This window comes from Bacillus sp. es.036 (assembly GCF_002563635.1).
Lineage (GTDB): Bacteria > Bacillota > Bacilli > Bacillales > Guptibacillaceae > Guptibacillus.
In genome coordinates this window covers 344121-400486 of record NZ_PDIZ01000003.1, presented here as the reverse complement: position 1 = coordinate 400486, position 56366 = coordinate 344121, and the positions used below count along the sequence as shown (strand labels likewise).

Here is a 56366-nt window from a genome sequence, read left to right as displayed (position 1 = left end):
ACGTTTACTAGTTGCGATTACTTCAAAAATAGAAAGAAGGATTTTTGTTTCCGTATGAAATACTATGAACTTCGGCTTCTTCCGCCTTCCGTTTTATAGATTCGCTTACATGAAAATGTATTAATTAATATATCTTCTTATTAGTATAATTATTAAGATAACAAGCTATAAATGGTTTACTAAACCTACTTGATTCCATATGATATACGTCAATAGTTCCAAAATATTTATAACATTGATATAAGCCGTCTGCAGTTCTTAAAATTTCATCCTCTATCTGTCTATCTAAAAGAGTATCTTCAAATTTTATTAAACCTAAATTCTCATATATAGAAACTATCTCTTTTGCACGCTTTATATATTGACTTTTTTCACAAGTACATGGAGGTATAGCCTTTCTTCTTTTAGAAGGATTAAAACTATACTCTGAATTACATTTAGGACATTTCAAATAATATGTTTTTTTGTCGGATTTAAATACATGGTTAGGTAGTATGTCGCCGTTTCTTTTAAAGTCCCAATACTTAACTAGTTCTGACCATTTATAAAATAATGTTCGCTTGTCGAATTCTTTTTTTATCTGCTTCTCAATATGAACAAAATCATTTCTTAAATTTATTGGATTTTCTAGAAATATGGATTCTTTATTCTTATCTATGTAATTTAATAGTGCAAAAATCACTTCAGATATATTAGTATAGTTATAATTTGGACTATATAAATAATACCAATCCGCAGGATACTTGGTTTTTGTTTGTTGTTGTTTTGAGACTTCTACTATTCTAAGTAATCTCACTTGGTTATTTTGGCAGATTTCATACTTTAATTTGTCATTATTATTGTTTGAGTGGTATCTTTCCCCATCATATTCAATTCCTAATCTATATTCAGGGATATAAATATCAATAGACATCCCCCTTAACCAGTTAAATTGTTTTTGACTTTCAATATTATTAAAGGCTTTTTTTAAATAATAGTATAAATACTGTTCGGGAATAGACGAATGTATTACCCTTGCTAAATAACTAATATCTGCAATTTCTGACTGTAATTTTTCAAATCGTTTACTTAATGCTTTTTGATTCTTACACTTTAGGCACTCTATTTTATCTTGTAAAATGCGTTCTTTTACTTTTAACGCTTTATATGACCCACATTTTAAACAATTCCATTTTACATATTCTGAACTATTATAGGCCATCTTTGAAGCCTTAGTAAACTTCTTATATTCTCCTAAAATACCGCCGTATTCTTCTAAAATATCCATACGATTGTTATCTATACACCATTTTTCCAACGATTTTACCATCAGATATCCCTCTCTAAAAATACGCCTAAACTGAATTGCCCAGTATTATTTATACAAAAGACACTATCCGTTTAAATAACGACCATTTTAATCATGCCCTTTCGTATTCCTTAACCACAAAGTATTGTACGTTTGCTTCAACAATAACTAAGACGTCAGTTAACGCCAAAACGGGGCTATCTTCATCATCTTCGAACTTGTTTTAATTGAATTTCTAGCACGTATTAAAGAAGATTCTTCTATTATATGTCCTATTTCTTCGTTAACTAAATGGAATGTCATTAGCTTTTATTATTCTCACTGGATATCCATGTTTCTAATCTATCTCTATAATTACTTAAGGCTTCTAACTTACTAACTCCATCTGTATAATCATCCGGCATTACTTTAATAAGTTGATTGAAATACTCTACAAATGAAATATCAAATGCTATCAACTTCACTCTCCATTCTTCTATATTGATAGTCTCTCTAGCTAACATAGGGGGTTTACTACCATCACTCAACACCATGGGAAAAAAATTACTATCACCTATTCCTAAACCATCAATATGAAAGGTTCCTCTGTGCTTAAGATGATTATATTTATCTCTAATTTCTTTTGTTTTACTACCATTGAAAAAGGAATTGGCTAGTTTGTAATAAGTATTTTCTTTACCTAAAAGCTTCTTTACCTCAACAAGTTTGCAATTTTTTGCAGTATTAATGTACTTCTTTTCATTCAACATACCGTAATCTTTACTTCCGTAATAGAAATACAAAACTTGCCAAGATAAATCTATGCAATAATTATAGTGTGCTAATGAATCAAAGAAGAATTTTGATTGCATGTATTTTATACCTAAATCGTTAGAGTTCATAAATACATTCTTCAGTTTATTGAAATCACAAAAGTCTAAAGAACTTCTAGCATTACTAAATTGGGTATAAACATCATGTATCTTAGTTCCTGCTAGAGTTTCATTGGGTAAGTATTTTAAGTAGTGTGGTTCAAACGTGTGATATTCTAACCAATTCTTAACGCTATATTGTTCATAAAGGGCTTTAACGTTCATACTTCCCTCCCAAATGGAAATATTCTTGTTCTATTTCATCGATGTAGCTAAAGAGATGTTTTTTTATTCTTTATTAATGTCTTTATCTAGATTCTTTATGATTTTTTTTAGTTTGTCTTTGCCATCCCCTTTGAGAATTTCTTTTTCTTCCTCTAATATTGCTTCAATCAAACTATTAACTATATTAGATACTTTAATGGTCGCATCTTCATAAGTAATTTCTAAATCAAAGAATCCAACCTGACTAAAAGCCATTAATTGTCCCATTTCTCTAGTTAATGAATGGTGAATAATATCATCATGTGGTGTATTTTCAAGTATTCCTTCCCAAAAATAAGTAAGCCATCTCTCCATATCAATTTCTTCAGAAACACCCCTAGATTTTGCAATCAAAAGAAAGACATAAAACGTTAATTTAGATGTTTTTTTAAGAAATACTCTAAAATAATTTTCATCAAAGGTTACTGCTAGATTATTTTCATTTTTATAAGATTCAGTTTGTCCATCATTATATAACTCCTCAATATTTCTATTTAAAGATGAAAAGCCATTATCTACTTTCCCTAACATCCCTTGCATATCGTCTATACTTTTCTTTATTGTCGTTACATCAACTTTAAAATCATCCATCATTTTTTCTATTTCACTCACGTTTGAAAGCTGATTAGTAGCATTCTCAATCTTTTGTGCAGATGTATCTAGTTTGTGAGTTGCATTTTCATAGGTGCTACTTTGATAAAACGAATAAATTATCGCTATAACGGCAAGTAGTATTGAAACTATTGTTCCTGCAAACCCAACGTGCGATACCATATTACTTCCTTCTCCACCGAAATAGAAAGCAGTAAGTCCCGTTATAACTAGAACTAGAATACTAAATGTATACCAAAAGTCTCGTTTATTAGGGAAATCATTCACATTCTCTTTCTTCTCCTTATTCTCGTCCATAAAATTCCCCCTTGTTTTTTTACATTATTTTACCACATGTATCTACATAAGCAGTGTCAATTCCACTTCACATAAAAGTCTTTTTCTGAGTAGTAAATAGCAGCAACTAAAACATTCACTTATATTAAAAAAGAGAAGCCCGATGGCTTCCCATTATTGTGGTGCAATTTCCCAAGTTACTTGTTCGTCAGTCCATGAGAAAGTTGGTTCGTAAATTAGTTCGTAAGCGTCGGCTTCAGGCACGTCGTAAGTAAGTGTACCACTAAGTTTCTTACCTGCGTTTACATCTCCACTAATGTCTAAATCGTCACCGCCAAAGTATTGTTCTAAAGTATTTCCGTCCATGTCATACATGTTGAATTCACTTGAGTCAAAGAAAATCTTATCGTCTTTGTTGTTAGTTACGTTTACTTCCATTTGAAGAATCTTACCTTGTTCGGAAGGTGCATACTCACTAGCTTCAATGTACTTAGCAGAAGCGATAGTAATTTCTAAACCATTAAGGTCGATAGTGTCACCGACTTTGAATGTCTTGTCGGCTACTGTTTCTTCGGACTTAGCTTCTTCCTTAGAACCGCCGTCGCTTTCGCTTACTTTAGTACCAGAAGTAGTATCATCACCGCCACTTGTTGCTACTGCAATAATAATAATTAGAACGATAAGACCTATAAGTCCTAAGCACCCCATCTTGAAAAACTTCTTCATACTTTCTCCCCCTTGAAGAATTATGCATTTTGTTATAAATGTAAAAAATGTTTTTACATTACACATATTACATAATACAGGATATTAGAATATTAATCTACCATAATATTGGAAATTGAGGTAGAGATTGTACCATAGCTTTAACAATAGTAATAAACAGTGATTATATTAAACTTTAAAAAACTTTATGAACGATTATGTAAGAAAGAACGGCTAATACTTCGCCGCCCTCTTATTTCTTAAATTGTGTGCGTCCTGCATTTGTTTAGGCGTTGCAGGTTTGTACGTTTGTTTCTTTAGCTTTCTTGTCTTCTTCTTTGCCATTATTTTTCTTCCTCCTTGTCTTCTTTCTTAATCTCGTTAGGGGCAATCTTTGCTTCTTCCTTTTGTAGCCCGTCCTTACCATATCCATTGATGAGTTTCTCGATACTTGTTAACTCTCGTTCCTCTACATTGTCCTTGTTGAGTACCGCGGTTTCTTCATCGTTCTCCTGGTTCTTTTCTTCGGTCATAGAATAGCCCTGCATTAACTTTTCAATAGGTGACATTATACTTTCCCTCCCGTTTGAAGTGATTTCTTAATAGCTTGTAACGTCGCTTCGTCGTCGATATTTTGAATGTGAAGTACAAATAATGCTAGTGTTTCACTTTGAAGACTGCGTACTCGTTTACCTCTGTTTAGTGCTTCCATGTATTTTTCCATTTCTCATTTCTCCCTCGTTTTAAATAATATTTTTCAAAATAAAAGGCGGGGTTTTCGTTGCCCGCCGTGTGGTGTCTTTTTCAATCTAAAAAAGTAATTAAGGAGTGAACAAAATTACTTAGAATACTTTTCAATAACTTCATTTGAATAAGGAATTCTACCGTTATAAACGTCTCTCATTTCGCCCGTTACTACCATCGGGTGGAATTCCGTACCCGTGTATTGATTGACAATGTACATCATTTTCATGTCGATAGGCGTTGTTTTCAGTCCTACTTGTTCCTTAACGTTGTTAACCTCGCGAAGTCTCGCTTCTGACTTCTTAACTTCTTCCGTGTATTCTACGAATTTCTTAAAGTATTCCATCTTCATTTTCTGAATCTCGCGTTCATGTTTGTTAAGGCGTTCTGTTTCCTCGTTGCGTACCTTTCTGAATTCCGTGTCAATCTCGCCCTTTAGTCCTTCTAGTTGCTTCGCTTCTAAGTCGTCTAGGCTTGCCAGTTGTTGCCTAACGTCTTGTAGTTCCTCGTTAGCCTTACCAATAGCCTTACGAATCTTAGTATCTGAATAGCTTGTATCGTCTTCTAAGATAGCTTGTTGAAACTCGTTTTCCTTTTGGTCGACTAGTGCCTTAATTTCGTCGTTTAGTTGTGCTTGCTTCTTTTGTAGTTCCTCGCGTTTTGCTTGGATACGTTCCCTTACTTTGATTACCTTTTCTGTCGCTGATTTGAATAGTGTCATGATTAATCTCTCCCTTTGATTTTTTCTAGTTCTGAATAAACAACTTCTATTAATTCGTTAGGATAAACCGCAATTAAACGGCGTTGCGGGTCCCGTATCTTTCGTTCAATTGGTGTAAGTGCGTTGTACATTTCCTCAATGTCTCTGATACTTGCATGTAATTGAAGATGTTCTTCTTTTGTCTTATTATGCTTGTTAAGTAAACGGAGATAGTTCCCACGCTTCGAAGTCTCTTTTCTCTCAATGACTTCTAACAATTCGGTACGTTTCAGACAAGTGTTTAACACTCACTTCATATGAACGTACAATGCGTTCTAATTGTGTTCGGACATATTCTCCGCTAATAGTTTTATTTAGTGTTGGCGTGTTTAAATTGTAATCCGCAAAGCCTGCTAAATCAGCATACGCCATAATAATTTCTCTCTTCTTTTTGAAAAACTATTTTACTCGCTTTATTGTAGGTTCTTCTAATAGGGCTTCTAGTTCTGCTAGATATTCTTTAGAAGTTGGCTTATGTGCACCACTTGTTTCCTCGTTAACATTGTGGCTTGTAACCTCTTTCTTTTCGGGTGCTAGTAAGCCGTGAATCTTTGCGTATAGTTCCATGTGCTTATATGAACCCGACTGCATTTTCTCTGATAGCTTCTGATAAAACTTAGGTAAGTCATTTGTAGACATTTCCTTTTGAAAGTCTGCGTGTAATTGCTTGCCGTGGTCTGTTGATTCCCACATGTACAAGGTCTTACGGCTAATGCCGTGTGATTCGGCTATCTTTTCTTTAGTTTCTCCTGCAACCGAACGTCCGAAGTAATCTTCTAGGATTCTAATTTGTCTCGTGTCTAGCCTTGCGTCTTTCTTCATTATCTTTTAACCTCCACTCCTTCTATATTTTCCGTTAGAATCAGAATCGCAGCTAGTTGTTGGTCGGTGTATCCCAGCTTCCGAAGTTCTCGTAATATACGAAAATGATTTCTAAATGTAATTCCTGCTACTTCTCTTTCTAGTTGCGTAAAGTGGTTAAGTGAAAGTCCTACATTCTTTGCGAACTCGGTAGCACTTACCCCCTTTAGTAACCTCGCTACTCGAACCGTAGCCCCCGATAATTTGAATTCGTTTTGTTCCAATTTCTAACCCTCCTAAATAATTTTGTATTTATCCCTTTTTTGTAACCTTTCTTCGTATAAGAAAAAGGCGGAACAAATTAATATCCGCCGTTCCCTTACGAAAGGAGATTCATAATGCCATACGAAACACTTAATCAGGAAAAGAAAGTAATATAACCACCCCAATTAAGGCGGACTATATTTCATCCTATTTATACGACATTTAAAGGGGGGGCTTTTACGGGTATTTTGACAAATTTCTTTAATTTTTCTAAAGTCCATTCACATTTTAGACAAAAAAGAAGAACCCCTAAGGATTCTCAATAAATATTATTTTGTTCGGATAGGTAAAGTTCCTTTATCGTTTCAAGTAAAGTAAGCCCATGCTTTCGGCTTCATGTTCTGATAGGTCATTAACATTGAATTTCCGTATTGGTGAAATTATATTGTCACTAACTCGGCTTCCTTTGTAAGTCCTGCCTTCCCTATACGTATCTATTTCACTACGATAATAAGCATAAACCGAACGCACATAGTTCATTTCTACCTCATGAAGTTCTGCAACCTCTTTCCATTTCAGTTCTCCTTTCTTCAAGTCTACTAGAATCTTTTGATTTAATTTCTCGTCGTTTGCTATGCGTTCCTTTCTAACCTTCGGGTTCTTCTTTGTCTCATGCTTGCCCGCGATTTCCTCAAAAAGTGTATCTAATTTATCTAATGCTTCCATATTAACTAATCCCCTTTTCGTCTTTGTTGTATTGGTTATATACAAAGGCTTCGTATTCCTTCGGTGTCATTCCGTTTCGTTCCGCCATCATTGGAACTAGAATGTTATAGAAGCGTCTTTGTATAAAGTTGTATTGTTCCTTGGCCCATTCAAATATGTTTTTATTGCCTTTAGTTGCGTTAAGATAAGGATTGATGAAGTAGCAATTTTCAAAGGTACTTCCTCCGCCGTTAGCTACGGGTACGGCGTGTTCAAATTCTAATTCTTCTTCTAGTCCCGACAAGATACAACGTCCTTGTTGTTCTTCTCTTATTTCTTTAACAATATCAGCCGTTAAGGTCGCTAGTAGGTCTAACTTCTTTGCACGGGCATTATGCCGTACTGCTATTAGGTGGTCGGCGTTATCATCATTCCAATTCTTTTGATACTCTGCCCGTTTAGTGCTTTTTCGTTGCCAATTGCTGAAATAACTACCTTCACATACCTTACATTTAGTTCGGTATTTAGGAACATGAATTACGTTCCCTACTTCTCCAATGCTTTCTAATTTGATTCGTTTAGTCCCCGAATTCACAAAGTATTCGCCTACTTCTTTACGTTGCTTACATTCACCCATACAGTCGATATACAATACCTCGTAATTATTATTTAGGAAGTACATACCGCTTTTATTTGTTGAACGTCCTCTTTTCATTTTTCCGAAATTAATAGTCATAATACAATCTTCTCCGTTTCTGTTTACAAAATGTAGCCCCGCCCCCATTTGGCGGAAATCTTGGTCTTTATTCTTTAATATTGTAAATATCTTAATAGATTACTTATCTCTTTTTGTATAATAGAGGAAGTGGTTTTCTTCCTCATGTTTATCTTGTTATATGGTTCTAGTTATTGGTTCTAGTTATGTCGTCATTCCGTACACAACCAAAGCACAAAATGAATACAACTAAAACTCAAAATGAACACAACCTTTATCACAATTAATGTGACGCGTCACAAATATAGTGCTTTGCTTATTCGTGTTCGATAACTTCCCTTTTTCCTTCAAACATTGTTAATTGTGAAATAGGTTGAATATAGTAAACTGAATTCGCTTTTCCTCGGTCGTTCTCATTGAATTCCCGTATAATAATCGGCTTACCGTTAAAGCGATAATCTAACAACTTAGCAACTTGTCTATTAACTCGGTTAGGAGTTGTTCCTAATCTCTTAGCTAATTGTCTTTGTGTTGGATAGCATTTCCCGTGCTTGTCCATGTAAGAAGCGATTGTGACTAATAGCCCTACGCCTTCCATTCCTAAATCCTCTGCAATTCCGCATTTGAAAAGTGGTAAATACATTTTTACGAATACACCGCCTTGAGTTTGTTCTCCTACTCTTGCTTTCTTCTGTTGTTCCATAACTAGATAATTCTCCTTTTCGTTGATGTAATTTCAACTCAACTAAGGACGGCGTAGTATACCGCATTGAACTGCACCGCCCATTCTCAACTCTGCTAATCTCGTCTATATTGCTGAACGTCCTCAACAACGTTCTTCTACTTGTAATAGGAAATGTTTAGCCCGATTTGTGACATGGGCTTATATACTTGTTGGGTAATGCAAGCCCAATTTGAGATATTTTCATCTAAAAAAGTTTCTATGTACTAACAACAAGCAAACGATTGCACACAAGTGCTACCTATCAACGTTCAATAATTGTTCACATTTAAACCCCTTACGGAGTAACACTCAAAGGTTATTTTTTACTAGAAAAATTTTAGTGGCAATATTCGATATTTGAGGAAGGTAAAATCCCCCCCTATCGCTTTAGTAAAGTGAGGTGAATATAAGTTAAGGCAACGTTGGATAAACGTAGAGGTAACGCCCGCGACTTAAAAACGGTATACGTATATGCGACATAGGAGGGAGGGGCATATATAGACCCACTTCCCCCATTCCGTACCCCCTTCGCCTAATTTTTGAATAATATTATTAAACTTATCTATGTGATTGAATTGTCTAAAACTTACTACTTTTGTACACATGAAGATAAACAAGAATAACCGTCTATATTGGTTCTTTACATCGTCTAAAAGTTAGTCTAATATTAAATGTACAGAAGTTACAGTGACTTATAGACATATGAAAGGAAGCGTTAGACAATGGCGGTTATTGGATATGCAAGAGTTAGTACAAAGGAACAAAGTTTAGATATACAAATAGATAAGCTGAATACATACGGCGTAGATAAGATATTCAAGGAGAAGTTTAGTGGTGGTTCTGCTGACCGTGCGGAATTGAATAAGGCATTAGACTATCTTCGTGAAGGAGATACGCTTGTAGTGTATAAGATAGACCGTCTAGCCCGTTCAACGTTTGACCTACATAAGATAGTAAGAGACTTACAAGAACGTGGTATAGGGCTTGTATTCATTAAGGAGAATATAGACTTTAGCAATTCGGCGGGGAAGTTAATGTTTACAATGTTAGGGGCTATCGCTGAATTCGAGAGGGATATTATTAATGAGAGAACGGCGGAAGGTAGAGAAAGGGCAAAGGCGAAGGGTACGCACATGGGACGCAAAGGGAAGCCAGATAAGGACGTTAAGAAGGCTTTGATGCTATTTCGTGAAAGGAAGGACAACGGTTTAAGCGTTAATGAGATTGTGAAAATGACTGGTGTTCCAAGGGCTACAATATATGCCAAGAACAAAGAGACGGCTGGCTAATAACCTACCGTCTTTTCTTGTGTATATTTATTTGTATTATGCTATTAGAATCAGAACCGAATTTGTCCCTAAATTATAAAAAGGAAACCTCACAAATTGCCCGCAATCATATATGTATCAAGGGTTATAGTTGATATGTAACAAAGGATGACTAGAGGAATTGTTACGTCCTGGGTTCGTTTTGCGGGTTTTATTAATGTCATATCCACTGTTATCCGAACGTCGACAAATGTCTTACATAATTATCATAGGTGTTCAGAAAGTAGTAAGACTTTTTATAATACTGACTTCCGAGAGGAAATTTATTTCCCCTCTAGTAAGTTAATTTAAAATTTTTATCTTACCTAAGTTTCTTTGGTACTCATAAGTATGAAAAAGGAAATTCACTACAGTTTTTGCTGAATTAGCAACTAGCAATGCATGGTGTAGACTTGGTTTGATTTTCCGAGGGTGGCTATCACCACTTTTATTTCTAACCTCATTTAATCCATGGACAACTTGAATTAAACCACTTAATACTTGTTTAAGAGACTTTTGTAACTCTTCATTACTAGGGTCTAAATTCAGATGTGTGCGTACTTTATTAAATAATTCGGGTAAGTTAGGGTGACCAGATATATCTTCGCCTTCAATATTTAATATAATTTCTTTACATACCCCTTCAATTAGAGACTTTGCAGAAGTTATCGCCCCTGAATAATCACCTGACTCAATTCTGTTTTCGCATTTAGCAATGTCCTCTAAAATATGATTATAACTTAATTCAAGTGGTACTTCACAATCGATATGTAGAATTTTCACATCTATGTTCTTCATCTCAATATAATCAATAAATGGATTATATAAGCTAGAGATATAGGACATATCTTCACCGTAAGGAGAATTATCAAAAAGTATATTTTGAAGAAATTCTTCTACACTCCTATTATCTTTTATACCATTTGGAATTTCTTTCTCCATTTCTTCACAAAGCCTAAATATTACTATTCTAGCTTCTTGAAATTCTTCATCGGACAAGTGTTTATTATAATTTTGCATATTACCCTGAAGACGACTATATTCTTCGTAAGTTCTTCTTAAGTTTTCCTTACACCCTTCCAATTTAATGGCGGTAGAGTTTCTCATAATTTTAAGCCTCCAACAAATTATATGAAAACTATGACCAATAAAATATATCTCCTCAAAGATAAAGAACACCCAATTATAGGTGTTTTTTCCCTGGTGATATAATATTAATAATAAGCTTTTACCCCTAATTTATTTGCAAGCTGGTCTATTTTATTCTTTTCATCAACGCGGTCAAAAACCACATGAGTAACATTTTTTTCCTTTTTATTTTTTATTATCAATTTTTCGATTTCTTCTAAAGAAAGGCTAGTTTCATCCACATATGTTAACGGTACTTTTGTTAGTTCTTGTTTCATTCTATTCTTGATTTCTTCTGATGGATTCTTCACTTCTTCAATATCTACTTCTAATACATGTGACGCTAATACGGGGAGAAGCTTAATTGGTGCAGATTCAAAACTAAAAAGTAATGTAGAATAGCCTTCTTTTGCTAGATTATAAGCTTTCAAATATAGTAATTCTTCTTTTCCACCATAACCGTACTTCGCCATATTACATCATCCTTAATTTTAATATTGATAATACTGATATAGGTAAGCTACTTAATCATTATATCATCAATATCCAATATTTTCTTTTATATATACATAAATTCATTACGATTGTGTTTGGATATATACAAATGATTATTTATGTAGGTAGCCTAATATAAAAATTATAATTAGTTATCAACTTATTCATCTTTAGTCTTGCTTTTGGATTTTTTGGCAACATCTTGAAGGTTAGTCGAGGAAAACGGAAGGCATAAAAACGACTACCTTTATAGCAAGAAAATTAATATGCTATATGAAATAGTCGCTTTATATTTAGTAAACATCCGTCAGGAATTACTGAGGTGTCCGTAGTATATCCCTATTAAACGAAAAGATTTCTCTTTAACAAGCCTACTGCAGCAAGTAGCCCTAGCAGGTTCACATAGCCCCTAACCTTACGCTTTGGCTTTTCAGTTAGCTAAATCGACACCCTTTTATATTGGGACTAGAAAAAGATTCTATGTTAGTTGTGGCTTGTCCTACACCGTCCTTAGACAGTCTACCCTTCCTTCGTTCAGCACTTAGAGGTAGCTTTCACCCTTCGGACACTAAACGTAATAGGGAACGTTTTTATGTGTCCTATCCCAAGTTATTGCATCGGCAAGGGCAAACCTATCTAGGTTAGATTAACGTCGTATTAGTTGGCAATCCACGACGGGAAAACTTTACAGCTGCTAAAAAAGGCAATACTTAATAAGCCTTGCATATACTAATCTTTTTCGATAACATATGTAAGTAGCTAAAACGGTTTTCCGTATTTAGTTGTAGCTAAGTTTGGGTCACGCGGTGCAACGCGTGGCTTTTTCTTATTAATGTCTAATATTTTATAGAACTACGAATGTTCAATAGTGCTAATGCAATACGTTCAGCTTCTTCAATCCCAATACATATTGCACCTATCCTTTCTTCTTTATCTTTGATAATTTCAATTACAACTGAATCATCTTTCTTTTCTTGAAAAGCCCTTTTAGCTTCCCTTAAATTAAGATAGTTACAATAGACGCTTACAGAAATATCTTCTTCGTTTACCCCTAAAGTTTTAAATCTCGTCTCCATTAACACACCAGCCTTATCTTCGTTTCTTTAACACCTTTATCGGTGAAAAATCCTTATGACGTTCTCTTACATCATTTCCGAATAGGTTTACATAGGTCTTTACTATTTCCATGCTTGTATGTCCTAAAATAGTTTGTAATTCAAATATGTTAGCACCTTGTTGAACACTTAACTTTGCAAATGTATGGCGGAACGTATGAGGACTACAACGAACGTCTTTTATTTTGGCTTTCACCCCATATACGTCGATTCGCTGTTGTACAGACCTTCTTAATAAAGGTGTTCCATCAATGGTTACAAATAAGTCATCACATTCAACAAGTCCTCGTATGGAGATATACTTCTTCAGTTGCTTCTTCATTTCGCTTTGTATTGGTACTAACCGTTCCCTATAAGTCTTTGCGTTCCGAATCCTTAACAAACTATCTTCCCATTGAATATCTGCTATGGATAGCCCTACAAGTTCATTTACACGTATACCCGTTTCAAGGAAAACCATCATTATTGTATAGTCGCGAACTCCCGTAAATGTAGTTAAGTCGGGTTGATTAAATAACGTGTTAAGTTGTTCCTTTGAGAAAGTAGGGATTACATGCTTCCTATCTTTTAATAAAGTAATATTCTCCATAGGATTTTTAGGTATGTGTTTCTTTTTGTAAAGGAAGTTGAAGAACGAACGTAAACCGCGTAAACGAGTATTTATTGAGACAATCTTAGTGCCTTTGTAAATACGCATATACCTAATAACATTCTCTTGGATATGTTCTTCCGTAACGTTATAGGGCTTTAACTCATTCGTATCTATTCCTTGTTCTTCTAACTGATTAAGAAACGCTTGAATTTCATTTTGATAGTAACGGATAGTGAACGGTCTTAAATTACGTAAATCGCAATCATCAAGAAAGAGTTGCAATGCTTCCTTGAACGTTTCTGCATACGACTTCTCACTTTTTCGGACTATGGACAATTCACGTTCATTAAGATTGTTTTTACGTCTTACCATATGTCACCTCCATTCGAAGCTATTCGCACGATTAGTTCACACGATTAGAGACGAAAAGATAACTCTTGAATCAACGTTCTTTAAACACAAAAAAAACGTTTCCCACAATGTGAGAAACGTTGATATTACGGTATATTCACGGTTAATTGATTATGTATTAACGAAATAAATGGTACCGGTGGTCGGGTTCGAACCGACACTCCTCTCGGAACACGATTTTGAGTCGTGCGCGTCTGCCAATTCCGCCACACCGGCAAAGTACCATGTTTAATTTAGGCAAAAAATAAGTGGTGCCGGAGGCCGGGCTCGAACCGGCACGGAGGTACACCCTCCGCAGGATTTTAAGTCCTGTGCGTCTGCCAATTCCGCCACTCCGGCAGGACTTTAAAGAAAAAATATTAAGATTGGAGGCGGCACCCGGATTTGAACCGGGGCGTAAGGGTTTTGCAGACCCGTGCCTTACCACTTGGCTATGCCGCCTTTGTAAAATGGAGCGGAAGACGGGATTCGAACCCGCGACCCCCACCTTGGCAAGGTGATGTTCTACCACTGAACTACTTCCGCAACAAAATGGCTGGGCTAGCTGGATTCGAACCAGCGCATGACGGAATCAAAATCCGTTGCCTTACCGCTTGGCTATAGCCCAAAAATGGGGCGGCTGATGGGAATTGAACCCACGAATGCCGGAATCACAATCCGGTGCGTTAACCACTTCGCCACAACCGCCATAAAAGAATTAAATTGGCAGGGGTAGTAGGACTCGAACCCACACCGGAGGTTTTGGAGACCTCTGTTCTACCTTTAAACTATACCCCTATAAAAATGGTGGAGGGGGACGGATTCGAACCGCCGAACCCTGAGGGAGCGGATTTACAGTCCGCCGCGTTTAGCCACTTCGCTACCCCTCCAAATTGACAATTACCATTGTAATACATATCTTATGAAAGTGCAATGGGAATTGATCTCATTTCGAGAAAATGGTGCCGGCCAGAGGACTTGAACCCCCAACCTACTGATTACAAGTCAGTTGCTCTACCAATTGAGCTAGACCGGCAACATGGTGGCTCCGGACGGAATCGAACCGCCGACACGTGGATTTTCAGTCCACTGCTCTACCGACTGAGCTACAGAGCCATTTTTAAAAATTTAATTGTTGCCCTTAATAGGACTACATTCTAATTTTAGGAACGATGAATACCCGACGTAGAAAAAATTAATTGGTTGCGGGGGCAGGATTTGAACCTGCGACCTTTGGGTTATGAGCCCAACGAGCTACCGAACTGCTCCACCCCGCGATAATGTGAATGAAATGATGCTGCACCTGCTCATTACGCTGTGCACTGTTTCTTTCTCTACAAGGTTATGCTCCGAAGCGTATCCGTCGAAACAACTCGATGCTGTTTCAAGGAAGTATCGCTTGTTGCTCCACCCCGCGATAATATTAAAATATAAATGGCGGTCCCGACGAGAATCGAACTCGCGATCTCCTGCGTGACAGGCAGGCATGTTAACCGCTACACCACGGGACCTTAGAGAATGGTGGAGGATGACGGGCTCGAACCGCCGACCCTCTGCTTGTAAGGCAGATGCTCTCCCAGCTGAGCTAATCCTCCACAAAGTAGAAATGATATATATTGGTGACCCGTACGGGATTCGAACCCGTGTTACCGCCGTGAAAGGGCGGTGTCTTAACCGCTTGACCAACGGGCCTTTGTTGCTATTTATGTAGGCTAGTGGCGGAGAGCGAGGGATTCGAACCCTCGAGACGGCGTTGACCGTCTACACGATTTCCAATCGTGCTCCTTCGGCCACTCGGACAGCTCTCCATGGCTCCACAGGTAGGATTCGAACCTACGACCGATCGGTTAACAGCCGATAGCTCTACCACTGAGCTACTGTGGAATAATATCAGTCTGGCAACGTCCTACTCTTGCAGGGGGAGATCCCCCAACTACCATCGGCGCTGAAGAGCTTAACTTCCGTGTTCGGCATGGGAACGGGTGTGACCTCTTCGCCATCATTACCAGACTAATTTTCACATTTTGTGATTTGCCAGCGACAAAATATATCATACTATATTTCATCATATTTTTCAAGAAAAATTTTATTCCTTGAAAACTAGATAGCACGCACAACGTATTCCAATAATATCAAGTTTAGTGAGACATGCTCACATCACTTTTGTTTTAGGTTAAGCCCTCGATCGATTAGTATTCGTCAGCTCCACGTGTTGCCACGCTTCCACCCCGAACCTATCTACCTCATCATCTCTAAGGGATCTTACCAGCTTAATGCTGTGGGAAATCTCATCTCGAGGGGGGCTTCATGCTTAGATGCTTTCAGCACTTATCCCTTCCACACGTAGCTACCCAGCTATGCTCCTGGCGGAACAACTGGTACACCAGCGGTGTGTCCATCCCGGTCCTCTCGTACTAAGGACAGCTCCTCTCAAATTTCCTGCGCCCGCGACGGATAGGGACCGAACTGTCTCACGACGTTCTGAACCCAGCTCGCGTACCGCTTTAATGGGCGAACAGCCCAACCCTTGGGACCTACTTCAGCCCCAGGATGCGATGAGCCGACATCGAGGTGCCAAACCTCCCCGTCGATGTGGACTCTTGGGGGAGATAAGCCTGTTATCCCCAGGGTAGCTTTTATCCGTTGAGCGATGGCCCTTCCATGCGGAACCACCGGATCACTAAGCCCGACTTTCGTCCCTGCTCGACTTGTAGGTCTCGCAGTCAAGCTCCCTTGTGCCTTTACACTCTGCGAATGATTTCCAACCATTCTGAGGGAACCTTTGGGCGCCTCCGTTACACTTTAGGAGGCGACCGCCCCAGTCAAACTGCCCACCTGACACTGTCTCCGCACCGGATCACGGTGCTGGGTTAGAATGTCAGTACAGCCAGGGTAGTATCCCACCGACGCCTCCATCGAACCTGGCGGTCCGACTTCTATGGCTCCTACCTATCCTGTACAAGCTGTACCAAAATCCAATATCAGGCTACAGTAAAGCTCCATGGGGTCTTTCCGTCCTGTCGCGGGTAACCTGCATCTTCACAGGTACTATAATTTCACCGGGTCTCTCGTTGAGACAGTATCCAAGTCGTTGCACCTTTCGTGCGGGTCGGAACTTACCCGACAAGGAATTTCGCTACCTTAGGACCGTTATAGTTACGGCCGCCGTTTACTGGGGCTTCGATTCAGAGCTTCTCCCGTAAGGGATAACCCCTCCTCTTAACCTTCCAGCACCGGGCAGGTGTCAGCCCCTATACTTCGCCTTACGGCTTTGCAGAGACCTGTGTTTTTGCTAAACAGTCGCTTGGATCTTTTCACTGCGGCTCCCCTGGGCTATTAACCCGAGGAAGCACCCCTTCTCCCGAAGTTACGGGGTCATTTTGCCGAGTTCCTTAACGAGAGTTCTCCCGATCGTCTTAGGATTCTCTCCTCGCCTACCTGTGTCGGTTTGCGGTACGGGCACCTCTTTCCTCACTAGAGGCTTTTCTTGGCAGCGTAGAATCAAGGACTTCGGTACTAAATTTCCCTCGCCATCACGACTCAGCCTTCACGGTGAACGGATTTACCTATTCACCAGCCTAATCGCTTGGACGCGCATTTCCAGCAGCGCGCTCTCCCTATCTTTCTGCGTCCCCCCGTCGTTCAAACGGAAAGGAGGTGGTACAGGAATATCAACCTGTTATCCATCGCCTACGCCTTTCGGCCTCGGCTTAGGTCCCGACTAACCCTGAGCGGACGAGCCTTCCTCAGGAAACCTTGGGCTTTCGACGGACAAGATTCTCACTTGTCTTTCGCTACTCATACCGGCATTCTCACTTCTAAGCGCTCCACCAGTCCTTTCGGTCTGACTTCACAGCCCTTAGAACGCTCTCCTACCATTGTCGTAAGACAATCCACAGCTTCGGTGATACGTTTAGCCCCGGTACATTTTCGGCGCAGCGTCACTCGACCAGTGAGCTATTACGCACTCTTTAAATGATGGCTGCTTCTAAGCCAACATCCTGGTTGTCTAAGCAACGCCACATCCTTTTCCACTTAACGTATACTTTGGGACCTTAGCTGGTGGTCTGGGCTGTTTCCCTCTCGACTACGGATCTTATCACTCGCAGTCTGACTCCCGCGGATAAATCGTTGGCATTCGGAGTTTGACTGGATTCGGTAATCCGGTAAGGACCCCTAGTCCAATCAGTGCTCTACCTCCAAGATTCTTGCCGCGAGGCTAGCCCTAAAGCTATTTCGGAGAGAACCAGCTATCTCCAGGTTCGATTGGCATTTCACCGCTACCCACACCTCATCCCCGCATTTTTCAACATGCGTGGGTTCGGGCCTCCATTCAGTGTTACCTGAACTTCACCCTGGACATGGGTAGATCACCTGGTTTCGGGTCTACGACCACGTACTATTTCGCCCTATTCAGACTCGCTTTCGCTGCGGCTCCGCCTTATCAGCTTAACCTTGCACGGGATCGTAACTCGCCGGTTCATTCTACAAAAGGCACGCTGTCACCCATTAACGGGCTCCAACTAGTTGTAGGCACACGGTTTCAGGTTCTCTTTCACTCCCCTTCCGGGGTGCTTTTCACCTTTCCCTCACGGTACTGGTTCACTATCGGTCACTAGAGAGTATTTAGCCTTGGGAGATGGTCCTCCCAGATTCCGACGGGGTTTCACGTGTCCCGCCGTACTCAGGATCCGTCTCGGAGGGCAGCGGATTTTGACTACAGGATTGTTACCTTCTGTGATGGACCTTTCCAGGTCGCTTCGTCTATCCGTGCCTTTGTAACTCCAAAGAGACGTCCTACAACCCCAGAGGGCAAGCCCTCTGGTTTGGGCTGATTCCGTTTCGCTCGCCGCTACTCAGGAAATCGCATTTGCTTTCTCTTCCTCCGGGTAATGAGATGTTTCAGTTCCCCGGGTCTGCCTTCCATTCCCTATGTATTCAGAAATGGATACCATCCTATTAAAGATGGTGGGTTCCCCCATTCGGAAATCTCCGGATCAAAGCGTACTTACAGCTCCCCGAAGCATATCGGTGTTCGTCCCGTCCTTCTTAGGCTTCTAGTGCCAAGGCATCCACCGTGCGCCCTTAGTAGCTTAACCTTCGATTTGTTAGGCATCACTGCCATAACGCATCAGTTATTACTAAGTTCTTGCATAAAAAATAATTATTGGATGTCGTTGTTTATGCTATCTAGTTTTCAAGGAACAAGGCTACTACTTGAATCCACTTCTATGCTGCCTTGCACCGAGGAAGCCAACATCGTTAGCGTTACTCGAAGACGCAGGTGCACATCTGTTTCATCATATAAGCCACGTTTTGAAAGAAGTAATCATTCTTTCAAAACTAAACGAAACGCTCATGTAAGGTTGGTAACGTAAGTTACCTTCGTAATTCTCCATAGAAAGGAGGTGATCCAGCCGCACCTTCCGATACGGCTACCTTGTTACGACTTCACCCCAATCATTTGTCCCACCTTCGGCGGCTGGCTCCATAAAGGTTACCCCACCGACTTCGGGTGTTACAAACTCTCGTGGTGTGACGGGCGGTGTGTACAAGGCCCGGGAACGTATTCACCGCGGCATGCTGATCCGCGATTACTAGCAATTCCGGCTTCATGCAGGCGAGTTGCAGCCTGCAATCCGAACTGAGAACGGCTTTATGGGATTTGCTTCACCTCGCGGTGTTGCTGCCCTTTGTACCGTCCATTGTAGCACGTGTGTAGCCCAGGTCATAAGGGGCATGATGATTTGACGTCATCCCCACCTTCCTCCGGTTTGTCACCGGCAGTCACCTTAGAGTGCCCAACTAAATGCTGGCAACTAAGATCAAGGGTTGCGCTCGTTGCGGGACTTAACCCAACATCTCACGACACGAGCTGACGACAACCATGCACCACCTGTCACTCTGTCCCCCGAAGGGGAACGTCCTGTCTCCAGGATTGTCAGAGGATGTCAAGACCTGGTAAGGTTCTTCGCGTTGCTTCGAATTAAACCACATGCTCCACTGCTTGTGCGGGCCCCCGTCAATTCCTTTGAGTTTCAACCTTGCGGTCGTACTCCCCAGGCGGAGTGCTTAATGTGTTAACTTCAGCACTGAGGGTGGAACCCCCCAACACCTAGCACTCATCGTTTACGGCGTGGACTACCAGGGTATCTAATCCTGTTTGCTCCCCACGCTTTCGCGCCTCAGCGTCAGTTACAGACCAGAGAGCCGCCTTCGCCACTGGTGTTCCTCCACATATCTACGCATTTCACCGCTACACGTGGAATTCCACTCTCCTCTTCTGCACTCAAGTCCTCCAGTTTCCAATGACCCTCCACGGTTGAGCCGTGGGCTTTCACATCAGACTTAAAAGACCGCCTGCGCGCGCTTTACGCCCAATAATTCCGGACAACGCTTGCCACCTACGTATTACCGCGGCTGCTGGCACGTAGTTAGCCGTGGCTTTCTGGTTAGGTACCGTCAAGGTACCGCCCTATTCGAACGGTACTTGTTCTTCCCTAACAACAGAGCTTTACGACCCGAAGGCCTTCGTCACTCACGCGGCGTTGCTCCGTCAGACTTTCGTCCATTGCGGAAGATTCCCTACTGCTGCCTCCCGTAGGAGTCTGGGCCGTGTCTCAGTCCCAGTGTGGCCGATCACCCTCTCAGGTCGGCTACGCATCGTCGCCTTGGTAAGCCATTACCTTACCAACTAGCTAATGCGCCGCGGGCCCATCCTGCAGTGTTAGCTCAGAAAGCCAACTTTCAACATTGCACCATGCGGTGCGATGTATTACCCGGTATTAGCTCCGGTTTCCCGGAGTTATCCCAGTCTGCAGGGCAGGTTGCCCACGTGTTACTCACCCGTCCGCCGCTAAGATCAGGGAGCAAGCTCCCATCTCTTCGCTCGACTTGCATGTATTAGGCACGCCGCCAGCGTTCGTCCTGAGCCAGGATCAAACTCTCCGATAGAAAGCTTAATCTAGCTTTTAAAACAATTTTTGTTTCCGTAGAAACAACTACTTACATGGCGTTTCGTTCAGTTTTCAAAGAGCAATTTGTTTCTTTCAATGTCGTTTTCAGCGACTTTATTAATGTAACACATTAACTCGGTTGGCGTCAACAACTTTTTTGAAGTTTTTTTGTTGCCGTGTTAATCTTTCGCGGCGACAAGTAATAATATACCACGGAGAAAAAATAGGGTCAACCCTTTTCTTGATATTTTTTCTCCGCGTATTACATTTATTCGATTGCGCTGTATTCTCTAATAAATATACCAGATCCTTTTGTCTCGCTTCTATGCACTTCAACCAAACCTTTTTCAATCATATATTCTAGCAGGGCACCAAGATCTATTCCATATTCTTTAAGCTGCTCTTCTTCCATTAGTTCCTGATAAGTCCAGGCATTACTACGCTCATTCATAACCTTCCTAATATGAACAGTCGCGTTTTTTGATTTTGATGATAATGAAAAATCATTAGCAAGCAGCAGTAATTCCAGGCGCTTATCAAGCGGATCTTCCCCCGATAAGAGCTCAGTATAAAGCTTGAAAATTTCAGGTTCAATATGTTTCACCTGATTCCATACCGTAATCTCTGGATGGAATCCATGCTCAATAACTGATAAACGAGCAAGGTGATGCAAAGCATGAAGAATAAAATTATAGGCGTCCATATATTGCCTCGATGCAAACAATTCTTTTCCTTCTGTATAGCGACGAATTAACCTTGCAAATTCCACGCCGATTTTACGAGTGCGCTCTTCATAAGGAAAGTCTCTGATTCTCTCTTTCACCCCAGCTATGTACTCGTTACGATCGAAAATAATTTTCCCATTAACAAGCCAAGCTACAAGACGTCGATGACTACCCGAAATCAACCATTCATTAACTTGCTCTTCCGACACTACGTGCATAGCTGCTTTCTTACCTTCAAAATCATAATGTTTAACGAACCATGGTTTCTCATTATCTTGAACAATGATTAGTAATACTACATCAAAATTATCAGTAAGCGGATGAAAAGGCTTTGTTTTTTCAATCACTAGTACACCGAGCGTTCCTGGGTGACTCGCTCTCTCTTGATAAATCGGCCTTAAAAGATTTTCCATTATTCGATCCTCCAGAACTACTTATACTTTTGTTTCATTACAAAAATCATTTTTCTCTTTTCAGTATTATCTTAAGTATTCAACAGTCCATATTATAAATCCTGTCGAAAATTAAGCAATCCCTGAATTTGAAGTTTCAATAAGAAAACTACTAGTTTCTTCTATAGAAACATTACGCTACGAAGAAATAACTTTAATCAGTTTGCCTGATAAGGAAAGTGCTTACACCTTTTGCTTATGCTATAATTGGGTGCAGGAGGGACACGCAATGCAATTAAAGTATACTAATAAGATTAATAAAATTCGTACGTTCGCGCTGAGTCTCGTTTTTATTGGAATTGCGATTATGTATATAGGAATATTCTTCAAGACTTCCGTCTTGCTTATGACCATCTTCATGCTCATTGGATTTCTTGCAACAATCGCAAGTGCTGTTGTTTATTTTTGGATCGGTATGCTCTCAACAAGAGCGATACAGGTAGTCTGTCCAAATTGTGAAAAACCAACGAAAGTTCTCGGACGTGTAGATGCCTGTATGCATTGCAAGCAGCCTTTAACTATGGACCCTGACTTGGATGGTAAAGAGTTTGATGAGAAATATAATGTAAAGAGAGCACAAAAAAGAACGCAGTGAAAAAAGAGCCTCCGCTACATAAGCGGAAGCTCTTTTTTATTAATGTTTGCTTTTTTGGCAATCTGGACACTTTCCGTAAATCTCCATTCTGTGATCGCCGACTCGGAAGCCCGTTACCTGTTCCGCAAGCGTTTCTACTTCGTCCAATCCCGGATAATGAAAGTCTACAATCTTACCACAATCATCACAAATAATATGATAATGATCTGTTGTGACACAATCAAACCGGCTGGAAGCATCTCCGTACGTTAATTCTTTCACCAGTCCAATTTCCTTAAATACTCTCAGGTTATTATAAACAGTTGCTACACTCATATTAGGAAATTTTCCTTCAAGAGACTTATATATTTCATCTGCTGTAGGATGTGACATGGACTGGATTAAATGCTCCAGAATGGCATGACGCTGCGGGGTAATACGCACTCCTGAATTTTTCATTGCATCAATTGCTTCATGCAGTTTCTCTTCAGCCATTCGTCATGCACCTCGCTTTCAACAAGCATTCTTACTTTGTAATGTTTATAATTAGTGTACATGGTAAAAGAGGGTTTTGTCAATAACAGCACGTCTATGAAGGGTTCTTACTTCTGATCTTGATGAAGCACTGACTCATTTTCTCCCATATGATAGTTAATGAAACGTGCCGCAACGAATAAGAAATCAGACAGACGATTCAAAAATGAAAGAACAAGTGGATTCGTCTCTTCAACCATAGTCGTCAGACGCTCGGCACGCCTAACAATAGTGCGCGCAACATTTAAGCATGCTCCCGCTGAGTGCCCACCTGGCAAAATAAAGTTACGCAAAGGTTCAAGTTGCTGCTCCCAGGCGTCGATTTGCTTTTCCATTTCATTAATATGCGCTTCTTCAATTGTCCATCCTACTTTTTTTCCTTTTGGGGTTGCAAGCTCAGCGCCAACATGGAAAAGCCATGTTTGTACTTTATGAAAAATAGACTCCCACTCTTCTTTTCCCTCAAAGTGAGTCGCACCAAGATAACTTAAGGCAAGTCCAATTTGAGAATTCGCCTCATCACATGTTCCATAAGCTTCAACCCGAATATCGCTTTTTAATACTCGCTGTCCATAAACGAGAGATGTTTCCCCTTTATCGCCTGTCTTCGTATAAATCTTCAAATTTAATACCCCCTATCTGGATCAATGACATTCTTAAAATCGTTCATTCTATTTTGGTATTGCAATAAGTTATGTTCAAAAATTTCAATTGCTCTAGGTTGGTAGTTGTCAGATATAGCAGAATGATGCGGCGTAACGGTTACATTCTCCATTTCCCAAAAAGGATGAGACGGATCAAGTGGTTCGTTTTTAAACACATCCAGCACGGCATGGGCTAGATGATTTTCATGTAATGCATCCATAAGATCCTGTTCCTTTACAGTATCTCCTCTACCAATATTAATAAATACACCTGAGTCTTTCATTGTTAAAAATTGCTCTTTCTTAAAATAATTCATTGTTTCATTCGTACTAGGTAGCACACTAATAACGAAGTCACATTTTGGAAGCATTGTTAAAAGGTCATCATTTTTATAAATTTCATCAAAGTGCTCTACTCTATGACCTGATCGATTGACGCCAAGCGTTTTTATTCGAAAGGCTTTAGCTACCCTTGCAATCTCACTGCCGATAGCACCAGTTCCAATAATTCCGATTGTGCTACCAGTGATTTCACGTATCGGGGTTTTCTTCTTCCAAATCTTCGATGATTCATTTGCGAAAACTACTTTCGTGTCTCTAGCGACTTGAAGCATGACGGAAAGGGTATATTCAGCCATAGGTATACAATGGATACCTCTCGCATTTGTAAGAAGAATCTTTTTCTCTTTAATCGCTTGTAGTGGCATACGTTCTAGTCCTGCTGAAAGTACCATTATCCATTTAAGTTGGGTAGCTTTCTGAATAAGAGTATCGTTCAAGTCTTCCCCATATGTAAGAAGAACTTCCGCTTCGGAAAGATACGGTTCGGCTTCTGCCATTGATGAAAAGAACTGAAATGTGAGCTCTGGATAGTTTTCTTTTAAGTGATCTTTAATTGTTGTTTTAAGTTTACCAGTTGATAATACCTTCATTTTTTTCACCACTTTCATAAGTTTTTTATCTATTATTATAGCTGAAATTGGCGCTGGCATTGAAGGATAAGCTCTTTCTTCTAAGGCCAAAAAAAAGAGCGCGAAAAGCGCCCTCAACTAGAAGATATGATCTACTATACTCTATGTACAAAAATCTAAGGAGTATAGCCAAGTGCCCTGTAGACAAACGTTTAAGATAAGTTTTCTTTAATATAGCTTAAGGCGGACTCTACATGATCTTTCACACGGACCTTGCGCCACTCTTTGACAAGTGTTCCTTCTTTATCAATAACAAAAGTAGAGCGGACAATGCCCATGTATTCTTTACCAAAGTTTTTCTTCAACTGCCATACATCATATGACTCTGCAGCAGAATGATCCTCATCCGCAAGTAGAAGAAACGGAAGATCATATTTATCAATAAATTTCTTATGTTTTTCGACAGGATCAGGACTGACTCCCAAAATTACTGTATCTAGTTCTTCAAATCCTTCAATGTGATCCCGAAAATCACATGCCTCCGTCGTACATCCAGGTGTCATATCTTTAGGGTAAAAATAAAGCACAACATTTTTTCCTTTGTAGTCGGAAAGAGACACAGTCTCCCCCGTGCTTGCTTCTAATTTAAAATCTGGAGCTTTTTCGCCAACTTCAATACTCATTGTTACGCCTCCTTTAATCATCTTAAGTTAAGCGTAACGAAATTCATGTTAACTTACAACTTCGAGCTTTCTCGATAATCGACAATTGTAGTGACAAAAAAAGCAGCCGGCATTAAGTAGCCAATTAATGCTTCAATAATCGCAATCCATCTTCCTATTCCAATTGGTGTAAGATCTCCATAGCCAACAGATAGAAGCGTGACCGCACTGAAATAAAGGACAGATTGAACTCTTGTAAGCGGCGTTAATGTCATGTCCGCTAGATCCACTTGTCCTTCTTGAAGAACAGGGATATCAAGTATGATTAGACTTAAATACATACTTCCAAAAGCGATAATCATCGTTAAATAAACAAGAAATAGCAGAAACATCTTATACACAGAGAGAAGACTTCCAGGTACTCTCGTTCTTTTCATGAGAGCGACCATACTTCTCCCCACACTAATAAGGGCAAGAATAATAGCACAAGTAATCAATAAGAGCATTAGTAAACACCTCATAATAGGTTTATGAGGTGTTCGTTGAATTTAGGACGAACTATTCTGAAACAAGTGTCGTGTAGACAACCATCCGCTCCTCGTGGGTTCCTGCATCTCGATCAAATGTCCCTGTACAAGTAATTAAATTGAGGCTTGATTTAGAACTTGTTCCAAATACTTTCTCGAGTGGCGCATTATTTCTAGGATAAGACTCAACAGCATGCACCTCAAAATCATACGCCAATCCATGTTCATCCGTAACTGTAACGAGATCTCCAGCTTCTAAATCTCCAAGGTGAAAGAACACCGATGGACCAGTTTTGTTATCAACGTGACCTGCAAGAACGGCATTTCCTCTTTCACCAGGTTTCGCTCCAGGCTCATACCATCCCACGTTACGATCGTCTCTTGGCACATCCATTTGCCCATCCGGTAATTGGCCTACATGTTCCACGTTAGCATCTACATTTATTGCCGGGATGGATAATTGATCAGGAACGATCCCTTCTATAATACGCTCTTCAGATTCTTCACTCTCAGAGCTAGAAGATGCCGTTATCTCTGGAGCAGAGATCAGTTGAACTTCTTCATTAGAAGAAACTTCTTTCTTTCCAGCTATTTGATCAGAAGAAGAAGAACAGCCCACCGCTCCTAAAAATATCATAATCATTAATAGCCTTTTAAACGGCATCACTGCTCCTCCTTCTACCTTGATTTAAGCTGTTTGCTTCTTACGAAGATAGATTCCAGTTCCTGCAGCTAAAATCGCTCCACCTAGAAGTGCCCATGCAACTGTGTTCGACTGATCCGCTGTACCACCCATACCAGTTTGCGGCATTTCTGAAGGCATGTTTGTCGCATCAACCATTGGCCAAGCTTCAAGAGTTGGATCACCTTCTACAAGACCAATAGCATATACCGAGTAAACATATCCCTCTTTCAACTCAACACCAGGGATTTCAAGAACAACATCTTCAGATCCTGCTGGTCGAACTTCAAGGTCTACTGTCATTGGATCAACTTCTGCATAATCAGACGTCGATTTAAATGCAACATCGGAGAAAAGTACATCCCCATCTTTAACTGCTACATCTACATTAGGTGCATCTGGAGAAGCATGTACCACTCTTACTTTAGCTTTACCTTCAGAAGCTTCCATATCATCATTCAGTGCCCAAAGCGAAATGCTATCAAGTTTACCGACAGCTGCAGCAGAATACTTCATTCCTTCTTCAATTGTCACGGACTGACTGATTACTGGATCGCCTTCTCCATTCTCTCCGGCTGGGAATACTTCAATTTCATGGTCTCCGGCTGGTAGTGCCATGTAATCTGTTGCCTGCTTATATTCAGCACCTTCTACTACTGCTTCACCATCCACATACACATCAACTGCAGGTGCATCTGGAGAAGCATGAATCACACGTACCATCGCTTCGTGATTATCCGCAAACGCTGTTCCTCCGATAATTCCGAACATCATAACCATTGCAACCGCAGCTGCCATAAACTTCCTAAGCATTCCATCCACTCCCCTTATTTAATTTTTGTTATACTTTTGTATAACCTTTGTTCACTTGTTAATACGACAAAATCTTTGCATTTGGATCACTTTTTTTACACTTTTATTGTTTTTATTTCGAATTCAAGGGAATAGAGCTACTAGCAAAGCTCGGAGGAGGAACAAACTAATGAGTAAAGGCAATTATGCGATTGCTTACTGGGATAGTGAAAACGAGGATCATTTTAAAGTCTTTTGTATTGAAAACCATCAGACGCTTTTACGCATCGCCCGTCGCATAGTCAATGACCAGCAAATTGCCGAAGAAATCGTTCAGGATGTTTATCTAGAAGTTTGGAATAAGAGAAGCCAATTTGAGCCTGATAAAGGAAAGCTTTCCTCATGGGTAAACCAGATCACACGAAACCGAGCTATTGACCGGATTAAGAAAGAACAGCGCAATTTTAAAGAAACAGTTGTTGAAGATCACCATTTGGTCAATAAAGAACTTTATATTCAAGATGACTTTGGAAACAAAGATATGATTAACGGAGCCTTAAATTCTTTGAATACGGAACAAAAGGAAATTCTTAAGCTCATCTATTTAGAAGGATATAGTCAAGCAGAAGTAGCTTCCAAAAAGAAAATTCCTCTTGGAACAGTGAAAAGTCGCGTTAGGCTTGGCATGAAAAAATTAAAAGAAAAGATCGATTCATCATTATTAGAACCTGTTTAATCATAAACAAAAAGTCCAGAGGGATATCCCTCTGGACTTTTTAGTTACCTGCGCCCCTATATTTCGTGACGCCAATATTCCACATAAAGATCGCAAATCCAAAAAAGACAGCGCCCATCACTGGGGTAAGAAAAGCATAACCGTACCATTCTTCACGACCCAAGAAATAAGCAGATGGATAAACACCAACAAAAGCAAAAGGTAAGATCCACGTTAACACAAAGCGAATGACTTTATTGTAGATATCAACTGGATATCTACCATAGTTTCCGATATTATACATCATTGGCATAATGCTTGTTCTACTATCTGACCAAAAACTGATACTGGCCAGCAAAATAAAGATCCCTGCGTAGACAAAAGCTCCGCCTAGAACCATGAAAAGAAAAACAATAGGATCATACCAGGATAGGCTTAGATCAAGACGATTTCCTGCATATATCATAACAGCGATACCAGTTAGTACCCCAAACAATGATTCAAGCTCCATCCGTTCTAAAATAATTTGAAACAAACTATGCACAGGTCTTGTTAAGATTCGATCCATCTCCCCTTTAACAATATACCTTTCATTGAAATCCCAAATATTAAAGAAGGCGCCAAAAATGGCAAATGGAACGAGAAAAAAGCCATAAATAAAAATAATTTCATCCTTCGACCAGCCGCTCAACATATTTGTATGTCCGAATACTACCAATATAAAAATGAGATTGACTGCTTGAAACAATAAATCAGACATAATCTCCATCAGCATATCAACACGATAGGTTAATCTTGTTTTCATATACTGCGCTACATATAGAAAGAAAACACTCGTATGCTTCATCTATTACCCTCCCTGCACAATCAAGCGTTTTTTGGCAATGACCCATAGCGCTTGAATTGGAAGAATCAAGATAACCGCCCAGACTAGCTGGAAAAGAATCGCCTCCCAAACCGCACTCCCAGTAAAACCTTCTGTAAAAATCATACTTGGAATATAGCTAATAGCCTGGAACGGAAGAAAGTCCATGACATTCTGAGCCCATCCCGGATAGAAACTGATTGGAAGTAATAATCCCGAGAACAAATCGATTACAACGCGTTTTGCTCGAATCAGTCCATCGTTGTTAAAGAAGAAAAAGGTCATAACACCTGTCAGTAGATTAATTTGAGTATTAACAATAAAACTTAGAATAATTGCAACCATAAAGAACATCCACGTCGAAAATGCAGCTGAAAATTCAATCGGGAAAATAAGGCTAACGATAATCATACCTGGAATTGAGAAGAAGCTTAATCTAAAAATCCCTTCCCCTAGTCCCTGCATCGTCTTCATTAATAAATAGTGATAGGGACGAATAAATTCTATTGCTACCTTACCTTCTTTAATCTCCTGAGCAATTTCTCGATCAATGTTATTAAAATAAAAAGCTCTTGCCATCCAGGCAACCGCAACATAGGTTGTCATCTGAATCACGGATAGTCCTTCAATTTCTCCTTTTCCACCATAAATGGCATTCCACAAAAAGTAGTACGCTCCGATATTAATGCTATAAATTAAAATTCCGCTATAATAGTTCGTTCGATAGGCAAGCATCATTAAAAAACGAACTCGAATCATTTCGAGATACTTACCCATTTAGCATACCTTCTTCATAGATATTTCGAATAATCTCTTCCGTCGAAATTTCATGAATTTTAATATCCGTAATTCGATTTGCTGCCACAACTCGACCAATCACTTCAGAAATCACGTGCTCTTCGTTAATCACATTCGCAATCCATACGTTATCTCGGTCACCTTTTGTCCATTCTGCTTCGAGTTCTTTCAATAAAGGTTGGAGTTGTTCACCACTAACCTGTTCACCAAACTGAAATTCAATCTGCTTTCCTTCTCCCCAGTTAGAACGGAGCTTAGCAAGTTTCCCATCATAGATAATCTGTCCTTCATCCAGCATCACAACACGATCACATAACGCTTCAATATCCGTAAGATCATGGGTAGTAAGTAAAATCGTGGTCTTGTACTTCTCGTTAATCTCCTTTAAGAAATTACGAATCTTTAACTTTACAAGGACATCAAGACCAATAGTTGGTTCATCAAGAAACAAAAGCTTTGGATTATGAAGAAGCGCTGCTGCTAGCTCACATCGCATACGTTGTCCTAGCGATAACTTTCTTACAGGCTTATCAAGCAATGGTCCAATATCAAGCGATTCAATGACGTGATTCATATGTTCGTTATACACATCATCCGGCACGTTATAGACTTTCTTAAGCAAACGAAACGATTCTTGTACAGCAATATCCCACCACAATTGAGAACGTTGACCAAACACAACACCAATGGAACGAACAAATTTTTCACGTTCTTTATGAGGATCCATTCCATTCACCCGAACAGTCCCAGAAGTTGGTGTTAAAATGCCAGTTAGCATTTTAATGCTTGTTGACTTTCCAGCACCATTTTCTCCGATATAACCTACCATTTCCCCTTCGTTAACAGTAAACGATATATCTTTTACAGCAGAAATCACTTTATAATTACGCGTAAACAGATCTCGAAACGCTCCTTTTAATCCTGAGCGGCTTGAATGAGATTTAAAATCCTTACGCAACGACTGCACATCAATAACCTTTTCCATTCGTTATCCTCCTTTTTACACACCAACTTAGTTTACAAGAGCCACTCCTATTAAACAATCATTGCGCTTAAGTGCAAGTGGGAATAGTGTTTTGTTCCGCTCTACTCATGCTACAATGGATAGTGATGAACAAGTAAGACTAGGAGGTTAACATGAATTTCACGAAATCAGAACAACACCATAAAGAATCACTTGATATTATGCTAGGTGGTGTGAACAGTCCATCTCGATCCTATAAAGGCGTTGGCGGAGGCACTCCCATCTTCATGGAAAAAGCAAAGGGGCCTTATTTCTGGGACGTTGATGGTAACAAATACATAGACTACCTTGCAGCTTACGGTCCTATTATTACTGGCCATGCACATCCACATATTACGAAAGCCATCACAACTGCAGCGGAAAATGGCGTTTTATATGGGACACCGACCGTTCTAGAGAATCGTTTTGGTTCAATGCTTCAGGAAGCCATTCCTTCTCTTGAACGCGTTCGGTTTGTAAACTCCGGTACCGAAGCGGTTATGACAACGATTCGTGTTGCAAGGGCCTATACCGGTCGCAACAAAATTGTGAAATTTGCTGGTTGCTATCATGGACACTCAGATCTTGTCCTAGTTGCTGCTGGTTCTGGCCCTGCTACTCTAGGAAGTCCCGATTCTGCTGGCGTTCCAAAAAGCATTGCCAGAGAGGTGATCACGGTACCATTTAACGACATTGAGGCTTATAAAGAAGCAATGGAAAAATGGGGAGATGAAGTAGCGGGTGTTCTCGTTGAACCGATTGTTGGTAACTTTGGCATCGTTGAGCCTGAAGAAGGTTTTCTTGAACAGGTCAATGAAATCACTCACCAACACGGTGCTCTCGTAATCTACGATGAAGTGATCACGGCGTTCCGCTTTATGTACGGCGGTGCCCAGAACTTACTTGGTGTTGAGCCAGATATGACAGCACTCGGAAAGATTATTGGAGGAGGTCTCCCGATTGGCGCATACGGCGGTAAGCGCGAAATTATGGAACACGTTGCTCCTCTAGGACCAGCTTATCAAGCTGGTACAATGGCCGGAAATCCTGCTTCGATCTCAGCAGGTATTGCGTGTCTTGAAGTCCTCCAAGAAGAAGGGGTATATAACCACTTAGACAAACTTGGAGAACGACTTGAATCAGGCATCCTTCAACACGCAAAGGAAGCCGGGATTCAGATTACAATTAATCGTCTCAAAGGGGCTCTTACCGTCTACTTTAATAACAAGAAAGTAATGAATTACAAACAGGCTGAGGATTCTGATGGAGAGAGATTTGCCCGATTCTTTAAACTCATGCTTCAGGAAGGAATTAATCTTGCCCCTTCTAAATACGAAGCTTGGTTTCTAACAACAGAACATACTGAAGAAGACATTGAGGAAACGCTTGAAGCAGTAAAACGCGTCTTCCAACAGATGGCTTAATGGAAATTGATAAAGACAGAATGAAGCAACTTCATTCTGTCTTTTCTACTATCTTTGGTATTATTTGAAATAAGCCTTGCTATCCGTATCATTCCGATGTATAACTAGAACGTCTCATATGTTTAAAAGAGGAAATAGAGGTTACTCTCTATATTAATAGTATGTAATGAAAGGATAATAACAGAATGAAGTTTGGTGCCCGTATTTTTAAAACAGGGCTTGCGATTACCATCGCCTTATATTTAGCAACATGGCTTGGATTAGAGCCACCTACTTTCGCTGGTGTAGCTGCATTGTTTGCGATCCAACCATCCATCTACAGATCGTATCAAACGATTATCGATCAATTTCAATCAAACATTATTGGAGCCCTGCTAGCCGTTGTGCTTGTTCTTCTTTTCGGAAATCAGCCCATTGTCATTGGCCTAGGCGCTATTATAATTATCGCCATTAATATTAAATTAAATATTGAAAGTACAATTCCACTTGCTGTTGTAACAGTGATATTAATTATGAACGCGCCACAAGAGGAATTTATCACTTTTGCCACGAATCGATTTCTCGTCATTATGGTAGGGGTCGTCAGTTCTTTCTTTGTGAATTTGATTTTCCTCCCACCGAAGTATGAAACGAAATTGTTTCATAAAATCGTAAGCAACACAGAATATATCTCACAATGGATTCGACTTGCTACGAGGAATGACGCGGAACACAAAGTCCTTAAAGAAAACTTGATTAAGTTAAAAGAAGACACAGTGAAAAGTGATCAGTACTTTCTTCTTTATAAGGAAGAGCGAACCTATTTCAAAAGAAGAGATTTTGTAAAAGCTCGTAAGCTCGTTCTATTCAGACAGATGATCGCTACAACAGAAAAATCACTCGCTATTCTAAAAATGCTTGATCAACTTGATGTCAAGATTTTGATCATGCCCGATGAGGTAAGAAAGATGATTCAGACTCACCTTGATGAGCTGACAAATTATCACGAACGTATCCATTTAAAATATATCGGCAAAGTGAGGCATCAGTCTCCTGAAGAAATGTTAAACACAGTTGGATCCGGTGAATCTACTTTAACCGAACGCTATGTTGATTTATACGAAAGTGGTGAATGTAACCGCGAACTTTGGATGACAATCTTTCCTTTAATCGGTATGATTATTGATTACAACGACCATCTTGAACACCTTGATCTGCTAGTCGATAGCTTCCATTCGTATCACCAAGAAGAAAATGAAGTCGACATACAAGAGCTTCATGCCAAATAAAAAATCAGCCGAATCGGCTGATTTTTTATTTCTTCATTTTAGGATCCAACGCATCACGGAGACCGTCACCTAGTAGGTTAAATCCAAGAACTGTTAGCATAATCGCAAGTCCTGGAAAAAACACCGTCCACGGAGCCTGGATAATGTATGAACGGGAGTCTGCTAGCATCTTCCCCCACTCAGGTTGTGGCGCCTGTGCACCGAGACCTAGAAAACTAAGCGCAGCCGCTTCTAGAATAGCAGTCGCTATCGCAAGCGTTCCTTGCACAATAATTGGTGCGAGGGAATTCGGTAATACGTGATGAAAAATGATTCTAGAGTCTTTCATTCCAACAGCCCTCGCCGCCATCACATACTCTTCCTGTTTCACACTTAACACTCTAGAACGAACAAGCCGTCCAAAGTTTGGAATATTAATAATGGCAATCGCGATCAGCGCATTTCTTAATGATGGTCCTAAAACTGCCACAACTGCAATCGCAAGAAGGATACTTGGAAAGGCAAGCATGATATCAAAGATACGTGAAATAATTGTATCAACTAACTTACCGTAGTATCCCGCTACCATACCTAGTAAACTCCCTACCGCTGCTGAACCGAGTACGGCAAAGAAACCAACCCATAAAGAAATTCGCGCCCCATAAATAATGCGTGATAAAATATCACGACCGAAATCATCGGTTCCAAACCAATGACTGGCTGAGGGCGATTGAAGTCGTTCACCTAATTTTTGTTCGTTAATCCCTTCAGGAGCGATGACCCCTGCAAAGATCGCTAGAAGAATGAAAAAAAGTACAATCCCCATGCCGACCATCGCTAGCTTATTTCTCCTGAATCCTTTCCAGGCTTCACGCCATGGCGATAATACTTCTTCATCTGGTTGCTTTTGAACATTCACTTTTTTTTGCGGAGCAATTTCAGCCATCTTAGAAGCCCCCTTTAGTTGTATTTGATTCGAGGATCAATTGCAGCGTACAGCAGATCGACAATTAAGTTAATAAAAACGAATATTACCGCAACGATTAAAATCCCGGATTGAATAACAGGATAATCTCTAAAATTAATCGCGTCGTAAATATATCGACCAATTCCTGGCCAACCAAAGATCGTCTCAGTAAGAATCGCTCCCCCAAGAAGCAAGCCCATTTGCAGTCCAATAACGGTTAGAACGGGAATAAATGCATTTTTTAAAGAGTGTTTATAGACAACCCAAAACATTTTTGTTCCTTTTGCACGCGCTGTTCGAACAAAATCAGAGCGCATAACTTCAAGCATGCTTGAGCGTGTCATTCGTGCAATAATAGCCATTGGAATCGTACCAAGAGCAATCCCAGGTAGAATCAAATGCTTAATCACTTCAACAAATTGATCCATTCTACCCTGAAGTAAGGTATCAATAAGATAAAGGTGAGTAATCGCATCTACAGGGTTTCTCACATTTTCACGACCCGTTGATGGAAGCCATCCGAGTTCAAGAGAGAAAGCCCACTGTTCCATCAACCCAAGCCAGAAAACAGGCATGGATACACCAACTAGCGCTAATACCATAGCCGTGTAATCAAACCATGAGTTTTGGAACCAAGCACTAATGATCCCTGCATTTACACCGATAAAAATCGCAATCACCATCGCAACAAGCGACAGTTCAAGAGTAGCAGCAAGATATGGCCAAATTTCTCCACTAATATCTGAACTCGTCCGAAGAGAAGTACCTAAATCTCCTGTAAATAAGTTTTTAATATAATCGATATACTGCAAATACCACGGCTGATCAAGACCAAGCTGTTTTGTTAAACTTTTTATTGCTTCCTCTGTTGCCTGTTGTCCTAGAATGACCTGAGCTGGATCTCCGGGAATGGCTCGAATCATAAAGAATACAATGAGTGTCATCCCAAACAACACCGGGATGAGCATCAGCAGTCGTCTAACTGTATAAGCAAGCATCTACTCACCTCTTCCATCTGTATAAATCTTGTCGTCATAATATGTATGTAACGTTATGAAGAATAAAAGGGGAGTGCATCACTCCCCTTCCTTATTTCCTATTGAAGCGTTACTTTTGTTAGCTTGTCAGATCCAGTTGGATGCGGTGAGAAACCTTTAATTGTACTAGAGCCGCCAAGTGCTGGCTTGGAGTGTACAAGAGGAATCCACGGTGCATCTTCATGGATGATTTCTTGTGCTTCTTTATAAAGCTTATTACGCTCTTCTTCATCTGGAGTTGACTGTGCTTCGATTAGAAGATCATGAAGCTCCTGGTTTTCATAGTACGTATAGTTGTTGCTTCCAATGTTATCCTGATCAAGGAGTACGTATAGGAAGTTATCAGCGTCACCGTTATCGCCAGTCCAACCTAACAAGAAGCTATCTGCTTCACCATTACGAGCTTTTTCAAGATACGTTGCCCACTCGTATGATTTGATTTCAGCATCTACGCCAATTTCAGCGAAGCTTTTCTGAAGAACTTCTGCTACTTTTTGACCATCTGGCATATATGGACGTGGAACAGGCATTGCCCAAAGCTCCATTTCAAATCCATCTTCATAGCCAGCTTCTTTTAGAAGTTCCTTCGCTTTATCAAGATCATATTCATAACCTTCAATATCATCGTTATATCCACCGATTACCGGAGGCATTGGGTTTTTCGCTGGTTCAGCTTGTCCAGCATAGAAAGAATCGATAAGCGCTTGCTTGTCCACAGCGTGGTTCAGCGCCTGACGTACAAGCTTATCTTTTAATGGTCCACGATTTGTCGTCAATCCAACGTATCCAACGTTCATAGAAGGACGGAAGAAAGTTTGAAGATCGCCATTGTCTTCTACCTGCTGAACATCAGAAGGGTTAAGACCGTCCATCAAATCGATTTCACCAGCCATTAGTGCATTCAATCGTGCAGAGTTATCCGGAATCGCTCTAAAAATAACACTATCCAGTTTTGGATAACCATCCATCCAGTACTCTTCGTTTTTATTTAGAACGATTTTGTCATTTCTGTTCCACTGATCAAATACAAATGGACCAGTACCTACAGGATTTTCACCAAACTTATCGCCTTGCTTTTCAAGTGCATCTGGACTAGCAATCGCAAATGGAGACATCGCGATGTTTTTCAAGAATGGTGCTTGTGGACGCTTCAATTGGAATTCAACAGTGTAATCGTCTTTCGCTGTTACACTTTCAATCACATGTCCTTCGTCCCCTTTAAATCCACCAAACATGGACTTATAGTAATAAAATGCTTCTTCATTCCCATTCATCCAACGTTCGAAATTGTAAACTACAGCGTCTGCGTTAAAGTCAGTACCGTCATGGAACTTTACACCTTCACGAAGAGTGAATATATATGTCTTGCCATCGTCAGAAACTTCCCAATCTGTCGCAAGGGCTTCTTGCACATCTGTGTTATCGTCACCATAATCAAGAAGCGTATCAAAAATATTCTTTGTTACTTTAAATGATTCCCCGTCTGTTACAGATGCTGGATCAAGTGATACGGAGTCACCGCCACGGCCAAAGATCAATGTTCCACCTGCTTCTTCACCTCCGTCTCCGGAGTCACCCCCGCCGTTGCCATTCGTTTCGTTTGATCCACCGCAACCGGCTAGACCAATCGAAAGTAGCAATACAAATAGTAATAAAAAAATGGTTTTCTTCATGTTCTTCCCCCTTAGTCATGTTTGTGATTTATACATGGTCTTCTTCATACAGATGACACGCTGTATGGTGCCCAGGTTCTATCTCCCTGAATTCGGGAACAACGGAGCTGCACACGTCCATCGCCTTAGGACATCTTGTGTGAAAAGGACACCCTGATGGCGGATTCGATGGACTTGGCACATCTCCAGTAAGAATAATTCTGTCTTTCCCATATTCAGGATCTGGAACCGGCACCGCTGAAAGAAGAGCCTGTGTATACGGATGTTTTGAATCCAAATAGAGCTTTTCACTATCTGCCATTTCAACTATGCGCCCAAGGTACATCACTCCGACACGATCGCTAATATGACGAACAACTCCTAAATCATGAGCGATAAACAAATATGTTAGTCCAAGCTCTTTCTGAAGATCTTCTAAAAGATTTAATACTTGAGCTTGGATCGAAACATCAAGTGCTGATACAGGTTCATCCGCAATGATTAACTTCGGATTAACCGCAAGTGCCCTTGCTATACCAATTCTTTGACGTTGTCCACCACTGAATTGGTGAGGATAACGTTTGGCGTGGTATGCACTTAGACCAACAATTTCAAGAAGTTCTCTTACCCTTTTTTTACGCTCTGCTTTATTCCCAAGCTGATGAACGATAAGAGGTTCTTCGATAATTTTCTCAACTGTATGTCTCGGATTCAGCGATGCAAAAGGATCCTGAAATACCATCTGTATATCTTTTCTAAGATGACGGAGATCCTTTTTGTTTAAACTGGTCATTTCTTTTCCATCAAAGAGAACTTCCCCTTCACTTGGTTCAAGCAGTCTCATTAACATCCGTCCAGTTGTAGACTTTCCACATCCACTTTCTCCAACCAGTCCAAAAGTTTCTCCTTTATGTAATGTAAAGGTCACACCATCAACGGCTTTTACTGTTCCTACCTGCTGCTTAAGTACGCCTCCCTGAATGGGAAAATGTTTCTTGAGCTGTTTAACTTCAAGTAGTGCTTCTTGCAAAATAGGTGCCCCCTTTAGCTTTTCACTCTCTCTAATACAGATGCTTTCTCGGCATCTTCATGAAGCCAGCATCTTGCCTGTTGTGCCGGTCCTGCATCTAAAAGCATTGGATTCTCTTCATAACATTTATCAAAAGCGAAATTACAACGCGGTGCAAAGTGACATCCCTTATGAATAGAACCTGGTTTTGGAACATTTCCAGGTATTGAATACAGCCTATCTTTTCGAACTCGAACGTCAGGCACTGATTCGATTAAACCAATCGTATAGGGATGCTTAGGATGCTGAAATATATCCTGTGTTTTCCCTTGTTCAACGATTTTTCCAGAATACATGACAGCAATCCGATCACAGATCTCTGCCACTACGCCGAGATCATGCGTAATCATAATAATCGATGTGTTTGTTTCTTTATTCAACTTTTTCATCAACTCAAGAATCTGAGCTTGAATGGTCACATCGAGAGCAGTTGTTGGCTCATCCGCGATAAGAACTTCTGGTTCACATGCCATTGCCATTGCGATCATAACGCGCTGACGCATTCCACCAGATAATTGGTGAGGATATTCATTCATTAGCTCTTCAGCTCTTGGTAATCCCACTAACTTAAGAATTGATACAGCATGCTCCCAGGCTTTTTTCTTATTCCATTTCTTATGTATTCGAATTCCTTCGATCAGCTGATTTCCTATTCGGAAGACTGGATTCAGCGATGTCATCGGCTCCTGAAAAATCATGCCAATTTCATTCCCTCTTATCTTCCTCATCTCTTTCTCAGATTTAGCGATAAGATTTTCGCCTTTGTATGTAATTTCGCCACCAACTACCTTACCAGGGGCCTGAATGAGCTGCATAATGGATAATGAGGTAACACTTTTCCCAGATCCGGACTCCCCTACAATCCCAAGCACCTCTCCTTTATTGACATAAAAATCAACAGAATCGACTGCCGGAATTTCTCCATCATCTGTAAAAAAGTGAGTTTCTAACCCGCTAACTTTTAATACTGGTTGTTCCACACCCTCACCCCTTTCTATAAATTCTGAATTTTTTAATTTAACTAAAATCTGTTTATCATTATTACATTAATTTAACCAATTGGCAACGTATATTGAGGTAATTTTCTGTCTTTCTTTGTCGCTTTTACGCGATAATGTGCATAATTAAACAAAAAAAGCATCTAAAATAGATGCTTTTTGATGAATCGTTATAAATTTTGTACTTGGAACAGATTATGGTATGACCCTTTTTGTTTCATCAATTCTTGATGGTTTCCACTCTCAGAAATTTGTCCATTTTCAACGACAACAATTCGATCAGCATGCGTCACTGTTGCAAGACGGTGCGCTACGATGAAAGTTGTTCGATCTTTTGCAAGTATTTCGAGCGCCTCCTGAATAAGATGTTCACTCTCAAGATCAAGAGCTGATGTCGCTTCATCCAAAATGAGGATAGGAGGATTTTTGAGAAAGACACGCGCGATGGCAATCCTTTGCTTTTGTCCTCCGGATAATTTCACACCGCGTTCACCAACGGGCGTATCGTAACCTTCCGGAAGACTGTTGATAAACTCATGCGCATTCGCTGCTTTTGCTGCACGTATGACATCTTCTTCAGAAGCATTCGGATTTCCCATCATAATATTCATTCGAACCGATTCACTAAACAAGATATTATCCTGTAAAACCATTCCGATATTGTCACGAAGACTTCTTGCTTCGTAATCCCGAATATCCGTGCCATCGATAAGAATTCGCCCACCCGTTACCTCGTAGAAACGAGGAATCAAACTAACGAGAGACGATTTCCCACCTCCGCTCATACCAACGAGAGCAATGGTTTCCCCGGCCCTTACATCTAGATCAATTCCTTTTAGAACAGGAAGATCATTTTCATTATATTTAAAATAAACATCTTCAAACTGTATATTTCCTCGAACGTTACTCAACTTTCGAGCATCTTCTCTATCCACAATATCGTATTTCTCATCAACAAATTCAAAAACTCGATCCATTGAAGCAATGGATTGCGTTAGGGTTGTAGATGAGTTTACCAATCGTCTAAGTGGACTATATAGGCGATCCATATAAGTTACAAAGGCTACCATCTCACCAATTTGAAGTCCTCCTGAAATTACAAGGTACGCAGAGAAGGCAATAACAATAAGAGGCGCTACATCCGTAATTGTATTAACCACAGCGAACGTTTTGGCATTCCACCTTGTATGATCAAGTGCTCGTTCTAAGAAATTCGTATTTCTTTTGTTAAATTGATCTTGTTCATAATCTTCCAGGGCAAAACTTCTAATCACTGACATCCCTTGAACTCGTTCATGAAGGTGACCTTGAACTTCTGCAAGTGCTTGTGAGCGGTCCTTCGTTAAGTCCCGAAGTCGCTTATAGAAAAACTTAACTGAAAGTCCATACAGAGGAAGAAGAACAATTGCTGCAAGCGTAAGCCAGACATTCATAAACGATAATATACCGATAATGATGACGATCGTAATGAGATCAAGCCAAACATTCATCATCCCAGTAATCACAAATGTTTTTGTCTGTTCCACATCATTTATTACTCTTGAAATGATTTCGCCTGCTTTGTTATTAGAGTAGAACTTCAAACTTAATTGTTGAATATGAGAAAATAATTTATCTCTTATATCATAAAGAATCTTACTTCCAATCCATTGAGCGTAATACTGACGGAAGTATTCTACCGGTGGTCTGACAACCACGAATAGAAAGAAAGCTCCTCCCATCAACCAAAGAAGTTGCTCATATTTATCCCCAGCTGGCATTTCTGCATTGATAATATCATCAATGACATACTTTAAAATCAATGGCAGAAGAAGAGGAATTCCAAACTTTACTATTCCGATTCCAATTGTAATCCCAATTTGTTTTTTATATGGCCTGACGAAAGTCATATATCTTTTTATACTACCCAGATGGCATCATCCTTTAGCTATTCACGTGCTTTTTAATATCATGCAAAAACCTGTTGAAAAACATTCAACAGGTTTTTCTTACCTATATTGTAGAAATTGTTCATACCACTGATCCACAAAACCTGGAGCAAATGGTCCTTTACGCTGATGAATCCAGTTCATCAGCTCTTTTACATTTTGTTGTATAATGCGGTCAATGGCTTCGGGATAATTCATCTCTTCGCGGTGTGCTTCATACTCATCTTCATCAAGAAGTTTAAAGGTCATATCAGGGTAGATCTTAATATCAAGATCATAATCAATATATTTTAACGCCTCTTCGTCATACGTAAATGGTGTACCTAAATTACAATAGTAATAAAGTCCATCCGTCCGAATCATTCCAATGACATTAAACCAGTGGTTCGCACTAAAATAGCAAATCGCAGGTTCACGCGTACGCCATTGTCTTCCATCAGCTTCTGTCACGAGAATACGGTCGTTACCCCCAATGATTTCTTTTGAGGTACCTTTCAGTACGATGCTTTCTTCCCAAGTACGATGAAGTGTACCGCGATGTTTGTAACTTTGAATTTGAATTCTCGTCCCGGTCGTAGGGAAACTCATCTCCTTCTCCTTTCCTAAGAAATTCCGGAAAACGATGAATGCCTCTTGCATATTGGCAGACTCACAGTATCCATTCTTTCTTACCGTTCAATACATGGCTATCATCAAATTTCTTACATCTCATCTATATTCTTCTCCATTATAACGCTTAACAAAATAAAATTAAAATAAAAGCGCCATTCGAATTGAATGGCACCTTAATTGCTATTAATAAATTGGTGTATTTTCAAAGGTAGAGATGACATTCTCAATCAGTCGTTCAAACTCTTCTTCCAAATGCAACAGCCGTTCTTTTTTTTCTACAATAATCGTTTTCATCGCTTCATCCGACCCACATAACGTCTCCTCTAACTTCTGTATTTCTTCCCTGGTATGAATCATCTGATCGGCAAGCTTGAGCTGTTGTTGAATAAGCTCATCAAACTCGGTCATCTAACCTTCTCCTTTCAAACTAAACGTGTTAACTCACATATACGAAACATCTTCAGCAAACAAATTCCATATGTGAGATGAAAAACCTTTGGAAAGTTCTGTAGAGAAGTAGGAGGTTTTGTCAAAAACAAAAATCTTGAGCTCTTTCACCCTGTAACGGGAAGCAGCTTAAATAGGTATGATACATTCAGGCTTTTCATTTTTAGGTGAATTGACAATTGTGGAAACTTCGTACGCATTCATCTCGGAAGATGCAAAAGGCTTCATGCACTGATTTAATTCGGCTACATCATTCACAGAAGAATCAAGCCAAATTTTTTCCGTTACCTTTGTTAAAATGACAGGCATTCGATTATGTATTTCTTCCATTAGATCATTTGCTTCAGTCGTCAAAATGGTACACGTATAGTGTGTTCGCTTACCATCATCCCATTTTTCCCATAATCCAGCCATTGCAAACGGCTCACCTTTTCTTACTTGAATTCGCATTGGTACTTTCCTATTCTCCGTTTGTTTCCATTCATAGAAGCCATCGGATAAGATCAGGCATCTCTGCTTTTTAAGTGCGTGCTTAAAACTTGCCTTTTTATCTGCCGTTTCACTCCTTGCATTAATCAATTTGGATGCCATCGAAGCATCATTTGCCCAAAAAGGAATTAACCCCCACCTTAATGTTCCCATTCGATTACCATGGCCTGCTCGAATAACGGCTGGAATTTGTTGAGATGGCGCGATGTTAAACCTTGGCTCATAGCCTTCAATAGTTGTCTGTTCAATTTGAAACCGTTCTAGTAGAGCGTCGAGTTCTGTTGTTAAGGAAAAGCGTCCACACATATGAAGCCTCCTTCCTTCTAGTAAGTGTTTCGATGTTTTCGTTCAAATCCCTATCGCCCTTTAATCATTTGAAAGAAAAACAGGGCTGACTAAGTCAGCCCTGCATGGGAAGTTCTCTTATTGTTGCTGCTGGTTGTTCTTCGCAGATGCTTGCTGCTTATTTTGAGCAGACTTTGCGTTACGAGCTTTCACTTGCTGAGCATCCGTTTCGCTTGCAAATTCAGCACCGTATTGTTGCTGACCTGCTTGTCCTGCTTGTCCTGCAGATGCTTGCTGCTTGTTTTGAGCAGACTTCGCATTGCGTGCTTTCACTTCTTGAGCATCCGTTTCACTTGCAAATTCAGCACCGTATTGTTGCTGACCTGCTTGTCCTGCAGAAGCTTGTTGATTCTGCTGTTTTACGTGTTGAATACTTGTACCAGCTTGAGTTTGTCCTGGTTTCTTTGCCATGGCTTATCACCTCCCACAAACAATAGAATATCCAGATCAGAGATTCTTATGTATGCTATTTCAAAAAATAAAAAATCCTCTCTTGGTTTCTCAAAACTTCCCTTCATACTACATACATTTCTGTAGCAAAATATAATCGAAAAGGAGGATCTCAAATGGATCATCGAGATATGACTGAGCTATCCATGATGGCGAAAAAGGATTGGGCTGACCAGGAGCTTTCTTTTTTTCACCACAGTTTGCAGCAAATTGCACCTTATTTAAACAGTGAGGGCCTGGCAATTCATAGAGAAATCATGAAAGAAATTGAACAACGTGGTGGATTGTCTGCCTTTATGCCTGATTAAAATGATAAACAAAAGCCCTCCGGATATTCACGGAGGGCTTTTAACATCGTTAAAAATTCGATTTTGATTGGCCACCATCTACCGTGATAGTGGCACCGACGATCCAGGAGGCTTTGTCAGAAGCTAGAAAAACGACGGCATTTGCTACTTCCTCAGGTGTACCAAATCTCCCACCTGGAATTTCTTTTTCTACAAACTGAGCAATTTTTTCTGGATTTTCTTCCTTGCGCTTTTGCCAATTTCCTGAAGGATGAAGAATCGCCCCTGGTGCTACGCCATTTACCCGCACACCATCTTGAATTAATTCATCACCCATTGCTTTTGTAAAGCTAATCATGGCTGCTTTTGAGTGATTGTAAGTTGGCTTGCCGCCAGATTCCCGACCAAAGATCGAAGAGATATTGACAATCACCCCTTCACCCAGCTCCTTCATTTTTTCTGCTGATAGTTGACTGAGGTGAACCGCTGAATAGAAATTCAGATCCATCGCCTTATGAAATTCAGAGAGGTTTGTTTCCATAATAGCTCCTCCACTGCTTCCTCCAGCATTATTTATGAGGATATCAATAGAACCAAACTCCATTATAAATGAATCCAATAGCTGTACACGTTTTCTTTCATCTGTTACATCCGCTTCGAATAAAGCAAGGTTCGGGCCAATTTCATCTTTCGCCATCTCAAGATCCTCGCGATTCCTTCCACAAATACCTACCTTTGCACCTTCTTCATAAAATGCCTTCGCAATCGATTTGCCAATGCCTTTTGAACCACCTGTAATTAAAACGCGTTTATTTTCTAAATTCAACTCCACAATTATTCCTCTCCTTCTAGAACCATTTGTGTGATTTTTTGATGAGCAACAGGAAAAGCGAAGTTCTTCAAGTCCTTTTTCTCTACCATTTTAAAGTCCTTAGGAGAAATTTCACCATCATACGATCCTTTATACACGGTTAATTGCCACTTTAGATGACTAAAAATATGATTAAAATTAGCTAACTCTTTCTCAATTTCAATATCGATTTGATATTCTTCCCATATATGATTTTGAAGCTGATCCTCTTTTGATCCTTCACTCAGTTCAACGTTTGGAAATTCCCATAAGCTTGCTAGAAGGCCTGTTTCCGGTCGCTGCCTAACAAGAAATTTTCCTGAATTATCTTCAAGTGCTACTACCGCTATTGGGACAGGGCGCGGGGCTTTTTTCTTAGATTTAATCGGTAGCTCTTCTTGTGATCCTTCCGCAAAAGCTCTACAATGCTCCTGTACCGGACATAAGAGACAGGAAGGAGACCGTGGGGTACACACGATTGCCCCTAGCTCCATCATTCCTTGATTAAATGATGATGGGTCCTCATTTGAAATAATTCGTCGTGTTATTTCTTCGAACGTCTTACGAGCTGAAGGTTTTGCGATATCTTCCCATATTCCAATAATTCTTGATAGTACACGCATGACGTTTCCATCAACTGCAGGTTCAGGTATGTCGTATGCAATACTTAGAATTGCACCTGCTGTATAAGGACCTACACCCTTCAGAGCAGAAATTTGCTTTGGTTGATTGGGTACGATTCCGTTATAGGACTCTGCAACTTCGCGAACAGCACTCTGGAGATTTCGTGCTCTTGAATAATACCCAAGTCCTTCCCATGCCTTTAATACGTCTGCTTCTTCAGCTTCTGCAAGTGCATCGACTGTAGGAAAAAGGCTCATAAACCGCTCGTAATAAGGGATGACCGTATCGACCCTTGTTTGTTGTAGCATTATTTCAGACACCCACACCCGATAAGGGTCCTTACTTTCACGCCAAGGAAGCGTCCGCTGTTCTTTTTTAAACCAAGTAATAAGATCTTGTTGGAATTTTTGTTCGTCAAATAAATGTAAAAGGTCTGTCACTTTCTTTGTCATGCATCAACTCTCCGATATGATATAGTAAATGGTATTAAAGAACGATTAAAACTCACTTTTAACTTCCTCCACCTTCATCTAACACATATAATAACTCATCATACCTTATCATTCACCTTTTAACTTTTCACATTTGTTTTAATTGGGTATAACTAAAGAGAGAACGCTAAACTTCATGCGATATTGGCAACTTAATCGATTTGCTTTACAAGGAGGATCTTACCCTATGGATACTGGGACACATGTGGTCATGGGACTGGGGATTGGAGCTCTCGCAACTTTAGATCCAGCTATTGCGCAGGACCCTATTACCGCACAAAGCGTTCTAATTGGGGCGCTAATCGGATCGCAGGCCCCAGACTTTGATACAGTATTAAAATTAAAAAATAACGCTGTCTATATACGCCATCACAGAGGGATTACCCACTCGATTCCTGCCGTTCTTCTCTGGCCCATTATTATTAGTAGTGGTATTATGCTTTTTTATCCAGAAACAAACTGGCTTCATCTCTGGTTATGGACATTTCTTGCCGTCTTCATTCATGTGTTTGTCGATATTTTCAATGCTTATGGAACACAGGCCATTCGACCATTTTCCAATAGATGGGTCGCACTTGGCGTCATAAATATCTTTGACCCATTTATTTTCCTCAGCCATATTGCAGGTCTGATTCTATGGTATATTGGTGCAAATCCTGGTTTCACCTTTTTAACGATATACGGCGTTCTCATTCTCTATTATTTATGGAGGATTTCAGAACAGAAAAAAGTGATTCGTGCTGTCAGAGAACGAATTCCTGATGCTGTGGAAGTTATTGTCTCACCTACAATTCGTTGGAGTAGATGGCACATTGCAGTTAAATCCGAAACACAGTTCTATGTCGCCCGTGCTGAGGGAACGACCATACACGTTCAAGATGAATTTGAACGTGTGCCAGTTCCGAAAACGCCTGTACTCGAATCTGCAAAAGAAGACCCGAACTTAAGTGCTTTCCTCTCTTTTTCACCCGTATATCGATGGGAAATTGAAGAAAAAGAAGTGGGATACGAGGTGCGATTTATCGATCTTCGCTATCGCAATAAAGGTCACTATCCTTTTGTTGCCGTTGTACAGATGGAAGATCAGCTTGAAATCACTAGCTCCTATACAGGTTGGGTATACAGTGAAGACACGCTTAGAAAAAAATTGGATCCTGCTGTCGACTGATCTGCTAAGTGACTCGTTGAAGGATTATATAGAAACCGGCTGGACAATTGTCCAGCCGGTTTCTATTTAGTGCTTTATGCTTCTATCGTCTCCAAAATAACCTTTGTATTTTGGATTACTCATCATAAAGTCATGAAGAACTGGACCATAATAATCAATCCACTGTTTCACGATTTTTTCAGTTACATCTTGACCTTTATACTCTCTTCCAGCCTTCGCTCTTGATGATTCAAAATCCTCCCACAGTAATTCCACCATTGTTCTTGCCTGTCCGTAAGAAAGATGGTCGTTTTTCTCAAGAAGGTTATGAGTAAGCCTTTGAAATAGATCTTCCATGAGGCATGCTCCTTTCATGTTGTACTTTCAATGTAGAAATTAATAAATCACACATAACATAACGTTCTGATTCGCATACTAATTGTGTGCCTGCTTCACAACACGATATTGGAAAGGGGCGCACAAAAATGAGAAACAAAAAAACCGGTTTTCCAGATGCAAAGTTTTCTGGAGAACCACGCGCAAAAGAAGAATATGCATCGAAACGAGCTGACGGATCGATTAACACTCATCCACAGGAGCGCATGAGCGCATCTAATCGTACAGGCAACCGCCAGGGATAATTTTCTCATATAGGAGGCAGCAGCTATGGGTAAAAATAACCGAAATCGGCTTCACCCGAAATATGAGGATCCATTCCAATCTCCAACCGCAAACCCAAAACACGCGCACAATCAGGTAAATGGACAATCAAAGCAAACGTATAACGATATCGTTCTTCAAGTGCAAACGCGAAAACGATCTTAGAAATGAAGAGAGCAGCATTACTGCTGCTCTTTTTTAATGAGCATCGAGATAGGAAATGCTTCTATTTCCTTATTTCCCTCACGATATCCCCAGGCAAACGTTCCGTTCATATAGTCGATTGTAAATGTTGAACCTGGGTCGCCATCTATTTCATACTTCTCACCTGGAGCAAAGTTCTCAGGGTTAATTAAATAGGATTTTGCAAGGGCTATTCTGCGTTCATGAACAGCAAATTCATTCACCATTCCCATCTGCTCAGCTCGACGTGCTTTTTCACTAAGAAGTGCAATTTCACTTCGTAATTCCTGCTCACTCATTTCACTGAAACGCTTTTCCATTCTTAACCTCCACTACTCTATTCTTCTCCCAATTATAGTTTATTTTCTGCTTCCTGACAAAAATATGCTACGCTTACATCAAGGAGTGAATTACTATGAAAACCATCTTAATTACAGGTGCTGGGTCTGGCCTAGGCGCTGAACTTGCAAAGCGCTGGGCAAAAGAAGGACATCGTATGGTATTAGTAGGAAGAACAAAAGAAAAACTTACCTCTATCTGTCACCATATCGAGAAAGAAAACGCGACATGTCTGAGCTACCAATGCGACATAACAAACCCTGATGATCTAGCACATTTGACAAAGAAACTGAAAGAAGATGACCTTAGCATTGATCTTCTTGTGAATAATGCCGGAATAGGGACATTCGGTTCGTTAGAAGAGATGACGATTTCAGACATTCATCATGTCATAGATACAAATGTAAAAGGGACGATTTTCACGACCCAAGCCTTTCTGCCGATTTTAAAAGAAAGGAAAGGTCGCATTATGAATATCATCTCGACGGCAGGCTTGAAAGGAAAGAAACATGAATCTGTTTATGTGGCCTCGAAATACGCTGTGAGAGGATTTACAGAGAGCCTGTGGAAAGAACTTGAAGGCACTGGTGTAAGCGCTACGGCGGTCTATATGGGTGGAATGAATACGCCTTTCTGGTCTCATTCGAACCATATATCTGATCCCACTAGATTAAAATCTGCTTTAGAGAAAGCAAAACAAATCATTGAGGAAGATAAGGGGCAGAAAGAAATTTTTATTGATCGTTAAATTCTTCAAGGTACTTATTAATTAATGGAAATGGGAATCCTTTACGATACAAAAACTGCTTCATCTTTTGATCAAATTCTCTACGTCCTAGCTTACTGTAGCGACGTTCGGCTTTTTGAGCTTGCATAACGAGGGCTTCCCATTCTTCGTTATCGCCTTTATCTAAATTGATTTGCTCCATCACTTCTTGAATAATATCTCGGTCGAATCCTTTCGCTCTCAGCTCCTGGTTCACTTTCTGTTTTTGCTCCGTTGCTGATGACTTCTTAAGCTTTGACGCTTTCTTTTCAGCTAAATTTTTAGCAATCTCAAGCTGCTGTTCATAAGAGTATTCTTCAAGTGATTGATCAATCATTGGTTTCGTAACCCCTTTTTGGTTAAGTTCTTGTGCAAGTACATACGGTCCTTTTCCACCCGCATTTATCTTGGTTCTTACAAATGCAATGGCGAACTCAAGATCATTTATATAGCCATAGCGTTTAAGCTTTTCAATTATCTTAGGAAATGCTTCTTCTGGTACCTCTTTTTTTAGAAGGTATTCTTTCACTTCTTTTTCTGAGCGCATCCGGTAAGATAGATAATTCAAAGCGTAATTCATGCCTTTTTTTATCTGGTCCTCAAACTGAATGCCTTCAAGCATTTCGTCACTTAATTCAACACCTTTTCGGAGATCAAAGCTAATCAAAACATCTTGATCCACTCCGAAACCGAACTCTTCACCAGATCCTTTATCAATAAATATTGAAAAACGCTCATTATTATTTTTCTGAGTCGTTATTCGTGTAACCTTCACGATGCACTCACCTCCAGTTCCATTGTAGCACTTTCTGAAATTAGCCATGAAGTTTGAGCATTTGATTAAAGGATTATGATTATGGGTAAAGAAGTATTAGAAGTACATCGCGCACGCTTAGGAGGAAAATAATATGAACATTGCGATCACCGGAGGAACAGGTTTTGTCGGAAGCGCTCTAACTGAGTCATTTGTTAATGATGGGCATTCTGTGTATATCCTAACACGTAATCCTGCAAACAAACCTGTTAAAAAAGGTGTTACATATGTGAAATGGTTGCAGGACGACGCTGAGCCAGAAAAAGAACTGCCAAATATTCATGCTTTTATTAATTTAGCCGGCGAGTCGATCAATAGTGGACGATGGACGGAAGAGCGGAAACAACGTATTCTCGATAGTCGTATCTCAGCAACTAGAGAGATCACTTCAATCATAGAGAAACTTGACCAAAAACCTCGCGTACTTGTAAACGCTTCGGCGATTGGCTTTTATGGCTCCTCTCTTGATCAATCATTTACGGAAAATGATACAGAGCCCGGCTCAGATTTTCTAGCTGATGTTTCAAGAAAATGGGAAGATGAAGCAATGAAAGCACAAAACCATGGTGTAAGAACAGTTCTTGCTCGTTTTGGCGTTATTCTTGGCGAAGAAGGTGCACTTCCATTAATGGTACTCCCATATAAATTATTTATGGGTGGAAAACTTGGAGACGGACGTCAATGGTATTCCTGGGTACATATCATGGACGTTGTTGGAATGATCAGATTTGCCGTCGATCACGAATCAGTTCAAGGACCATTAAACGTTACGGCACCTGAACCAAAAAGAATGAATGATTTTGGTAAAACGGTCGGTGAAGTACTGAATCGACCACACTGGATGCCTGTTCCAGAAGCGCCAGTGCAGGCTGCTTTAGGAGAAAAGAGCGGAATTGTGTTAAAAGGTCAATGTGTTCTACCACATAAAGCGAAAGAACTCGGCTACCCTTTCCGCTATATTAAATTAAAAGATGCTCTCGAGAACCTGCTGGTATAATATCAGCAGGTTTTTTTCTAACTTACTAAGACTTAGAAATGCTCTTAAAGCCGATTAAAATAATTCTTCGCTGTCTACACTCGATTATATAGCAACCTTTCACGATAATGGCTATACTATATAAAAACCTAATAACGGCTATGTCAAACATTAAAACTAATAGATAATAGGTGAATAAGATGACAATTTTATTTAAGCAAGCTCGCGTCTATCCGGTTGCTTCCCCATTACTACCCTGTGCTGATGTTCTCGTAAAAGACGGTCTTATTCATCAAATATCCCCATCTATACCTGAGGAACCTACAATGACAGTTATTGACGGGAAGGGATATCATCTTTTTCCTGGGTTCATTGATGCTCATACACATTTGGGGCTATATGATGAAGGGACTGGTTGGGCTGGAAATGATGCCAATGAAACGGTAGAAGCTCTAACGCCCCATGTGAGAGCGCTTGATGGTGTTAATCCATTGGACGTTGGCTTTAAAGATGCCATTGCCTTTGGGGTTACCTCCGTTCAAGTTATGCCAGGGAGTGCCAATATTATTGGCGGCTTAACTACTGTTTTGAAAACACATGGAAAAAATGTAGAGAAAATGATTGTAAGAGAAATAGCTGGACTTAAAATTGCCTTAGGCGAAAATCCCAAACGAGTGCATAGTCAATCAAATAATGACTCAATTACCCGAATGGGCATTATGGGATTACTGCGTGAAGCATTCTATGATGCAAGTCGCTCAAATCAAAAAGAGCATCCGCGTATAGCACCTATTATTGCGGCGCTCAATCGTGAAATCCCTGTTAGAATACACGCTCATCGAGCTGATGATATCTTAACAGCCGTTCGCTTTGCCAGGGAATTTAATCTCGATCTCAGAATTGAGCACTGTACAGAAGGACATCTTATTGCCGATGAACTTAGCGGACAAAACATGAAAGTAACAGTAGGACCATCAATGACAAGACGCTCTAAAATCGAACTTAAAAATAAAACATGGGCTACTTATGGAATCTTAAATAGTCATGGGATTGAAGTGTCGATTACAACAGATCATCCGTACGTTCCAATCCAATACTTAAACATTTGTGCTGCACTTGCGGTTAGAGAAGGATTAAGTGAAGAAAAAGCCATTGAAGGCATTACCCTTAATCCCGCAAAAAGTCTTGGCGTTGACCATCGAATTGGCAGCATTGAAGTCGGAAAAGATGCCGACTTAGTACTCTGGTCCAACCATCCTTTTCAGTATGATGCTCGCCCTCTTTTAACCATGATTAACGGGGAAATTATTCGCTAAATTACTATGGTTTTCCTGTCACGTAGAGGCTTACAAAAAGTTTACATTTTACAGAGAAAAATACGCGAAAAACTAGTATCTTTTTTTGAATAAATCGAGTATGATACTTTTGTAATTAAAATAAAATGAACTAACAACTTCATATCTGAATATGGGAAGGCAATTGGTGCGCCACCAGCAATGACTGGTCCTAGTGGGTTCGATTCCCACCCCGAATAATAATTCAACATACTATTATTCGAGGGTGGGGATTCGTCTGCCCTCGACAGGAGGGAAACTCATGATTAAACATCGTGACCTGTCGGAATGTCATGTGCTATTTGACTTGATGGTTGACCCAGCTGTCTTCCCATTCGTGCGTCATAAAGCAAGCTCTTACGATGAATATTTGTTCTTAACCAAACAACTCATTGAAGCTGAGGAACAGGGGGAGCTTGTTTCTCGAACCATTCTAGATGAATGGGGTAATCCAATCGGTACGATTAATTTATATGATATTGAACAAGAAACCGGATTTCTCGGCACCTGGATCGGCACCTCTTATCACGGTAAAGGGTACAATCAACTTGCAAAAGAAGCCTTTTTCAACGAGTTGTTTTTTGATAAGCAAATCAAAACCATTTTTATGAGAATCAACAAGGAAAACACGCGGTCGCAAAAAGCAGCTGAAAAAATTCCTTATGTTGAAAAAGCCAATGACAAATGGCCAGAAGTTTATCATAAAATCAATTCTGGAGAAAAGTCATATCATTTATATGAAATCGAACGCGACAACTACCATCTTCATGTAATGCGTAAAGGACTAGAGTCTGTTGAAGTTCAAATGGAAGCATAAGTTCCTTACAAAGGAACTTTTTTTCATTTCACTTTGGTTAGAATAGTTTGCGAACGCTCCTTGTCCACATGTGCATAGAACTTTTTTTGATGGCAATGCTAGTACCATCTTAAAGAAGAGAGGGATTATTGTGGATAAACGGAAAGGTAGAGATAACAAAGAATCGAAAATGACGTTAACCAAAACACAAGATGTACTTTTTGGCCGTGAATTTAAACGCGCTGACAGGGCTGGTCATAAGTAAATATGAATAATTAACTGATAAAAAGCCATCCTAATGAGTGGAGAGAACCTCTCCAAACACATTTACAGGAGCTGATTAAGATGGCAAAACGTCCAAATTATTCAGAAGGTAAACAAAAACGTCAGGCTAAAAACCCAATTCCATCAGCACAAAACGAAGATGTAGAATTCGCAAGTGAATTCGATTCAGCTGATGCGAAAGCAGCAGAAAGAGCACGAGCAGCAGATCAGCGTAACAAGAAAAACAAATAACAAAAAAAGGGACCAGTGCGGTCCCTTTTCAAATTCAGAACAAAAATGCAATTCTGAAGTTAACAACATGTTATCCACATGCTGTTAATATTGTGGACAACATTTCATAATCCTCGCCACAACGGGAAAATTTATTAACATCTAAAACTGTTGATAAAATCTACATTTTTTGTGGATAATGTTGATAAATTTGTTAGTAACGCTTGTAAACTCTCTTCAACGTGTGCATAACTCTGTGGAAATTGTTGATGACTACTTTCGCTTTTCAGTCGAAACGACGCCACTGACGATTTTAGCGCTGTTTTTTCTTGAAAACCGATACCACTTCTACATGAGAGGTTTGTGGGAACATATCAACTGGTTGCAATTGCTCTAGCTTATACCCTTTTTTCATCAAGTAGCTGGCATCTTTGGCCAAAGTAGAAGGATTACACGATACATAAACAATGCGATCTGCTTCAGCTTTCACCATAGTAGCTAATAAAGTATCATCACAACCTGTTCTAGGTGGATCCACCACGATAACATTTGGCTTAAACCCTTCTTTTATCCATTTCGGTACAACTTCTTCTGCTTTTCCAACATCATAAGTCATTTTTGACTCATACCCGTGTCTTCGAGCATTCTCCCTTGCATCATCAATTGACTCTTTGATGACATCCATTCCTCTTACTTCTTTGGCTTCCTCAGCAAGCCAAAGACCAATTGTACCCACTCCACAATAAGCATCAATAACATTTTCGTTACCAGTAAGATCAGCGGCATTTTTCACTTCATCATATAGTTTTACGGTTTGAAGTGGATTAAGCTGGAAGAAAGCACGAGCAGATAATTCGAAATTCAAATCACCTAATGACTCTTGAATCACTTCTTCTCCTTCTAATAAAAGGGTTTTCTCACCAAATATTAGAGAAGTTCGTTTCCCATTTACATTTTGAATAACGGATCTAACTTCTGGCAGTCTTTTCTTAATTTCTTTCATTAACAATTCTTTTCTAGGAATCGTTTCTTCTGAAGTAACAAGAACAAGTTGAATTTGACCGGTTTCAAACCCCACTCTTGTCACAATGGTCCGAACAAGACCATTTCGCTTCTTTTCATGATAAATTGAAATGTTTAAATCTTGTAGAATGTTTACAACCTGACGTGTAACGCGATTTGTTTCAGGATGTTGAACGAGGCAATTTGTCAGTTCAACTAGTTCATGAGAACCCGCGCCGTATAACCCTGCAATGACCTTTCCTTTTTGCTTTCTAACCTGCAGCTGGCTCTTGTTTCGATAATTCCATGGATCTTCCATTCCGATAACGGGTTTTATAGTTAAATCGTTTTCACCTAATTTTGCATGCCGCTCAAACGACTGAATCACGATATCACGCTTCTCACGTAATTGAGCCTGATAACTCATATGTTGCAACTGACATCCACCACATTCTTCATAAACAGGACATGGAGGAGTAACACGATCGTTCGACTTTTTACGAAGCCGTTTTACTTTGGCTACTGCTCGGTTAGGGAAAACTTTTGTCACTTCAGCTGTAATTTCTTCCCCAGGCAGTGCTCCTGGTACAAAAACAACCGTTCTCTTAAAGAATCCTACACCTTCCCCGTTTATGCCTAATCGCTTAATTGTTAAAGGAATGGTTTGACCGTTCGTAAGTCCTGTCCCTTTCACCTTTTTGTTATCCAACAAAATCTCTCCTTCTATTTAACCGCTTAAGCTTTCCCATAAATACATGGAAACATAGCTCGAATACGGTGACCACTTCTTTCTATAAGCCTGTACTTCTTCTTTTGACGGCTTCGTTGGTAGCTGATACCACTTCATGAGGGCATTTTGAATGCCTACATCACCTGCTGGCAAAATATCCTTTCTTCCTAATCCAAAAAGAAGGACACATTCAACTGTCCACGGGCCAACACCTCTGATTGGAAGCAACTCATCATACACTTCCTTATTCGTTTGTGCATAGAGCTTCTCTAAATCAAGATCGCCTGACAGCATCTTTTCGGCAATTCCAATCACGTATTCCGCTTTTCTTTTACTAAATTGTAGTTCTCGTAACTCATCTACCTTAAGCTTGCTTACAACCTCGGGGTTAGGATAAAACCATACGTCATCCATTTTAGTACCATAACGCGTCACAAAGCGATACATTAGTGTATAAGCAAACTTCATATTAAGCTGCTGATGAACAATATTCTTTAGTAAAGCACTGTACACATCAGGCTCACAAATAATAGGCATACCTATATAATCGTCGACTAATGAATGAAGATCTGTTTTTCTTAATGTTGAAGAGATACTAGGCGTATCCATTTGAAAGTCAAAGATTTGGTTAATGCGAGTAACAGCTTCGTCTCTTTTGCTAACATCTTTTCCACTTATCTCAAAGCAAGGGTGTTCGTCTGTTCCAATAAACTGAACAGAATAAACATCTTTTTCTTGTTGTATGATTAACGGAACTTTAAGGATTTGATTATGATCATCCACACACTGAAGCGGATCTAAGTTTAATCTTCGGAAAAGTCGATTCACATTGTACGGTTTTTGAGGAAATATTTTCTCAGCCCACACGATACCGCCCCCTTCATCATGTCCTGTATATTATCGCAAATACCACACTTGATTACTAGTTGTACATTGAAGTAGATCTCTCTTCCAAACCACATGCAAAAGACTGCCATCTCTGGCAGTCTTTCTTAAGGCATAGTCGGCAGTTTTTCCTTCAAAACAAGATCATCAAGACTCTTAAACGTATAGCCCTCTTTCTTTAGATCTTGGATAACCTTTTCAAGAGCTTCTGCGTTATCTTTTGAAACGGTATGAAGTAGCATGATGGCGCCGGGATGCACCTGTTTCATGATGGAGTCATACGCATACTGACTACCTTTTTGCTTATTCGTTTCCCAATCTTTATAAGCGAGTGACCAGAAGATGTTATGGTATCCTTCTTCATGAGAAATTGCGAGTGATCTTTCGCTAAAAACCCCACGCGGCGGTCGTAAATATTGCATCGTCTCGTCTCCCGTTAAACGAGCATATTCCTCTTTAACCTTACGTAACTCAGTCCTTATTTTATCATCAGAAATCGCCGTCATATCTGGATGGCTCCAAGAATGATTTCCAACAAGATGCCCCTCTTTCACCATTCGCTTCACAAGATCGGGTTGATCTCTCAAGTAATGTCCCGTTACAAAGAAAGTTGCAGGTACTTCTTCTTTTCTTAGAACGTCTAAGATTTCATCTGTATAACCATTTTCATACCCGTTATCAAACGTCATATATAGCTCTTTTTTCTCTGACTGACCAATAAAATAACTATCATACGGTTTTAGCAT

General features: G+C 40.0%; 62 protein-coding genes, 16 tRNA genes and 3 rRNA genes (1 of these 81 only partly in view). 15 read left to right on the top strand and 66 right to left on the bottom strand.

Translation table 11 applies throughout. The features are described 5' to 3' along the window. Window positions 1-124: 124 nt before the first annotated feature. From ATG70_RS20860 to ATG70_RS20805, 14 genes are all read right to left on the bottom strand, one after another. Window positions 125-1309 carry a zinc-ribbon domain-containing protein gene (locus ATG70_RS20860; RefSeq protein WP_098446364.1) on the bottom strand — a complete coding sequence of 395 codons (1185 nt, stop codon included), beginning with the start codon at window positions 1307-1309 and terminating at the stop codon, window positions 125-127. Between the two features lie 281 nt (window positions 1310-1590). After that, entirely contained in the window at window positions 1591-2364 is a 774-nt protein-coding gene (locus ATG70_RS20855; RefSeq protein ID WP_098446362.1) for a hypothetical protein, read from the bottom strand. A 63-nt stretch (window positions 2365-2427) separates the two neighbouring features. Continuing rightward, complete coding sequence (locus tag ATG70_RS20850) at window positions 2428-3312, bottom strand: hypothetical protein (protein ID WP_098446361.1); 885 nt, start codon at window positions 3310-3312, stop codon at window positions 2428-2430. Window positions 3313-3465: 153 nt separating this feature from the next. Continuing rightward, a complete protein-coding gene (locus ATG70_RS20845) occupies window positions 3466-4017 on the bottom strand; it encodes a DUF4352 domain-containing protein (RefSeq protein WP_179886357.1) in 552 nt (183 codons plus the stop codon). Between the two features lie 323 nt (window positions 4018-4340). Further along, complete coding sequence (locus ATG70_RS20840; RefSeq protein WP_098446358.1) at window positions 4341-4565, bottom strand: hypothetical protein; 225 nt, start codon at window positions 4563-4565, stop codon at window positions 4341-4343. Continuing rightward, window positions 4565-4720: a hypothetical protein gene (locus ATG70_RS22640; RefSeq protein WP_179886356.1), complete on the bottom strand. Its 156-nt coding sequence runs from the start codon at window positions 4718-4720 to the stop codon at window positions 4565-4567. The genes ATG70_RS20840 and ATG70_RS22640 overlap by 1 nt, the downstream gene beginning before the upstream one ends. A 114-nt stretch (window positions 4721-4834) precedes the next feature. Further along, complete coding sequence (locus ATG70_RS20835; protein ID WP_098446357.1) at window positions 4835-5461, bottom strand: phage tail tape measure protein; 627 nt, start codon at window positions 5459-5461, stop codon at window positions 4835-4837. Window positions 5462-5463: 2 nt separating this feature from the next. After that, window positions 5464-5718 (bottom strand): hypothetical protein, encoded by a 255-nt coding sequence (locus ATG70_RS20830; RefSeq protein ID WP_098446356.1) that lies wholly within the window; start codon window positions 5716-5718, stop codon window positions 5464-5466. Further along, the gene (locus ATG70_RS22635; protein ID WP_179886355.1) at window positions 5702-5872 is read right to left on the bottom strand and encodes a hypothetical protein; all 171 of its coding nucleotides are present in this window, start codon (window positions 5870-5872) and stop codon (window positions 5702-5704) included. The genes ATG70_RS20830 and ATG70_RS22635 overlap by 17 nt, the downstream gene beginning before the upstream one ends. Before the next feature lie 27 nt (window positions 5873-5899). Then, the gene (locus tag ATG70_RS20825; RefSeq protein ID WP_098446354.1) at window positions 5900-6322 is read right to left on the bottom strand and encodes a phBC6A51 family helix-turn-helix protein; all 423 of its coding nucleotides are present in this window, start codon (window positions 6320-6322) and stop codon (window positions 5900-5902) included. Then, window positions 6322-6585 carry a hypothetical protein gene (locus ATG70_RS20820; RefSeq protein WP_098446352.1) on the bottom strand — a complete coding sequence of 88 codons (264 nt, stop codon included), beginning with the start codon at window positions 6583-6585 and terminating at the stop codon, window positions 6322-6324. The genes ATG70_RS20825 and ATG70_RS20820 overlap by 1 nt, the downstream gene beginning before the upstream one ends. A 337-nt stretch (window positions 6586-6922) precedes the next feature. After that, on the bottom strand, window positions 6923-7291 hold the full coding sequence (locus ATG70_RS20815; protein ID WP_098446351.1) for a hypothetical protein: 369 nt from the start codon (window positions 7289-7291) through the stop codon (window positions 6923-6925). A 1-nt stretch (window position 7292) separates the two neighbouring features. Continuing rightward, on the bottom strand, window positions 7293-8006 hold the full coding sequence (locus ATG70_RS20810; protein WP_098446349.1) for a hypothetical protein: 714 nt from the start codon (window positions 8004-8006) through the stop codon (window positions 7293-7295). A gap of 295 nt (window positions 8007-8301) precedes the next feature. Beyond that, window positions 8302-8688: a helix-turn-helix domain-containing protein gene (locus ATG70_RS20805; RefSeq protein WP_098446348.1), complete on the bottom strand. Its 387-nt coding sequence runs from the start codon at window positions 8686-8688 to the stop codon at window positions 8302-8304. Window positions 8689-9431: 743 nt separating this feature from the next. On the opposite strand from ATG70_RS20805, the gene ATG70_RS20800 reads away from it, so the two are divergent. Beyond that, entirely contained in the window at window positions 9432-9998 is a 567-nt protein-coding gene (locus ATG70_RS20800) for a recombinase family protein (RefSeq protein ID WP_098446347.1), read from the top strand. Window positions 9999-10319: 321 nt separating this feature from the next. Here the strand turns inward: ATG70_RS20800 and ATG70_RS20795 are convergent, their stop codons facing one another. The 24 genes from ATG70_RS20795 to ATG70_RS20680 all read right to left on the bottom strand — a co-directional run bounded on the left by ATG70_RS20795 (window position 10320) and on the right by ATG70_RS20680 (window position 21830). Next, entirely contained in the window at window positions 10320-11123 is an 804-nt protein-coding gene (locus tag ATG70_RS20795; RefSeq protein ID WP_098446346.1) for an abortive infection family protein, read from the bottom strand. Between the two features lie 107 nt (window positions 11124-11230). Beyond that, the gene (locus tag ATG70_RS20790; protein ID WP_098446345.1) at window positions 11231-11617 is read right to left on the bottom strand and encodes a hypothetical protein; all 387 of its coding nucleotides are present in this window, start codon (window positions 11615-11617) and stop codon (window positions 11231-11233) included. 858 nt (window positions 11618-12475) lie between these two features. Then, window positions 12476-12715 (bottom strand): hypothetical protein, encoded by a 240-nt coding sequence (locus tag ATG70_RS20785; RefSeq protein ID WP_098446343.1) that lies wholly within the window; start codon window positions 12713-12715, stop codon window positions 12476-12478. Between the two features lie 13 nt (window positions 12716-12728). Continuing rightward, window positions 12729-13718, bottom strand: coding sequence for a tyrosine-type recombinase/integrase (locus tag ATG70_RS20780; RefSeq protein ID WP_098446342.1), 990 nt, complete (start codon window positions 13716-13718; stop codon window positions 12729-12731). Window positions 13719-13888: 170 nt separating this feature from the next. Further along, a tRNA-Leu gene (locus ATG70_RS20775) sits at window positions 13889-13973 on the bottom strand. 33 nt (window positions 13974-14006) lie between these two features. Further along, window positions 14007-14096, bottom strand: a tRNA-Leu gene (locus ATG70_RS20770). A gap of 27 nt (window positions 14097-14123) precedes the next feature. Continuing rightward, window positions 14124-14198, bottom strand: a tRNA-Cys gene (locus ATG70_RS20765). 9 nt (window positions 14199-14207) lie between these two features. Further along, a tRNA-Gly gene (locus tag ATG70_RS20760) sits at window positions 14208-14282 on the bottom strand. Window positions 14283-14289: 7 nt separating this feature from the next. Then, window positions 14290-14364, bottom strand: a tRNA-Gln gene (locus ATG70_RS20755). A gap of 4 nt (window positions 14365-14368) precedes the next feature. After that, window positions 14369-14444 (bottom strand) — tRNA-His (locus tag ATG70_RS20750). Window positions 14445-14460: 16 nt separating this feature from the next. After that, window positions 14461-14534, bottom strand: a tRNA-Trp gene (locus tag ATG70_RS20745). A gap of 7 nt (window positions 14535-14541) precedes the next feature. Then, window positions 14542-14626 (bottom strand) — tRNA-Tyr (locus ATG70_RS20740). A gap of 70 nt (window positions 14627-14696) precedes the next feature. Further along, window positions 14697-14772: transfer RNA gene (locus ATG70_RS20735), tRNA-Thr, on the bottom strand. A 4-nt stretch (window positions 14773-14776) separates the two neighbouring features. Next, window positions 14777-14852: transfer RNA gene (locus ATG70_RS20730), tRNA-Phe, on the bottom strand. A gap of 84 nt (window positions 14853-14936) precedes the next feature. Next, a tRNA-Met gene (locus tag ATG70_RS20725) sits at window positions 14937-15013 on the bottom strand. 158 nt (window positions 15014-15171) lie between these two features. After that, a tRNA-Asp gene (locus tag ATG70_RS20720) sits at window positions 15172-15247 on the bottom strand. 8 nt (window positions 15248-15255) lie between these two features. Beyond that, window positions 15256-15331, bottom strand: a tRNA-Val gene (locus tag ATG70_RS20715). Between the two features lie 22 nt (window positions 15332-15353). Continuing rightward, a tRNA-Glu gene (locus ATG70_RS20710) sits at window positions 15354-15428 on the bottom strand. Window positions 15429-15452: 24 nt separating this feature from the next. After that, window positions 15453-15544 (bottom strand) — tRNA-Ser (locus ATG70_RS20705). Between the two features lies 1 nt (window position 15545). After that, window positions 15546-15620: transfer RNA gene (locus tag ATG70_RS20700), tRNA-Asn, on the bottom strand. 9 nt (window positions 15621-15629) lie between these two features. Next, window positions 15630-15746 (bottom strand): 5S ribosomal RNA (gene rrf, locus ATG70_RS20695). A gap of 159 nt (window positions 15747-15905) precedes the next feature. After that, window positions 15906-18835, bottom strand: a 23S ribosomal RNA gene (locus tag ATG70_RS20690). 302 nt (window positions 18836-19137) lie between these two features. Continuing rightward, window positions 19138-20690, bottom strand: a 16S ribosomal RNA gene (locus tag ATG70_RS20685). The 16S, 23S and 5S rRNA genes sit together here with 16 tRNA genes alongside, the layout of an rRNA operon. Before the next feature lie 270 nt (window positions 20691-20960). Then, window positions 20961-21830: a nucleotidyltransferase-like protein gene (locus tag ATG70_RS20680; protein WP_098446341.1), complete on the bottom strand. Its 870-nt coding sequence runs from the start codon at window positions 21828-21830 to the stop codon at window positions 20961-20963. A gap of 268 nt (window positions 21831-22098) precedes the next feature. Between ATG70_RS20680 and ATG70_RS20675 the strand changes: the two genes are divergently transcribed. After that, the gene (locus ATG70_RS20675) at window positions 22099-22464 is read left to right on the top strand and encodes a YgzB family protein (RefSeq protein WP_098446339.1); all 366 of its coding nucleotides are present in this window, start codon (window positions 22099-22101) and stop codon (window positions 22462-22464) included. Between the two features lie 39 nt (window positions 22465-22503). Here the strand turns inward: ATG70_RS20675 and perR are convergent, their stop codons facing one another. The 7 genes from perR to ATG70_RS20640 form a co-directional block, all read right to left on the bottom strand. Further along, complete coding sequence (gene perR, locus ATG70_RS20670; protein ID WP_098446337.1) at window positions 22504-22938, bottom strand: peroxide-responsive transcriptional repressor PerR; 435 nt, start codon at window positions 22936-22938, stop codon at window positions 22504-22506. A gap of 107 nt (window positions 22939-23045) precedes the next feature. Next, window positions 23046-23600 carry a cob(I)yrinic acid a,c-diamide adenosyltransferase gene (locus ATG70_RS20665; protein ID WP_098446336.1) on the bottom strand — a complete coding sequence of 185 codons (555 nt, stop codon included), beginning with the start codon at window positions 23598-23600 and terminating at the stop codon, window positions 23046-23048. Between the two features lie 2 nt (window positions 23601-23602). Next, entirely contained in the window at window positions 23603-24553 is a 951-nt protein-coding gene (locus ATG70_RS20660; protein WP_098446630.1) for a D-2-hydroxyacid dehydrogenase, read from the bottom strand. Window positions 24554-24744: 191 nt separating this feature from the next. Then, window positions 24745-25215 carry a thioredoxin-dependent thiol peroxidase gene (gene bcp, locus ATG70_RS20655; protein WP_098446334.1) on the bottom strand — a complete coding sequence of 157 codons (471 nt, stop codon included), beginning with the start codon at window positions 25213-25215 and terminating at the stop codon, window positions 24745-24747. Window positions 25216-25268: 53 nt separating this feature from the next. Continuing rightward, window positions 25269-25700, bottom strand: coding sequence for an ion channel (locus ATG70_RS20650; protein ID WP_098446333.1), 432 nt, complete (start codon window positions 25698-25700; stop codon window positions 25269-25271). Window positions 25701-25752: 52 nt separating this feature from the next. Beyond that, the gene (locus ATG70_RS20645) at window positions 25753-26385 is read right to left on the bottom strand and encodes a class F sortase (RefSeq protein WP_098446331.1); all 633 of its coding nucleotides are present in this window, start codon (window positions 26383-26385) and stop codon (window positions 25753-25755) included. A 24-nt stretch (window positions 26386-26409) separates the two neighbouring features. Continuing rightward, entirely contained in the window at window positions 26410-27216 is an 807-nt protein-coding gene (locus ATG70_RS20640; protein ID WP_098446330.1) for a DUF4397 domain-containing protein, read from the bottom strand. Between the two features lie 169 nt (window positions 27217-27385). Between ATG70_RS20640 and ATG70_RS20635 the strand changes: the two genes are divergently transcribed. Continuing rightward, window positions 27386-27931, top strand: coding sequence for an RNA polymerase sigma factor (locus ATG70_RS20635; protein WP_098446328.1), 546 nt, complete (start codon window positions 27386-27388; stop codon window positions 27929-27931). Window positions 27932-27971: 40 nt separating this feature from the next. Here ATG70_RS20635 and ATG70_RS20630 read toward each other — a convergent pair whose 3' ends face one another. The 3 genes from ATG70_RS20630 to ATG70_RS20620 are packed head-to-tail and all read right to left on the bottom strand — an operon-like array spanning window position 27972 to window position 30558. Continuing rightward, window positions 27972-28757, bottom strand: a complete 786-nt coding sequence (locus tag ATG70_RS20630) for an ABC transporter permease (protein ID WP_098446327.1) — start codon at window positions 28755-28757, stop codon at window positions 27972-27974. Between the two features lie 3 nt (window positions 28758-28760). Next, complete coding sequence (locus ATG70_RS20625; RefSeq protein WP_098446326.1) at window positions 28761-29552, bottom strand: ABC transporter permease; 792 nt, start codon at window positions 29550-29552, stop codon at window positions 28761-28763. Next, window positions 29545-30558 (bottom strand): ABC transporter ATP-binding protein, encoded by a 1014-nt coding sequence (locus ATG70_RS20620; RefSeq protein ID WP_098446325.1) that lies wholly within the window; start codon window positions 30556-30558, stop codon window positions 29545-29547. The genes ATG70_RS20625 and ATG70_RS20620 overlap by 8 nt, the downstream gene beginning before the upstream one ends. A 152-nt stretch (window positions 30559-30710) precedes the next feature. On the opposite strand from ATG70_RS20620, the gene ATG70_RS20615 reads away from it, so the two are divergent. Both ATG70_RS20615 and ATG70_RS20610 read left to right on the top strand, forming a co-directional pair. Continuing rightward, the gene (locus ATG70_RS20615) at window positions 30711-32000 is read left to right on the top strand and encodes a glutamate-1-semialdehyde 2,1-aminomutase (RefSeq protein ID WP_098446324.1); all 1290 of its coding nucleotides are present in this window, start codon (window positions 30711-30713) and stop codon (window positions 31998-32000) included. A 185-nt stretch (window positions 32001-32185) separates the two neighbouring features. Continuing rightward, window positions 32186-33268 carry an FUSC family protein gene (locus ATG70_RS20610; protein ID WP_098446323.1) on the top strand — a complete coding sequence of 361 codons (1083 nt, stop codon included), beginning with the start codon at window positions 32186-32188 and terminating at the stop codon, window positions 33266-33268. A 25-nt stretch (window positions 33269-33293) separates the two neighbouring features. Here the strand turns inward: ATG70_RS20610 and nikC are convergent, their stop codons facing one another. The 10 genes from nikC to ATG70_RS20560 form a co-directional block, all read right to left on the bottom strand. Then, a complete protein-coding gene (gene nikC, locus ATG70_RS20605) occupies window positions 33294-34193 on the bottom strand; it encodes a nickel transporter permease (protein ID WP_098446322.1) in 900 nt (299 codons plus the stop codon). Between the two features lie 14 nt (window positions 34194-34207). Beyond that, window positions 34208-35212 carry an ABC transporter permease gene (locus ATG70_RS20600; RefSeq protein WP_098446321.1) on the bottom strand — a complete coding sequence of 335 codons (1005 nt, stop codon included), beginning with the start codon at window positions 35210-35212 and terminating at the stop codon, window positions 34208-34210. 98 nt (window positions 35213-35310) lie between these two features. Continuing rightward, on the bottom strand, window positions 35311-36924 hold the full coding sequence (locus tag ATG70_RS20595) for an ABC transporter substrate-binding protein (protein ID WP_098446320.1): 1614 nt from the start codon (window positions 36922-36924) through the stop codon (window positions 35311-35313). A gap of 28 nt (window positions 36925-36952) precedes the next feature. Next, on the bottom strand, window positions 36953-37933 hold the full coding sequence (locus ATG70_RS20590; RefSeq protein WP_098446318.1) for an ABC transporter ATP-binding protein: 981 nt from the start codon (window positions 37931-37933) through the stop codon (window positions 36953-36955). Window positions 37934-37947: 14 nt separating this feature from the next. Then, window positions 37948-38952 (bottom strand): ABC transporter ATP-binding protein, encoded by a 1005-nt coding sequence (locus ATG70_RS20585; RefSeq protein ID WP_098446317.1) that lies wholly within the window; start codon window positions 38950-38952, stop codon window positions 37948-37950. A 188-nt stretch (window positions 38953-39140) separates the two neighbouring features. Further along, window positions 39141-40880: an ABC transporter ATP-binding protein gene (locus ATG70_RS20580; protein WP_098446315.1), complete on the bottom strand. Its 1740-nt coding sequence runs from the start codon at window positions 40878-40880 to the stop codon at window positions 39141-39143. Between the two features lie 78 nt (window positions 40881-40958). Next, window positions 40959-41486, bottom strand: a complete 528-nt coding sequence (ntdP, locus tag ATG70_RS20575; protein WP_048313631.1) for a nucleoside tri-diphosphate phosphatase — start codon at window positions 41484-41486, stop codon at window positions 40959-40961. Window positions 41487-41693: 207 nt separating this feature from the next. Beyond that, window positions 41694-41918 (bottom strand): hypothetical protein, encoded by a 225-nt coding sequence (locus ATG70_RS20570; RefSeq protein ID WP_098446314.1) that lies wholly within the window; start codon window positions 41916-41918, stop codon window positions 41694-41696. 168 nt (window positions 41919-42086) lie between these two features. Next, on the bottom strand, window positions 42087-42752 hold the full coding sequence (locus ATG70_RS20565) for an SOS response-associated peptidase (protein WP_098446312.1): 666 nt from the start codon (window positions 42750-42752) through the stop codon (window positions 42087-42089). 117 nt (window positions 42753-42869) lie between these two features. Then, window positions 42870-43202, bottom strand: coding sequence for a gamma-type small acid-soluble spore protein (locus ATG70_RS20560; RefSeq protein ID WP_098446310.1), 333 nt, complete (start codon window positions 43200-43202; stop codon window positions 42870-42872). 155 nt (window positions 43203-43357) lie between these two features. Between ATG70_RS20560 and ATG70_RS20555 the strand changes: the two genes are divergently transcribed. Continuing rightward, a complete protein-coding gene (locus ATG70_RS20555; protein WP_098446309.1) occupies window positions 43358-43549 on the top strand; it encodes a hypothetical protein in 192 nt (63 codons plus the stop codon). Between the two features lie 49 nt (window positions 43550-43598). On the opposite strand, the gene ATG70_RS20550 is transcribed toward ATG70_RS20555, so the two are convergent. Next, window positions 43599-44360, bottom strand: coding sequence for an SDR family NAD(P)-dependent oxidoreductase (locus ATG70_RS20550; protein ID WP_098446308.1), 762 nt, complete (start codon window positions 44358-44360; stop codon window positions 43599-43601). A 2-nt stretch (window positions 44361-44362) separates the two neighbouring features. Next, complete coding sequence (gene mutY, locus ATG70_RS20545; protein WP_098446306.1) at window positions 44363-45454, bottom strand: A/G-specific adenine glycosylase; 1092 nt, start codon at window positions 45452-45454, stop codon at window positions 44363-44365. A 226-nt stretch (window positions 45455-45680) separates the two neighbouring features. Between mutY and ATG70_RS20540 the strand changes: the two genes are divergently transcribed. Further along, on the top strand, window positions 45681-46661 hold the full coding sequence (locus ATG70_RS20540; protein ID WP_098446305.1) for a metal-dependent hydrolase: 981 nt from the start codon (window positions 45681-45683) through the stop codon (window positions 46659-46661). Between the two features lie 66 nt (window positions 46662-46727). On the opposite strand, the gene ATG70_RS20535 is transcribed toward ATG70_RS20540, so the two are convergent. After that, window positions 46728-46997: a YfhJ family protein gene (locus tag ATG70_RS20535; RefSeq protein WP_098446304.1), complete on the bottom strand. Its 270-nt coding sequence runs from the start codon at window positions 46995-46997 to the stop codon at window positions 46728-46730. A 128-nt stretch (window positions 46998-47125) separates the two neighbouring features. Here ATG70_RS20535 and sspK point away from each other — a divergent pair, with 128 nt between their 5' ends. Together sspK and ATG70_RS20525 are read left to right on the top strand one after the other, a co-directional pair. Then, window positions 47126-47281: a small, acid-soluble spore protein K gene (gene sspK / locus ATG70_RS20530; RefSeq protein ID WP_098446303.1), complete on the top strand. Its 156-nt coding sequence runs from the start codon at window positions 47126-47128 to the stop codon at window positions 47279-47281. Between the two features lie 25 nt (window positions 47282-47306). Continuing rightward, window positions 47307-47465: a YpzG family protein gene (locus ATG70_RS20525; RefSeq protein ID WP_098446301.1), complete on the top strand. Its 159-nt coding sequence runs from the start codon at window positions 47307-47309 to the stop codon at window positions 47463-47465. 17 nt (window positions 47466-47482) lie between these two features. Here the strand turns inward: ATG70_RS20525 and ATG70_RS20520 are convergent, their stop codons facing one another. Continuing rightward, window positions 47483-47803: a YfhH family protein gene (locus ATG70_RS20520; protein WP_098446300.1), complete on the bottom strand. Its 321-nt coding sequence runs from the start codon at window positions 47801-47803 to the stop codon at window positions 47483-47485. 95 nt (window positions 47804-47898) lie between these two features. On the opposite strand from ATG70_RS20520, the gene ATG70_RS20515 reads away from it, so the two are divergent. Continuing rightward, complete coding sequence (locus ATG70_RS20515) at window positions 47899-48570, top strand: SDR family NAD(P)-dependent oxidoreductase (RefSeq protein WP_098446299.1); 672 nt, start codon at window positions 47899-47901, stop codon at window positions 48568-48570. Here ATG70_RS20515 and recX read toward each other — a convergent pair. Further along, complete coding sequence (gene recX / locus ATG70_RS20510) at window positions 48557-49363, bottom strand: recombination regulator RecX (RefSeq protein WP_257147825.1); 807 nt, start codon at window positions 49361-49363, stop codon at window positions 48557-48559. The two genes, ATG70_RS20515 and recX, sit on opposite strands and share 14 nt — an antisense overlap. Before the next feature lie 133 nt (window positions 49364-49496). Here recX and ATG70_RS20505 point away from each other — a divergent pair, with 133 nt between their 5' ends. From ATG70_RS20505 to ATG70_RS22205, 5 genes are all read left to right on the top strand, one after another. Beyond that, window positions 49497-50399 (top strand): TIGR01777 family oxidoreductase, encoded by a 903-nt coding sequence (locus tag ATG70_RS20505; protein ID WP_098446298.1) that lies wholly within the window; start codon window positions 49497-49499, stop codon window positions 50397-50399. Window positions 50400-50578: 179 nt separating this feature from the next. Beyond that, a complete protein-coding gene (locus ATG70_RS20500) occupies window positions 50579-51694 on the top strand; it encodes an amidohydrolase (protein ID WP_098446296.1) in 1116 nt (371 codons plus the stop codon). 280 nt (window positions 51695-51974) lie between these two features. Beyond that, the gene (locus ATG70_RS20495; RefSeq protein WP_098446295.1) at window positions 51975-52529 is read left to right on the top strand and encodes a GNAT family N-acetyltransferase; all 555 of its coding nucleotides are present in this window, start codon (window positions 51975-51977) and stop codon (window positions 52527-52529) included. Window positions 52530-52659: 130 nt separating this feature from the next. Then, entirely contained in the window at window positions 52660-52773 is a 114-nt protein-coding gene (locus ATG70_RS20490; protein ID WP_098446293.1) for a YfhE family protein, read from the top strand. An 80-nt stretch (window positions 52774-52853) separates the two neighbouring features. Further along, window positions 52854-53024 (top strand): YfhD family protein, encoded by a 171-nt coding sequence (locus ATG70_RS22205; RefSeq protein ID WP_205689130.1) that lies wholly within the window; start codon window positions 52854-52856, stop codon window positions 53022-53024. 292 nt (window positions 53025-53316) lie between these two features. Here the strand turns inward: ATG70_RS22205 and rlmD are convergent, their stop codons facing one another. The 3 genes from rlmD to pdaA form a co-directional block, all read right to left on the bottom strand. After that, window positions 53317-54717, bottom strand: a complete 1401-nt coding sequence (gene rlmD, locus ATG70_RS20485) for a 23S rRNA (uracil(1939)-C(5))-methyltransferase RlmD (protein WP_373560796.1) — start codon at window positions 54715-54717, stop codon at window positions 53317-53319. Window positions 54718-54732: 15 nt separating this feature from the next. Continuing rightward, a complete protein-coding gene (locus ATG70_RS20480; RefSeq protein ID WP_098446292.1) occupies window positions 54733-55602 on the bottom strand; it encodes a DNA-3-methyladenine glycosylase family protein in 870 nt (289 codons plus the stop codon). A gap of 125 nt (window positions 55603-55727) precedes the next feature. Next, window positions 55728-56366, bottom strand: partial view of a delta-lactam-biosynthetic de-N-acetylase gene (gene pdaA / locus ATG70_RS20475; RefSeq protein ID WP_098446291.1) — the 3' portion only. The gene runs 141 nt beyond the window's last position; 639 of the gene's 780 nt are visible here — the last part of the coding sequence; its start codon lies off the right edge, out of view — the gene reads right to left on this strand; the stop codon is at window positions 55728-55730.

Bases quoted from the DNA above. Each gene is read 5' to 3' on its own strand.
- ATG70_RS20860 (WP_098446364.1), bottom strand. From the start codon at position 1,309: ATGGTAAAATCGTTGGAAAAATGGTGTATAGATAACAATCGTATGGAT.
- ATG70_RS20790 (WP_098446345.1), bottom strand. From the start codon at position 11,617: ATGGCGAAGTACGGTTATGGTGGAAAAGAAGAATTACTATATTTGAAA.
- ATG70_RS20555 (WP_098446309.1), top strand. From the start codon at position 43,358: ATGGATCATCGAGATATGACTGAGCTATCCATGATGGCGAAAAAGGAT.
- ATG70_RS20515 (WP_098446299.1), top strand. From the start codon at position 47,899: ATGAAAACCATCTTAATTACAGGTGCTGGGTCTGGCCTAGGCGCTGAA.
- ATG70_RS20625 (WP_098446326.1), bottom strand. From the start codon at position 29,552: ATGGGTAAGTATCTCGAAATGATTCGAGTTCGTTTTTTAATGATGCTT.
- ATG70_RS20635 (WP_098446328.1), top strand. From the start codon at position 27,386: ATGAGTAAAGGCAATTATGCGATTGCTTACTGGGATAGTGAAAACGAG.
- ATG70_RS20810 (WP_098446349.1), bottom strand. From the start codon at position 8,006: ATGACTATTAATTTCGGAAAAATGAAAAGAGGACGTTCAACAAATAAA.
- ATG70_RS20630 (WP_098446327.1), bottom strand. From the start codon at position 28,757: ATGAAGCATACGAGTGTTTTCTTTCTATATGTAGCGCAGTATATGAAA.
- ATG70_RS20570 (WP_098446314.1), bottom strand. From the start codon at position 41,918: ATGACCGAGTTTGATGAGCTTATTCAACAACAGCTCAAGCTTGCCGAT.
- ATG70_RS22640 (WP_179886356.1), bottom strand. From the start codon at position 4,720: ATGGAAAAATACATGGAAGCACTAAACAGAGGTAAACGAGTACGCAGT.
- ATG70_RS20835 (WP_098446357.1), bottom strand. From the start codon at position 5,461: ATGACACTATTCAAATCAGCGACAGAAAAGGTAATCAAAGTAAGGGAA.
- ATG70_RS20650 (WP_098446333.1), bottom strand. From the start codon at position 25,700: ATGCTCTTATTGATTACTTGTGCTATTATTCTTGCCCTTATTAGTGTG.
- ATG70_RS20675 (WP_098446339.1), top strand. From the start codon at position 22,099: ATGCAATTAAAGTATACTAATAAGATTAATAAAATTCGTACGTTCGCG.
- ATG70_RS20540 (WP_098446305.1), top strand. From the start codon at position 45,681: ATGGATACTGGGACACATGTGGTCATGGGACTGGGGATTGGAGCTCTC.
- ATG70_RS20525 (WP_098446301.1), top strand. From the start codon at position 47,307: ATGGGTAAAAATAACCGAAATCGGCTTCACCCGAAATATGAGGATCCA.
- ATG70_RS20565 (WP_098446312.1), bottom strand. From the start codon at position 42,752: ATGTGTGGACGCTTTTCCTTAACAACAGAACTCGACGCTCTACTAGAA.
- ATG70_RS20840 (WP_098446358.1), bottom strand. From the start codon at position 4,565: ATGTCACCTATTGAAAAGTTAATGCAGGGCTATTCTATGACCGAAGAA.
- ATG70_RS20680 (WP_098446341.1), bottom strand. From the start codon at position 21,830: ATGGAAAATCTTTTAAGGCCGATTTATCAAGAGAGAGCGAGTCACCCA.
- ATG70_RS20845 (WP_179886357.1), bottom strand. From the start codon at position 4,017: ATGAAGAAGTTTTTCAAGATGGGGTGCTTAGGACTTATAGGTCTTATC.
- ATG70_RS20520 (WP_098446300.1), bottom strand. From the start codon at position 47,803: ATGGAAAAGCGTTTCAGTGAAATGAGTGAGCAGGAATTACGAAGTGAA.
- ATG70_RS20500 (WP_098446296.1), top strand. From the start codon at position 50,579: ATGACAATTTTATTTAAGCAAGCTCGCGTCTATCCGGTTGCTTCCCCA.
- ntdP (WP_048313631.1), bottom strand. From the start codon at position 41,486: ATGAGTTTCCCTACGACCGGGACGAGAATTCAAATTCAAAGTTACAAA.
- ATG70_RS20645 (WP_098446331.1), bottom strand. From the start codon at position 26,385: ATGCCGTTTAAAAGGCTATTAATGATTATGATATTTTTAGGAGCGGTG.
- ATG70_RS20610 (WP_098446323.1), top strand. From the start codon at position 32,186: ATGAAGTTTGGTGCCCGTATTTTTAAAACAGGGCTTGCGATTACCATC.
- ATG70_RS20825 (WP_098446354.1), bottom strand. From the start codon at position 6,322: ATGAAGAAAGACGCAAGGCTAGACACGAGACAAATTAGAATCCTAGAA.
- ATG70_RS22635 (WP_179886355.1), bottom strand. From the start codon at position 5,872: ATGGCGTATGCTGATTTAGCAGGCTTTGCGGATTACAATTTAAACACG.
- ATG70_RS20800 (WP_098446347.1), top strand. From the start codon at position 9,432: ATGGCGGTTATTGGATATGCAAGAGTTAGTACAAAGGAACAAAGTTTA.
- ATG70_RS20600 (WP_098446321.1), bottom strand. From the start codon at position 35,212: ATGCTTGCTTATACAGTTAGACGACTGCTGATGCTCATCCCGGTGTTG.
- ATG70_RS20615 (WP_098446324.1), top strand. From the start codon at position 30,711: ATGAATTTCACGAAATCAGAACAACACCATAAAGAATCACTTGATATT.
- ATG70_RS20850 (WP_098446361.1), bottom strand. From the start codon at position 3,312: ATGGACGAGAATAAGGAGAAGAAAGAGAATGTGAATGATTTCCCTAAT.
- perR (WP_098446337.1), bottom strand. From the start codon at position 22,938: ATGGCTGAAGAGAAACTGCATGAAGCAATTGATGCAATGAAAAATTCA.
- nikC (WP_098446322.1), bottom strand. From the start codon at position 34,193: ATGGCTGAAATTGCTCCGCAAAAAAAAGTGAATGTTCAAAAGCAACCA.
- ATG70_RS20560 (WP_098446310.1), bottom strand. From the start codon at position 43,202: ATGGCAAAGAAACCAGGACAAACTCAAGCTGGTACAAGTATTCAACAC.
- ATG70_RS20620 (WP_098446325.1), bottom strand. From the start codon at position 30,558: ATGGAAAAGGTTATTGATGTGCAGTCGTTGCGTAAGGATTTTAAATCT.
- ATG70_RS20785 (WP_098446343.1), bottom strand. From the start codon at position 12,715: ATGGAGACGAGATTTAAAACTTTAGGGGTAAACGAAGAAGATATTTCT.
- ATG70_RS20595 (WP_098446320.1), bottom strand. From the start codon at position 36,924: ATGAAGAAAACCATTTTTTTATTACTATTTGTATTGCTACTTTCGATT.
- ATG70_RS20640 (WP_098446330.1), bottom strand. From the start codon at position 27,216: ATGCTTAGGAAGTTTATGGCAGCTGCGGTTGCAATGGTTATGATGTTC.
- ATG70_RS20855 (WP_098446362.1), bottom strand. From the start codon at position 2,364: ATGAACGTTAAAGCCCTTTATGAACAATATAGCGTTAAGAATTGGTTA.
- mutY (WP_098446306.1), bottom strand. From the start codon at position 45,454: ATGACAAAGAAAGTGACAGACCTTTTACATTTATTTGACGAACAAAAA.
- ATG70_RS20805 (WP_098446348.1), bottom strand. From the start codon at position 8,688: ATGGAACAACAGAAGAAAGCAAGAGTAGGAGAACAAACTCAAGGCGGT.
- sspK (WP_098446303.1), top strand. From the start codon at position 47,126: ATGAGAAACAAAAAAACCGGTTTTCCAGATGCAAAGTTTTCTGGAGAA.
- ATG70_RS22205 (WP_205689130.1), top strand. From the start codon at position 52,854: ATGGCAAAACGTCCAAATTATTCAGAAGGTAAACAAAAACGTCAGGCT.
- ATG70_RS20505 (WP_098446298.1), top strand. From the start codon at position 49,497: ATGAACATTGCGATCACCGGAGGAACAGGTTTTGTCGGAAGCGCTCTA.
- ATG70_RS20795 (WP_098446346.1), bottom strand. From the start codon at position 11,123: ATGAGAAACTCTACCGCCATTAAATTGGAAGGGTGTAAGGAAAACTTA.
- ATG70_RS20495 (WP_098446295.1), top strand. From the start codon at position 51,975: ATGATTAAACATCGTGACCTGTCGGAATGTCATGTGCTATTTGACTTG.
- ATG70_RS20535 (WP_098446304.1), bottom strand. From the start codon at position 46,997: ATGGAAGATCTATTTCAAAGGCTTACTCATAACCTTCTTGAGAAAAAC.
- ATG70_RS20780 (WP_098446342.1), bottom strand. From the start codon at position 13,718: ATGGTAAGACGTAAAAACAATCTTAATGAACGTGAATTGTCCATAGTC.
- ATG70_RS20815 (WP_098446351.1), bottom strand. From the start codon at position 7,291: ATGGAAGCATTAGATAAATTAGATACACTTTTTGAGGAAATCGCGGGC.
- bcp (WP_098446334.1), bottom strand. From the start codon at position 25,215: ATGAGTATTGAAGTTGGCGAAAAAGCTCCAGATTTTAAATTAGAAGCA.
- ATG70_RS20660 (WP_098446630.1), bottom strand. From the start codon at position 24,553: ATGAAGGTATTATCAACTGGTAAACTTAAAACAACAATTAAAGATCAC.